The following is a 57,671-nucleotide window of genomic DNA, read 5'->3' as shown; positions in this document are numbered from 1 at the left end:
TATTTTGCCAAGAGTTTTTTCGCAATTTTATTCACCGCAATGATCGACATCGGAATAAGCGGCACACAAATCAACAAAATTACCGCTGTTTTAAAGCTGAAAAAAATCAAGAAAACAAAAAGGGTAAGCGGTGCAAGCAAGCTATAAAAAAGCTGCGGCAAATAACGCCCAAAGTAGATTTCAAGCTGTTCCACACCTTCTGATGCCACTTGGATAATGCTTGAAGTGGATTGTTGATTCACTTGGTTCAGAGGCATAGAAGCCAATTTACGGTAAATAAGGCTACGCAATTCATGCTTCACTTTTGTACTGGCAAAATAAGACGCTTGCACTGATTTTTTACCCGCAAAAGCACGCAGTGCCAATGCCGCAATTAAAATCACACCTAAACCCACCGCACTTGACATCGTCAACTCTTTAAAATAAGCGGCCTGTAAAATATAAGAAAACACGACGGCACTAATAATCCCGCCAACTAACGCCACCCAATTCCACAACACAGTGACGCCAATCCATTTTTTACTATCGGCCACCGTGTTAATTAGGCGTTTATCTATCATCATAATGATTGCTCCTAAAAAAGAAGTACACAATCAATGCGCACTTTTCATTTAATGGTGAAATTTAAAACGATTGCGCATGCTTTCTAACATGAACAATCGATGGCTTGCATTATAGAGAACAAGTGGACTTAAATATAGAGCATAATGAGAATAATTTTTATTGTTTGATTTTAATCAAAAACAGAATTTTCTGATTGTGAGAAAATACTTTTTCTTATAATATGCTTGATAATCATTATTATTTACCTTTTCATGGAGTTAAACATGACCAATTTTAGATTAAATCTGCTTGCGTATTCCGTTATGCTTGGGCTGACAACAGGAGCTGTTTACGCCAACGAACCTGAACAACTGCAGGAAATTAATGTTTCAGGGAATACAGAAACAATAAATGTGAAAGAAAAAAAAGTTGGTGAAACCCAAATTACAGCTAAGAAGCTTTCTAAGCAACAGGCTTCAGACTCTCGAGATTTAGTACGTTATGAAACGGGTATTAGTGTTGTTGAAACAGGAAGAACAGGATCAAGCGGTTATGCTGTTCGAGGAGTTGATGAAAACCGTGTAGGTATTATGGTTGATGGACTTCGTCAAGCTGAAACCTTAAGTTCACAAGCATTTAAAGAGCTATTTGAAGGCTATGGAAATTTTAATAATACTCGTAATGATGTAGAAATAGAGAATGTAAAAACAGCGACTATTACCAAAGGTGCTGACTCTTTAAAATCAGGTAGTGGGGCATTGGGTGGTTCGGTTATCTTTGATACAAAAGATGCTAGAGATTATCTAATAGGAAAAGATCATTACTTCAGTATTAAACGTTCAACTCAAAGTATGAATAGTCAAGATACGGTGTCTCTTACTGCTGCTGGCCGATATAAAGGGTTTGATGCATTAATTGTTCATACTGAACGTAATAGCAATGAAATGAAGAATTATGGTTATGAAAGTTATGATGATAAGGTTGTCGGAATTAAAAGAGAAAAAACAGATCCTTATTCCATTTCCCGTAATAGTACTTTAGTGAAATTAGGGTTTGAACCAACAGAAAATCATCGATTTAGTGTAGCTGTTGATAAATCAACATTAAAAACAGATGGACAGGATTTATCTTATTCATTACGTCCTAGTTCTTATGTTAATACTGAAATCCGTCAAGGAGAACGATTTATTCACGATAGATCTAAACGAGAAAATATCCAATTTTCTTATGAAAACTTTACACAAACTCCATTTTGGGATCACTTTAAACTAACTTATTCATCTCAAAAAATTAAAAATAAAGCTCGTAGTGATGAATATTGTGCATCAGCTAATTGTGCTGGCGTTATTAATCCACAAGGATTACATCTAGATGATTCAAATGGTGTATATAAAATTTTAGATAAAGATAACAAAGAACTCACAGGGAAATATGATGGGGGCACAATCTATAAAAATTCTAGAAATGAAGATGTTACTAATGATATTTTTGAGCGCCCTGTAGAGTCTTTATCAATAGATTGTGATAAGTTAGATTGCAATAAGAAATTTAGAGTTTTCTCTGCAAATAAATTAGATGGAGATTATAGTTATACCGAAAATTATAAATTTGAAGATAGAAAAATTAATATTAAAACTCTACCTAATGGTAAAAAATATGGTCAAATTGAATTAGCTTCAAGACCTCACCCTTTTATCTCAGGCATAACAGAAAATGAAGAAGCCTTTTATTTACTTCCTAAATCCAGTGGATATAGTAGAAATGAATACAATGATCGTGATTTAAACACAAATACAAAACAATTTAACTTTGACTTTGATAAATCTTTTTCTGTAATAAAAACGGAGCATGCTTTACGATATGGTGGATTATACTCAGAAACAGAAAAAAGCATGGTTAATGCTGAGGGCTATAAAGGTGGAAATGTTCAATGGTGGGCTGATGACTTTATTTGTAATAAATTAGAGAATGGAATGAGAATACCCTCTCCTCAATATTATCCTACCAGTGAATGTACGGGAGCTTTAAAGGAAAGTAATTTAGGTAAAACGAGTTACTTAATCCCAGTTAAAACTAAAAACCATGCATTTTATTTAGGTGATAATTTTACAGTAACAAATTGGCTTGGCTTTGATTTAAATTATAGATATGACAATGTCAGACATTTACCGCATTATCGCTTAGGACAAGATCCTGAAATTCCACGTGGATTATTAGCTGGTACAATGATCCCTATTCCAGATAGTGCATTAACTGGAGGCAGTGGCTGGTATAATTATAATCATCCCGATTATATAAAAAATGTACAAGACAATTTAAATGCAATTCAAAAATCAACAGCATTTAAGCACCATTCCTATAATTTAGGATTAAACTTGGATCCAACAGATTGGTTAAGAATACAGTTTAAATATTCTAATGGTTTTAGAGCGCCAACGCCTGATGAAATGTATATAACATTTAAACATCCTCAATTTTCACTTTTACCAAATACTAATTTAAAAGAAGAAAAAGCTAAAACAAAAGAAATCGCCTTTACTTTTTATAGAGAACGTAGTTATTTCACTACTAATTTATTCCAAACCGATTATAAGAATTTTATTGATTTGGCATATTTAGGTGAACGTCCAATTGATCAAAGTAAATCGTCTTATTATCCATTCTATCAGAGTTTGAATCGTGATAAGGCAAAAGTAAACGGAATTGAAATTTCTACTCACCTAGAAATAGGAGATCTTATTGAAAAATTAGAAGGATTCCATTTGGGTTATAAGTTGACTTATCAAAAAGGTCGAATAAAAGATAGTAAGCCATTAGAGGGATATAAAAAATTATTAGAACATAACCCTAAATATATGAATATGGCCTTGCAAGACCAGCCAATGAACGCTTTGCAACCAACCACATCCGTATACAATTTAGGTTATGATTCACCTAATAAAATATGGGGATTAGATTTTTATATTACCGATGTCTCAGCCAAAAAGGCAAAAGACAGCTTTAACCCTCAATGGCATAGCATGATTGAACGTCAAGCAGAAAATATTAATACTGGTGCAATTGAAACAGTGCCAGCAAAAACAGTAAATGGTAACGAAAAAGTTATTGATAGAAGAGCATTATGGCGCAATAAGCATTACACTGTGATAGATGCCATTGCTTACTGGAAACCAATTAAAAACCTTACATTTACAGCTGGTGTTTATAATTTAACAAATCAAAAATATCTTACTTGGGAATCAGCCCGATCTATTCGAACTATCGGTACAATCAACCGAATAGATACTGAAACAGGTATAGGCTTAAATCGTTTTTACGCACCAGGTAGAAATTATAGAGCATCTATTCAATTAGAATTTTAGGTGTACTCTTATCTAAACCGCACATAATAATAGTAGTGATAGTAAATGTGCGGTTAATTTAAATACATAATTTAATTTGCATATTATCTTTAACGAGGGAAAAAAATGACCAATTTTAGATTAAATCTGCTTGCGTATTCCGTTATGCTTGGGCTAACGGCAAGTGTTGCTTATGCTAATGAACCAACTCAACAACAGCTTGAGGAAATTAATGTATCTGGTTCTACCGAACATAGTGATCCGAAAACACCTCCAAAAATTGCCGAAACTGTAAAAACAGCGAAAAGCTTAGAAAAACAGCAGGCTCAAAATATCAAAGATATCGTTAAATATGAAACAGGTGTCACTGTTGTTGAAGCTGGACGTTTTGGTAACAGTGGTTTTACCATTCGTGGCGTTGATGAAAATCGAGTTTCTATTAATATTGATGGATTAGCGCAAGCTGAAACATTATCTTCTCAAGGCTTTAAAGAGCTTTTTGAGGGTTATGGTAACTTCAATAACACTCGTAATGGTGCAGAAATTGAAACTTTAAAAGAAGTAAATATTACCAAGGGGGCTGATTCTATTAAGAATGGTAGTGGTTCCTTAGGTGGATCTGTAATTTATAAAACAAAAGATGCGAGGGATTATCTCCTTAACAAGGACTACTATGTAAGCTACAAAACTGGATACGCTACGGAAAATAATCAATCATTCAATACCCTTACTTTTGCTGGACGTTATAAAAAGTTCGATGCGTTAGTGGTTGCAACAAGAAGAAATGGGCATGAACTTGAAAACTATGATTATAAAAATGCGGATAGTCTCGTCCAAGGTAAACGTAGAGAAAAAGCAGACCCATACAAAATTGAGCAAGACAGTACATTATTAAAATTCTCTTTTAATCCTACTGAAAACCATCGTTTTACGGCATCAGCTGATTTATATGAACATCGTTCTCGTGGGCAAGATTTATCCTATACACTAAAATATCAACGTAGTGGTAATGAAACCCCTGAAGTTGAATCTAGACATACAAATGATAAAACTCAACGAAGTAATTTCTCATTTTCTTACGAAAATTTTTCAACCAACTTATTTTGGGATACGTTAAAAATTACTTTTTCAAAACAAAAAATAAAAACTAGAGCAAGAACTGACGAATACTGTGATGGTAGTAATTGTCTTGAAACAGCCAATCCACATGGAATAAAGCTTCAAGATGGAAAAATTACTCGACGAGATGGAACTGATATCGAATTAAAAAATAAAGACACTTATATTGATATAGATAATTCTGAAAAAACTAACGGTTTTACTCTAAAAAGAGGAGATGAATATTGGTTTGATTGCTCTCTTTATGATTGCACGAAACCAATGACTTATTGGAAAGCTGTAGGTTGGTCTGGAGCTGTTCAAAAAATGCCTTTGATGTTAGATAAAAAATTTGAACAGAATGGAAAAACTTTCGCTAAATCATCTCAAGCGGATTATAGTTATAGTGTTGTAGTACCAAGTAAAGGCTATTTAGAACGTTTGTGGCAGGAAAGAGATCTTGATACCAATACCCAGCAAACTAACTTGGATCTAACAAAATCGCTTACAAAATTTAATACTGAGCATAATCTCCAATATGGTGTTTCGTATAATAAAACAACAAAGCAAATGGTAAATAGAGCGGGTAATGATGCTCATGATGTAAAATGGTGGGCTGAACGTACTCTAGGCCTTAAAACAGACTGGTACACATCAAAAGAAACTCCAGAAACCTGTGAAGGATCATCTACCTGGAATGCCTTTCTTTGTCCTCGAGTTGATCCAGAGTATTCATTCTTATTACCTGTAACAACGACAGGTAAATCAGCTTATTTCTTTGATAATATCATTATCAATGATTATTTATCATTTGATTTAGGCTATCGTTATGACAACATTGGTTATAAACCACATTACGTAGCTGGTTCAACGCCAAAATTACCAGACGATATAGTAAAAGGATTATATATCCCATTGCCTAAAGGCCCTGAGATTTGGTGGAATCCAGGTCATTATTCTGATCCAACAGAAGAGCAAATTAAACAAAATGCAATTGATAACATCAATTATATTGCGAATCAAAAGAAAAAATATAAAGCGCATTCTTATAGCTTAACATCAACCATAGATCCAACAAATTATCTTCGTTTACAACTTAGATACTCTAAAGGTTTTAGAGCACCAACTTCAGATGAAATGTATTTCACCTTTAAACATCCTGATTTTACTATTTTGCCAAATACTGATTTAAAACCAGAAATAGCAAAAACAAAAGAAATCGCATTAACTTTACATCATGATGATTGGGGATTTATCTCTACAAGTATATTTAAAACTAACTATAAAAACTTTATCGACCTAATATTTAAAGGAGAAAAAGATTTTACAGTAGGCACTGGTGGAGGTAGCTCATTACCATTTTCTCTTTATCAAAATATAAATAGAGATAATGCGTCTGTAAAAGGTATTGAAATTAATTCAAAACTATTCCTTGGTAAGATGGCAAAATTTATGAATGGGTTTAACTTAAGCTATAAATACACCTATCAAAAAGGAAGAATGAATGGCAATATTCCTATGAATGCAATTCAGCCTAAAACGATGGTGTATGGACTAGGATATGATCATCCAGATCATAAATTTGGTTTCGATTTTTATACGACACATGTAGCAAGTAAAAATCCACAAGATACTTATAATATCTATGCTAAAGAACGTGGTGAAAATGATACGACCATAAAATGGCGTAGTAAATCTTATACAATCCTTGATTTTATTGGATATGTTCAACCAATTAAAAACTTAACCATAAGAGCTGGTGTATACAATCTTACAAATCGTAAATACATCACCTGGGAGTCTGCTCGTTCAATTCGTTCATTTGGAACAAGTAATGTTATAGAACAATCAACAGGCTTAGGTATAAACCGTTTCTATGCTCCAGGTAGAAACTATAGAATGTCAGTTCAGTTTGAATTCTAATTGTATCTAAAAGCATAAAAGTGTGGAGAAAATAATCTGCACCTCAAAAGTTGGACTAAATTACCAATAATTGAGGTGCAGATTTTATTATAGTCAGATAGTGTAGCTATAAAAATATTCGCTAATGAAGCAATGGAAAGTTTCTTTGAACGATTAAAACAGGGTGTTTTATGGCTGGCTATTTAACCGTAGAGAGAAGATAGTTGATATAGTAAGGGATTATTTGGTGGGGGAATTGTCGATGAATTCAACTGAAATTAAAAGGACTGAGTCTAATACAATATGCTCGTCAGTCCTTAAGTAAATAATCTAGGTTTTTAGGCGCGGCTGATTTTTACCGCACTTTTAATTAACTGAAAATTAATTTTTTGCTGCTGCCGCTGCTTTTACAATTACAGCAAATGCTGGGGCTTTTAATGATGCGCCACCTACTAATGCGCCGTCGATGTCTGGCTGAGTAAATAATTCAGCTGCATTTGCATCATTTACAGAACCGCCGTATTGGATAATCACTTGGTCTGCCACGGCTTGTGATTTTGCAGCGATGTGACCGCGGATAAATGAGTGAACAGCTTGGGCTTGTGCTGGAGTCGCAGATTTACCAGTACCGATCGCCCAGATTGGTTCGTATGCGATCACTGCACCGTTTAATGCTTCAACACCTAATGCGTTGATCACCGCATCAATTTGACGCGCACACACTTCCTCTGTTTTGCCTGCTTCGTTTTCAGCTTCAGTTTCACCGATACATAATACTGGCACTAAGCCTGCTTCTTTAAGTGCGGCGAATTTTTTCGCGATAAATTCGTCGCTTTCTTTATGGTAAGTGCGGCGTTCAGAGTGGCCAATAATGATGTATTTTGCACCAAAATCTTTTAACATTTCGCTAGAAATATCACCAGTAAATGCACCTTTCACATTGATATCTACGTTTTGTGCACCTAATTGAACCACACTTTTACCGCCACAGCTGCAACCACAACCAGAAAGTGCTGCTTCAGCCGTACCTAAATACATAACGGGGGGAGCAATTGCTACATCACAACCTGTTACATCATGTAATTCTGCTTTTAATCCCTCGATTAATTCTTTGGTGAACGCTTTGCTACCGTTTAATTTCCAGTTACCCATAACTAAAGGACGACGTGCCATTTTTGTTTCTCCATAGTTGATAAAATTAACTCGCTTACTATACCAAAATTTCGCTACGATTCTTTGCAGAAGATCATAAAATTAAAAAAATTCTCATAGAAAGATGATTATCTTGAGTTAAAAAGCTACAATTACCTGTATGGAACCAATAAAAAATAACCAATTATGAAACTTTTCAAAGCTGAACAATGGAATATTGACGTGCTTCTTCCTCTTTTTGAAGCCTATCGCCAAGCCTATGGACAAGCAGAGAATCCAGAACGCACCTTGGCTTTTTTAACTAATCGCATGCGTTTTAATGAAAGCCTGTTTTTTATTGCGGTGGACGAAAATGAAAAGGCTATTGGCTTTGTGCAGCTTTTCCCTCGCCTTTCTTCCTTACAATTACAACGCTATTGGCAAATCACCGATATTTTTGTGTTGGAACATGCGCAACAAACGGAGATTTATGCGGCGTTGATTTCTAAATCAAAAGACTTTGTGCATTTCACGCAATCCAATCGTTTAGTAGCGGAATTAGCGCAAAATCAATACTCAATGTTGGAATCGGAAGGGTTTAAATTGAACCCGAAAGAACGTTTATTTGAATTGAGTTTGTAATGCTAACAGCGTTAAATCGTTATTGGGATTATTTGCGGATTGAACGCCAAATGAGCCCTCACACTCTCACCAATTATCAACATCAACTTGATGCCACCATCAAAATTTTAGCGCAACAAGATATTCATGCTTGGACACAAGTAACACCCAGCATGGTGCGCTTTATTTTGGCAGAAAGTAAAAAACAAGGCTTAAAAGAAAAAAGCTTGGCTTTGCGTTTATCCGCATTGCGTCGTTTTCTCAGTTTTTTGGTGCAACAAGGCGAATTGAAAGTGAATCCTGCCACTGGCATTTCCGCACCGAAACAAGGAAAGCATTTACCGAAAAATATGGATGGCGAGCAAGTTCAACAGTTACTTGCAAACGATAGCAAAGAGCCGATTGATATTCGTGATCGTGCGATTTTGGAATTAATGTATAGTTCGGGTTTACGTTTATCGGAATTACAAGGCTTAGATTTAAATAGCATTAATACCCGTGTTCGGGAAGTGCGTGTTATCGGGAAAGGCAACAAAGAGCGTGTAGTGCCGTTTGGGCGTTATGCTTCGCATGCCATTCAGGAATGGTTAAAAGTGCGGGCATTATTTAACCCAAAAGATGAGGCGTTATTTGTTAGCCAGCTTGGAAATCGTATTTCTCATCGAGCTATTCAAAAACGTTTGGAAACTTGGGGCATTCGTCAAGGATTAAATAGCCATCTTAATCCGCATAAATTGCGCCATTCTTTTGCGACGCATATGTTGGAAGCCAGTTCTGATTTACGTGCCGTGCAAGAATTGCTTGGACATAGCAACCTTTCCACCACACAAATTTATACTCACTTAAATTTTCAACATCTGGCGGAAGTGTACGATCAGGCTCATCCAAGAGCGAAACGTAAGAAATAACAATCCACAGGTAAAACCTGCGGATTGTTATTATTCAGTAATCGAATAAGGTAATTGCACTCGCTCTAACAGTATTTCACTATTCGGCAATCTAAATACTTGTGCCGAATCAATGTCATTATTCATCACAACTTGCAACCATAAAACACCGTCTAAATTGACCGCACTTGTAATCGTGCCTGTTTTTCGCCAATTAGATTCAATCTGCATTTCGATTTCACTGCCAATTTCTACTTCCAGCCGGGTTTGTGCTTTAAAGACAAACATTGCGCGTTTATTCGCACCACGATATTTCGCACGAGCTACCGTTTCTTGCCCAATATAGCAACCTTTGGTAAAAGAAATGGCTTGCTCAATAACCTGTAAATTTAGCGCTTGTGGGATAAATTCATTTTGCGTTTTCGGGCTTAAATTTGGCAATCCAGCTTGAATATCGGCTACATCCCAAATTCTTGCATCGCCATTAAAATTCACAGGTAATTCAGTTTCATTCAATAAAATTGAACGCAGTCCATCGATTTCCCATGAAAAGTGCGGTGTAATTTTTCCACATTTTTCACCTATTAAGCCGATGATTTGCCAATCACGTAAATCAAAACTAACTTTGGAAAATACCGCATATTTTTTCAAGGCATCTAGCCCACTTGGCAATATATCTTTCTTAATCAGCAAAAAGAATTGTTCGCTACTTACTTTAAACAAACGGTAAATTGCATTCATTTTACCTTTTGGATCGCAGTGAGCTGTAAGTGTTGTTGCGCCACTTGCTAATCGAACAACATCCGTGGTTAACTGCCCTTGCAAATATTTTTCTGCATCCGCACCATGTGCCTCAATCAGTTGATATTGAGTAAGAGAAATAAATTGAGACATTCTGCTTTCCTATTCTAAATTCTGAATTTGCTCACGCATTTGTTCAATAAGCACTTTTAGCTCAACCGCAGAAGCCGTGATATCCGCATTAATGGATTTAGACGCAAGCGTATTCGATTCACGATTCAATTCTTGCATCATAAAATCTAATTTACGACCAACTGCACCGCCTTTTTTCAAAATATTCGTGGTTTCTTTCACGTGCATTTGTAAACGATCGAGCTCTTCTGCCACATCAACGCGTTGAGCCAATAAAATCATTTCTTGTTCCACACGTTGCGGATCAAGATTAATTTGAGCATCTTCAAAACGTTGCAATAAACGCTCACGTTGCCATTGTAAAACTGCTGGCATTTGTGACCGCACTTTATCAGCTTCCACGGCAATCGCATCTAAGCGTTGTTGAATAATATCGTTCAGTTTTTCCCCTTCACGACCACGCATTGCAATAAAATCTGTCAGTAAATCATCAAAGGCTGTCAACAAATCTTGACTAATCGCATCTAAGTCTTGCTCTTGTGCTTCCACCACACCTGGATAACGCAACACGTCTGTCAAATTAATTTCACCTTCTCCAGCCTGAGCTTTAATCCATTGCAAAGACTGAATCACTTGATTCGCAAGCTCTTTATTTAAATTCAATTCGGCATTTGTTTGTTTTTTCGTTTCAATGCGCAAAGAACATTCAATTTTACCGCGAGTAAGACTTTGACGAAGTTTCTCACGCAACGTGTTTTCTAATCCGCGAAATTGCTCTGGCAAACGGAAAAAGTTTTCTAAATAACGTTGATTGACGGAACGAATTTCCCATACTGCATCGCCCCAATCTTTTTTCACTTCAAGGCGTGCAAAGGCGGTCATACTGTAAATCATAAGCTCTCCTGTTTTTAGTTTTGTCTTAGTTGATTCGCCAAGTATTGTAACGAGATGAACGTAGAAAGGGAAAAGAAAAGTGCGGTAAATAATAAAGATATTTTGTATTCTGTTGTTTACATACTGTAAATTTTAAAATACAATTTCCGTAAATTTATTATTACACAATAAGGAGCAAACATGAACAAAACTGTAGGCAGCACACTTCTCGTTGCCGGTACGATGATTGGAGCGGGAATGTTGGCTATGCCACTCACTTCCGCCGGCATCGGATTCGGCTTTACTTTAGTCTTATTATTAGGGCTTTGGGCATTATTAACTTTTAGCGCACTTTTATTCGTTGAGCTCTATCAAACTGCGGAAAGTGATGCTGGTATCGGTACACTCGCGGAACAATATTTTGGTAAAACAGGACGCATTGTTGCCACGGCTGTGCTAATTATTTTCTTATACGCATTAATTGCCGCTTATATCAGCGGTGGCGGTTCACTACTAAAAGATTTATTACCAGAAAGTTTTGGCGATAAAGTTAGCATCTTATTATTTACCGTGATTTTCGGTTCATTTATTGTCATCGGCACACATAGCGTAGATAAAATTAATCGCGTGTTATTTTTCGTTATGCTTGCGGCCTTTGCCGTGGTGTTAAGCTTAATGTTGCCAGAAATCAAATTTGATAATTTAATGGCGACGCCAATTGATAACGCTTTAATTATCTCTGCAAGCCCTGTATTTTTCACGGCGTTTGGTTTCCACGGCTCGATTCCAAGTTTAAATAAATACTTAGACGGTAACGTAAAAGCATTACGTATTTCTATTTTGGTCGGTTCAGCAATTACCCTTTGCGCTTATATTTTGTGGCAAATGTCGACGCACGGCTTGCTCACACAAAATGAGTTCTTACAAATTTTAAAAGAAGATGCCACCTTAAATGGCTTAGTAAAAGCAACGCTTGCTATCACTGGCAGTAACATGATCGCAGGTGCGGTAAAATTATTCTCAACTTTGGCGCTGGTTACTTCTTTCTTGGGCGTAGGGCTTGGATTGTTGGAATGTATCGAAGATTTATTAAAACGATCTTTTAATATTTCTGCAGGGCGTATCTCACTTGGCTTAATGACGTTCATTCCACCACTCGTCTTTGCGCTTTTCTATCCTGAAGGTTTTATTTTAGCGTTAGGCTACGCGGGTCAAATGTTTGCATTCTATGCCGTAGTATTGCCAGTTAGCCTCATTTGGAAAGCTCGTCATACCCACGCTAATTTGCCATACAAAGTATGGGGAGGAAATCTGACTTTAATTATCGTATTGGTATTAGGCGTAATCATTACATCTATTCCATTTGCGATTCGTGCGGGTTACTTGCCATTTGTTGTGGGTTAAAAAACGAGGAAAAAACCTACCGCACTTCTTGATCTACATAAAGCAAAACGCCGTTCAATAATGAACGGCGTTTTATATTTAATTATGGCGTTAAAGTGCGGTAAATTTTTAATGCGTTTTATGGCTTGTGCTATACAAAATTTTGTCCGTATAAGCCAAAGCAATTGCAGACACTAAAAAGCCTAAATGCAATAATAACTGCCACATCATTGGTTTTTTCTGGTGTATTGCTTGCGTTCACAAAGGTTTGCAACATATGGATAGATGAAATGCCGATAATAGACATAGAAAGTTTAACCTTCAATACAGTTGCATTGACATGGCTCATCCATTCAGGCTGATCGGGGTGATTACGCGTACGCAATTTGGATACGAAAATTTCATAGCCACCGATAGTCACCATCACAAGTAAGTTTGCGATCATCACGACATCAATCAAATTCAACACACCCAACATAATCGTGTTGGAATCCATCTCATTGACATTAATCACCAATGCCCATAAGCCTTTAATAAACTTATAAGAGTAGATCGCAAGGGTGACAATCAAACCCAAATAAATCGGCACTTGCAACCAGCGACTAGCAAAAATTATTTTCGCGATAATATTCGATTGTTCGTTATATTTCGCATAAGGATCAACAGGTTTGTTTTCTTCCATTAGATTTTATTCCTAAATTAAATAGTGGGTTAAATAAACAAAAAAACCGCAAGAAAATAGCAGTTTTTTTGAAAATAGCAATAAAGAAATCGAGTTATTCTTATTTTATTTATACATTTAGGAATAAAAGACTATTATATCAAATCGCGAGCTAATCCTATTTTTTATTCATTTCTCGGCTCTAATGTCGTCAACCTAGCCAAATCCAGTTGATTATTCAATAACTCCACTTCTGGCATCGTTTTATTCGCTTTTGCGGAAAGGGTTTTAAATCGTTCGACTTTGCCAACTAAACCTTGTTGGCCAACAAGTGCGGTTACTGTGCTGTTGTATTGATTGCTGACGGTGGAAAGCGTATTACCGAGCTTACTTAAACGTTCTGCGACTAAGCAAATTTGGTTATAAATTTCACCCGCTTTTTCAGCGATTTCTTTTGCCTCTGCATTACCGCGTTCGATGCGCCAGAGGTTTGCTACGGTGCGTAAAATCGGCATTAAGGTGGTGTGAGAGACCATAATTACATTACGTTCATAACCGTAATTAAATAAAGCAGGATCAGATTTTAAAGCCTCAATATACGCGGGTTCCACCGCAATAAACATGAGAACAAAATTCGGGCTACGCATGCCAATAAGATTGCTGTAATCTTTTTTATGCAGATCATTAATATGGGTTTTCAATGCAGAAATATGTTCTTTTAGTAAACGGTCACGTTCAAAATCATCCTCAGAATTTACCGCACTTTCGTAAGCCACCAGCGACATTTTGCTGTCGATAATTAAGTGCTTTTCATCAGGTAGATTTAACACAAAATCTGGATAATTGCGTCCACCTTGCTCATCTTTAAAATGCGCTTGAGCGCGGTAATGCACATTTTCTTCAAGTCCTGCCAGTTGCAAAGCTCGTTCTAATTGCACTTCGCCCCAGTTACCTAACGTTTTCTTTTCGCCTTTCAGCGCAGAAGTTAAATTACTCGCCTCTTGCGACATATTCAGACCAATTTCCAGCACTTTTTTGATTTCCGCTTCCAAGCCTGCATTACCTTTCACGGATTCGGAGTGAATTTCATTGACACGTTTTTGGAAACCTTCAATTTGCTCACGGAAAGGCTTGAGCAACGTTTCCAAGGCAATTTGGTTTGATTGACTAAATGATCGACTTTTTTCATCTAAAATCCGATTAGCTAGATTTTGAAATTCCACGCCCAACTGCTGTTTCGATTGTTCAAAGTTTTGTTGTTGCTCTGAAAAATGTTTTTCTTTCTCTGCTAAAGTTGTTTTTAACCCTGTTAATTCTTGAGAAAGTGTGGTCAATTTTTCGGTTAAATGTTGTTGTTCCTGTTCTTTACGAGATAACTGGCTTTGGCTATGTTGCAACTGGGCATTCAAACTTTCAGCTTGCGCAGAAGCGATCCCGGAGCGTTCTTTTAATGCAGTAATTTGCTCCGCGATGGCGGAATGGCGAGATTGTTCTTCATCCAATTCTTGAGTGAGATAATGAATTTTTTCATCACGTTCATTGAGTCGAACTAACAAGCCTTGGCTTTCTGTTTGAGCTTTGATGGTTTGCTGCTCTAGCTGATTTTTGATGCTGCTAAGTTCATCAAATTTACTGGCAAGCTGATTGTAATCTTGAGTCGTTTTCGATAATTCTTGATGAAGATGTGTATATTTTTGCTGGCGTAGAATAAGTAATAAAATCAATAGAACAACGATTACTAACAAGCTAAAAAGCCATAAATTCTCTGACATATATCCCTCTGAAAATGATGTTCTAAATTGTAACATAGAAATGTGAATTAAATTTTAGCTTTAAGTGCGGTGAAATTATCTTACTTACCGCCCTTATCATAGGCTGCATCAGTCAACGTTTTCAAAAACGCTTCCAATGCATCAATTTCTGCATCAGTAAGCGGCTTACCTTTAAGATCGCTATGGCTTATCGTTGGCGCATATTCTGCTGCCGACCAAGGTTTACCCGTTTCAGGATTTATCTTACGCTCAGGGTTGTTATGGCTATCCAAAAATAACAATACAGTACGCAATTCTTTAAATACACCGTTATGCATATAAGGTGCGGTAACGGCGACATTACGCAATGTCGGCACTTTAAATTTGCCTTTTTGAGCGATATCACCTTTCACCATTGGATTATCTAACAATCCATTATCCACCCAATCTTCGCTTAATTTATTGTGAGCAATCAATGCCTCATTTTTCGGTACGCCGAGATTGAAATAACGATAATTTGTAAAAGTTTCTTCACGATGATCTTTATCATTCAGCTGATGACAATTACTGCAAGTTGTTTTTTCTTTATCAAAAAATAACGTCTTGCCTAATGCTTCTTGCTCAGTAAATTTATCTTGCCCTGCCAAGGTGCGGTCATATTTAGAACTGAATTGAGCAAACAAATCTAATTGCTGAAATGCAGCAAGTGCTTGTTCCATAATGGCGTAAATTTTCTCATCATCTTGCCAAATTTCTGCGCCCCAATGCTTGGTAATGTAATCTTTCACTGCCTGATTTTCGGCAATACGTTTTACCACGCTGGCTTTATCTTTCATGCCCATTTCAACAGGATTGATTGGAGGTCCCCCCGCCTGTTCAGCTAAATGTTTTGCTCGACCATCCCAAAATTGACCGCCAACATAATCCTTAATTTTTTCATCAAAATGAAAATCAGGGGAATATTTTGCATAAATGGCCGTTGGCGTGTTGCGATTACCAAACTTTGTCGGATCATCGCCTTGCGAAACCATTTTATCTATATCATTTTCACGTAAATCCGCAAAAGCGGCTGCAGGCATATGGCAAGTAGAACAACTCTGTGTTTTATTGTGAGAAAGTGATTTATCAAAAAAGAAAGCCTGACCCAATCCAAGCAATGCGGGATTTATGGGTTCTTCTTGAGCAAAACAAAAAATAGGTAAGACAAATAACGACAAGAAATATTTTTTCATTCTAACTCCATGGGTATAAAAAATAACTGCACTTAGTCAAAGTAAATCCACTATTATAAATTTAGACTGTACATAAATTAACTTAAACATTGATATCTTACACCAAACTCAAATTTTTAAACCTTTTCTTACATACTTAAATTAACTACTACTTCTAGTAGAAAGGCAATACTTTTGGGAATTGAAGAACTGTTAAAACATTTTTTAACTGTGCTTTTTTGATGATCTCAATCAAAATAACCTACTATTTTAGTCAATTACTTTATTTGAGGTATTATTCTGATGCCAAAATACCCGATATAATTAGTCAGGTATTTTACTTTATGTAAAATATTTACCTATGATTTTAAATAGGAAGTTAATTTTTCAATAACCTAGGAGTGATAAAATGGGACAGTATAAAAAGTTCTGGTACCTATTAGTCGCCGTATTGATTGGAGCATTCTCCATTCTCGGTTACTATGGGTTTGAAGTTTATCGTGAAGCACCACCAATTCCGCAACAATATGTTTCTGAATCGGGCGAAAAAGTGATTACTCACGATGAAATTTTACATGGTCAAACTGCTTGGCAAACCACTGGTGGTATGCAAGTGGGTTCTGTTTGGGGGCATGGTGCATACCAAGCGCCTGACTGGACTGCAGATTGGTTACATCGTGAATTAACCAACTGGTTAGATATCACCGCAAATAAAGAATTTGGTAAAAACTTTGCGGATCTTAATGAAGAACAACAAGCTTTATTAAAAGCACGTTTAACTAAAGAATACCGTAGCAGCAAAGTTGAAAACGGCACCGTTGTGCTTTCTAATACCCGTTTAGCGGCAATGGAAAAAACTGCACAATACTACATTTCTTTATACGGCGATGATCCTGCCACTAAAGTCACTCGTGAACACTTCGCCATGAAGGATAATACCCTTCCTGACTTACAAGCGCGTAAAGACTTAACAAAATTCTTCTTCTGGACAGCATGGACTGCTTCAGCTGAACGTCCAAATACAAATGCAAGCTATACCAATAACTGGCCACATGAACCATTAATCAATAATGTGCCAACACCAGAAAACGTGATTTGGTCAATTGCGAGCGTGGTATTCCTAATTGCAGGTATTGGTTTTGTCGTATGGATTTGGTCATTCAAAAAACGTGAAGATGAAAAAGAACCACCAACACCTGAGTTCGATCCACTTACAAAGTTACAACTTACCCCCTCTCAACGCGCATTAGGCAAATATCTCTTTACCGTGCTTGCATTATTCTTACTGCAAGTAAACTTAGGTGCGATTGTTGCTCACTATACCGTTGAAGGTCAAGAATTCTATGGTATTAATATTTCGCAATATTTTCCTTATTCATTAATACGTACTTGGCATATTCAATCAGCCTTATTCTGGATTGCGATGGCCTTCCTTGCTGGTGGTTTATTCCTTGCACCAATCATTAATGGCGGTAAAGATCCAAAATTCCAGAAATTAGGCGTAGATATTCTATACTGGGCATTAGTAGTATTAGTAATAGGTTCATTCACTGGTAGCTACTTAGCGATTGCTCATATTCTTCCTGAAGAATGGAGCTTCATGTTCGGTCACCAAGGTTACGAATTCATTGACTTAGGTCGTTTCTGGCAAGCGGTAAAATTCGCAGGCATCTTATTCTGGTTAGTATTAATGCTTCGAGGTACAGTAAACGCATTTAAACAACCAGGAGACAAAAACTTATTAGCCTTGTTCTTCGCTTCTGTGATTGCGATCGGTCTATTCTATGGTCCAGCATTATTCTACGGCGAGCACACTCACATTTCTGTAATGGAATACTGGCGCTGGTGGGTAGTTCACCTATGGGTAGAAGGCTTCTTCGAAGTATTCTCTGTAGCGGCACTCTCATTCATCTTCGTAAGTTTAGGTTTAGTTTCTCGTCGTACTGCGACTGTGGCAACTATTACTGAAGCGGCATTATTCTTAATCGGCGGTATTCCTGGTACGTTCCACCACCTATACTTCGCAGGTGCAACCACACCAATTATCGCAGTAGGTGCATCATTCTCAGCACTTGAAGTGGTTCCATTAGTGTTATTAGGTCACGAAGCCTGGGAACACTGGGCAATGAAACAAAAGGCACCTTGGATGGATCGTTTAAAATGGCCTATTTACTGCTTCGTAGCCGTTGCATTCTGGAATATGTTAGGTGCGGGTGTATTTGGTTTCTTAATCAACCCACCGATTTCACTCTACTATGTTCAAGGCTTGAACACGACTGCCGTTCACGCTCACGCTGCATTATTCGGCGTATATGGCTTCTTAGCATTAGGCTTCGTATTCTTAATCGCTCGTTACTTACGTCCAAATACACCATTTAACGATAAGTTAATGAAATGGGGCTTCTGGTTATTAAACGGCGGTTTAGTACTGATGATAGTATCAAGCTTACTACCTATCGGTGTTATCCAAGGATATGCAAGTATCTCTGAAGGCTTATGGTATGCACGTAGTGAAGAATTTATGCAACAATCATTATTCGATACCTTACGTTGGGTTCGTTTAGGTGGTGACGTAGTATTCATCTTCGGTGCACTAGCCTTCTTCTGGCAAATCTTTACGATGATTTTCTTCAGACCTAAACATACTTAGTTAGGTTATCCCCCAAAGCGACTTATGTGAAAGTAGGTCGCTTTTTTATTCTTATCTACCATATCTTATATATAAGCTTACAAAGCTTTTTATATAAAATTAGCATTAATATTACATAAACATTAAAAATATTATAGGCTGAAGTAGATTAGCAATTATGTTAATCTGCTTCAGCCCCTTAAATAATATCGAATACTGTTTGTTAATAACCTACACCTTAATCAATTGGTTATTTAGCCCAAATTTTTGGAGACAGATTAAAGTGCGGTCAGATTAATGATTATTCTTCTTTTGGTAATCGAATCAGAGCGTAAACCAATCCACCCCATACCAAAGCGAGAGACACGATCATCATAATAATTGCACCAGTACTCATTTTATTCTCCTTTAGTTTCATCAACGGTTAACTTAATTTCGCTTTTCCATTTTAAGCGAGAAAGGAAGAATGCCACGACAAGCAAGCTAATGGACATCCCCCAACCAAAGGTGTTTACGAACCAGTTTGGATAACCCTCGTAACCTTCAGAGAAGACTTTTGCCCCTTCGCTGAAAAGCATGAATGCTAAAACACCACTCGTTAATACAATGCATAAACGCCAGAAGAAACCAACTTTGAAAGATGACGTTTCATTTAAGTGATTACCCAATAAACCGAGTTTTTCATTTGCCACAATCGCAATTAAAGAAGCAAACGCTACTGCAACAATACCGAAATAGTTTACGAATTTATCGAACACATCTAACATTGGTAAGCCAGTTGTCGTGCCGAATAAAATGACAGAAACGAACATCATTGGTACGCCCACGATAAACGTTACTTTCCCACGACTAATACGAATTTTATCTTGAATTGCAGAGATAATTACTTCAATTACAGAGATGAATGAAGTTAATGCCGCAAAGGTTAATGATCCAAAGAACAATACGCCTAGCACTTCACCAAATGGTGCTTTATTGATGATGATTGGGAACGCAAAAAATGCTAAACCAATTCCGCCTTTTGCCACTTCGCTGACTTCTTGACCTTGCGCTGTTGCAATAAAGCCTAATGCTGCAAATACGCCAATACCCGCTAACACTTCAAAGCTACTGTTAGCAAAACCTACAACCAAGCCGCTGCCAGTCAAATCGGATTCTTTTTTAAGATAAGAGGCATAAGTCACCATAATCCCAAAGCCGATTGAAAGAGAGAAGAAGATTTGCCCATAGGCTGCAATCCACACACTTGGATTAGAAAGTTTCGACCAATCTGGCGTAAATAATGCATCTAAACCTTTTGCCGCACCGGGTAAGAATAAGGAATAAATCACAAGGGCCATAAACATTACAACGAGCACTGGCATTAATACAGAAGATGCTTTAGCAATCCCTTTTTGAACACCCATAGAAAGTACGCCTAATGCAACAATCCACATCGCAATTAATGGGCCAGTCACCATACCGACAAATTCAAAACTCACACCGTTTTTAATGTCGCCCATTTTTAAGAATTCACCGATGAAGAAATCAATTGGTTTATCTCCCCATGCACCAGTGAAAGAAAAATAGGTGTAGATTGCCGCCCAGCCTAATACCACAGCGTAATATAATCCGATGATGACATTCACCATCATTTGCCACCAACCAAATACCTCAAAGTGCGGGCTAACACGGCGATAAGAAAGTGGTGCACCACCACGATTGCGGTGACCAATTGCATAATCTAAAAATAAAAGAGGAATCCCTGCAGTTAATAACGCGATAAGGTAAGGGATGATAAATGCTCCGCCACCATTTTCATAAGTGGTATAAGGGAAACGCCAAATATTACCAAGACCGACGGCCGAACCAATCGCTGCCATAATAAATGCACGACGACCAGAAAAAGTCTCACGCTTTTGCGCTTTTTGGGCTGAGTGCGCCATAAATTATCCTATGTAAAAAAATTAAAAGAGTTTCAATATAATGAAATCTAATCATCAGTCAATAAATAAGCACAAAGAGCGGTAAAAATTCACTAATTTTTTAATAAAAAGAACATAAACATTCAGAACAAGCCTATTTTCACCGCACTTTTTTCGTTTTTTTCGTCCCAAACCCTACCAATGACTTGAAATTTCGCTACAATGCTGAACTTATCCCAAAATAAAAACAACAGGAAACAAACACAATGACAGGTGCACAACTCATCATGGAGTGCCTGAAATCACACCATGTTACGACTCTTTTCGGCTATCCAGGCGGCGCAATCATGCCAACCTACGATGCCCTTTATGACGCAGGCTTAGATCACTTACTTTGTCGTAATGAACAAGGGGCTGCCATCGCAGCGATCGGTTATGCTCGTTCCACAGGAAAAGTAGGCGTCTGTATTGCAACATCAGGCCCTGGCGCCACCAATTTAGTTACTGGATTAGGCGATGCCATGATGGACTCCATTCCCGTTGTAGCCATTACCGGTCAAGTTTCCTCCCCATTAATCGGCACGGATGCGTTCCAAGAAGCCGATGTTCTTGGACTTTCCCTTGCTTGCACTAAACACAGCTTTATCGTTCAAAGTGCGGATGAATTAGCCGATGTTTTTGCGGAAGCCTTTGAAATTGCCCAAAGCGGACGCCCCGGCCCAGTTCTTATTGATGTGCCTCGTGATATTCAAGTTGGTAAAGTACCTGTAAATATAAAAGCCTACGTTAAAACACTAGAAAAACCGACCGCACTTTCAGTAGATAAACTCGCTGAAGCAAAAGAATTATTAAAAAATGCTAAAAAACCGGTGCTTTATGTGGGGGGGGGTGTTGGTATGGCGAAGGCTGTTCCTGCCTTACGCGAATTTTTAACCCAGACTCAAATGCCATCAGTCTCAACTTTAAAAGGTTTAGGTTCAATTGATCCAAATGATGATGTGTATATGGGAATGATTGGTATGCATGGTACAAAAGCTGCTAATTTTGCCGTGCAAGAATGTGATTTGTTGCTCGTCTGCGGTGCGCGTTTTGACGATCGTGTAACAGGTAAACTCGATACTTTTGCGCCTCATGCAAAAGTGATTCATTGTGATATTGATGCAGCAGAAATCCATAAATTACGCCGTGCAGATGCTGCATTACAAGGGGATTTAATCCAAGCACTTAATGCACTCAAACAAGATCTTGATATTGAACCTTGGCGTGAACAAATCAGAAATTTCAAAGCAAAATTAGATTTCACTTATGTTGAAAATCAAGGCAACCGCCCGATTGATCCTTGGGCATTGCTCAACACCCTCTCTAATCGCAAACCAAATAATGCGGTAATTTGTACCGATGTAGGTCAGCATCAAATGTGGTCAGCGCAACATATGAAGCATTTTGCGCCAGAGAACTACATTACTTCGGCAGGTTTCGGTACAATGGGTTTTGGCTTACCCGCCGCAGTGGGGGCAAAAAAAGCACGCCCGCAAGATGAAGTCATTTTGGTTACGGGTGATGGTTCACTCATGATGAATATCCAAGAATTGGGTTCTATCAAACGCGGCAATTTACCGGTAAAAATTTTGCTATTAGATAACCAACGCTTAGGTATGGTTCGTCAATGGCAAGATTTATTCTGGAATAAACGTCGCAGTGAAACTATTTTAGATGACAACCCAGATTTTGTGATGCTTGCTAACTCGTTCGGTATTCCTGCAGAACGTATTGAGTCAGCAGATGATGTGGATGAAGCACTCAACCGATTATTAAACAGCAAAACAGCCTATTTATTACAAGTTTGTATTCCACCTGATGAATGTGTATGGCCACTTGTGCCACCGGGTGCATGTAACGCAGATATGGTAGAGGAGATGAACTAATGAATGAATATAAACTTGAACTCGTCGCTCGCCATTGTCCTGAAGTACTAGAACGCATTTTGCGTGTAGCACGTCACCGCGGATTTACCGTTACAACAATGAAAATGACACTGATTGAAACCCAAGTGCGGTTAAAAATCACCGTAAAATCTGACCGCACTTTAGATCTATTAGTGAATCAGTTGGCGAAATTGCCAGATGTAAACGAAATAAAATAAGAATTAAGTGCAAGGCATTGCACACTACTCTAACAAAATTTTACTCGGAGAGATTATTTATGCCAAAACTACGTTCAGCGACTAGTACACAAGGTCGTAATATGGCAGGCGCACGTGCCTTATGGCGTGCAACAGGGATGAAAGAAAATGACTTTGGTAAACCGATTATTGCGGTGGTGAACTCTTTCACCCAATTCGTACCAGGGCATGTGCATTTAAAAGATATGGGGCAGCTTGTTGCCGCAGAAATTGAAAAAGCAGGCGGCGTAGCAAAAGAATTTAACACTATTGCGGTGGATGATGGTATCGCAATGGGACACGGTGGAATGCTTTATTCTTTGCCAAGCCGTGATTTAATCGCAGACAGCGTGGAATATATGGTCAATGCACACTGTGCTGATGCGATGGTGTGTATTTCCAACTGCGACAAAATCACTCCAGGAATGTTAATGGCGGCAATGCGCTTAAATATTCCAACTATCTTCGTTTCAGGCGGTCCAATGGAAGCAGGCAAAACAAAACTTTCTGATCAATTAATCCGCTTAGATTTAGTGGATGCGATGATTGAAGCAGCCGATCCGAATGTGTCAGATGAACGTATTGATGCCATTGAACGTAGCGCTTGCCCAACTTGTGGTTCTTGCTCAGGAATGTTTACCGCAAACTCTATGAACTGCTTAACCGAAGCCTTAGGTTTATCTTTACCAGGCAACGGTTCTATGTTAGCTACTCACGCAGACCGCAAAGAATTATTCTTAAAAGCTGGTCGTCAAATTGTTGAGCTTTGCAAACGTTATTACGAACAAGATGATGCAAGCGTATTGCCTCGTTCAATCGGTACCTTTGATGCCTTTGAAAATGCAATGAGCCTCGATATCGCAATGGGTGGTTCAAGCAATACTGTTTTACACTTATTAGCGGCAGCACAAGAAGCCGGCGTAGATTTTAAAATGGAAGATATTGACCGTTTATCGCGCAAAGTACCTTGTTTAAGCAAAATTGCGCCAAACACCAATAAATACCACATGGAAGACGTACACCGTGCAGGTGGTATTATGGGATTGTTGGGTGAATTAGATCGCGCTGGATTAATTCATAAAAATACGCACACCGTGCTTGGAATGAGCATGGGAGAACAACTAGACCAATACGATATTATTCGCAATCAAGATGAAGAATTACATAAATTCTTCCGTGCAGGCCCTGCAGGCATCCGCACAACTCAAGCATTCTCACAAGATTGCCGCTGGGATACCGTCGATAATGATCGTGTAAATGGTTGTATTCGCAATAAAGAAAATGCGATTTCACAAGAAGGTGGCTTAGCCGTATTATTCGGTAATCTCGCTGAAGACGGATGTATCGTTAAAACCGCGGGTGTAGATGAATCTATTTGGAAATTCACCGGCCGTGCAATCGTATTTGAAAGCCAAGAAGATGCGGTTGCAGGTATTTTAGGTGGCAAAGTGAAAGAAGGTCATGTCGTTGTTATCCGTTACGAAGGCCCTAAAGGCGGACCTGGTATGCAAGAAATGTTATACCCAACCAGTTACTTAAAATCGATGGGCTTGGGCAAAAAATGTGCTTTATTAACGGATGGTCGTTTCTCTGGTGGTACATCAGGCTTGTCTATTGGACATGCTTCACCAGAAGCCGCTTCTGGCGGTGCAATCGGCTTAGTACGTGATGGCGATATTATCAACATTGATATTCCAAATCGTGCAATTAACTTAGAAATCAGTAATGAAGAACTCGCAGCACGCAGAACTGAACAAGATCAAAAAGGTTGGCAGCCAGCTAACCGTGAGCGTGAAGTATCTTTCGCATTGAAAGTATTCGGTCACTTCGCCACCTCTGCGGACAAAGGTGCGGTACGCGATAAAACATTATTAAAATAATTTAACGGTTCCCCCTCCTTCATAAGAGGGGGATAAAACAAAGGAAAAACTAACCGCACTTCATCATCAAAACAAACACTATGAAAAATCTACTCACCAATCCTCAACCTTCTCAATCAGATTATATCAATGCTATTGTTAAACTTGGTTCGCGCGTATATGAAGCTGCGCAAGTGACCCCTTTACAAAAAATGGGAAAACTTTCTGAACGACTGCACAATAATATCTGGATTAAACGTGAAGACCGTCAGCCAGTAAATAGTTTTAAACTACGCGGCGCTTACGCAATGATTTCTAGCCTTTCAGCAGAACAAAAAGCAGCGGGCGTGATAGCAGCATCTGCGGGTAACCATGCACAAGGCGTGGCATTATCAGCGAAACAACTAGGCTTAAAAGCATTGATCGTCATGCCACAAAACACGCCAAGCATTAAAGTGGATGCCGTGCGTGGTTTTGGTGGTGAGGTGTTGTTGCATGGTGCTAATTTCGATGAAGCCAAAGCAAAAGCTATCGAGCTTTCAAAAGAAAAAAACATGACATTTATTCCACCATTCGATCATCCATTAGTGATCGCAGGACAAGGCACATTAGCGATGGAAATGCTACAACAAGTGGCAGATTTGGATTATGTGTTTGTACAAGTCGGTGGAGGAGGCTTAGCTGCGGGTGTGGCAATTTTGCTTAAGCAATTTATGCCAGAAATTAAAATCATCGGTGTAGAATCAAAGGATTCTGCATGCTTAAAAGCGGCTCTCGATAAAGGCGAGCCAACAGATTTAACCCATGTTGGATTATTTGCGGATGGCGTTGCCGTAAAACGTATTGGTGACGAAACATTCCGTCTATGTCAGCAATATCTTGATGATATGGTACTGGTCGATAGTGACGAAGTGTGCGCAGCAATGAAAGATTTATTTGAGAACGTTCGTGCTGTTGCAGAACCATCAGGTGCATTAGGTTTAGCTGGTTTGAAAAAATATGCAAAACAAAACCATATTGAAGGTAAAAATATGGCGGCAATTTTGTCTGGTGCGAACTTGAATTTCCACACATTACGTTATGTATCTGAACGTTGTGAAATTGGTGAAAACAGAGAAGCTTTATTAGCTGTGACCATGCCTGAACAACCTGGTAGTTTCTTAAAATTTGCTTATGTATTAGGTAACCGAGCTGTAACTGAATTCAGTTATCGTTATGCAGATGATAAACGTGCTTGTGTGTTTGTTGGGGTAAGAACGACAAATGAGCAAGAAAAAGCAGATATTATTGCAGACCTCACAAAAAATAGTTTTGATGTTGAGGATATGTCTGATGATGATATTGCGAAAACTCATGTTCGCTATTTAATGGGAGGGCGAGCAGCCAATGATAACGAACGCTTATATACGTTCGAATTCCCAGAGCAAAAAGGCGCGTTATTGAAATTCTTGGAAACGTTACAAAATCGTTGGAATATTTCATTATTCCACTATCGTGCCCACGGCGCGGACTATGGAAATATCCTTGCAGGTTTCCAAATTGAAGAATGCGAACAGCCAGAATTTGAACAGGCACTTGCTCAACTCAATTATGTTTTTGAAGATGTAACAGAAAGCAAATCTTATCGTTATTTTTTACGCTAATCTTATAAAAAAGGCGTGATATTTTTCACGCCTTTGTATTATTCAAACTCTAATTCCACAGCACTTTCGCCAAGTAAATTCACCAATTCCGTCAGAATTTCATCTGTTGGAATGATCGACCATTGCACGCCCAAACGTAACAACGCACGACCTTTCGGACTTTGATAATACACGTTAATCGGCAACGTTCCACCACTAACAGGCTCAAGTAATGCTTTAAGTTGTTTAATGAAACTTGGTGTAATTTGATGCTCAGAAAGGCTGATAGCTAAGGATTTGACATAACGAGAACGAGCCTCATCTAAGGTCATTAACTCTCGCACCGTCATTTTTAAGCCACCTGAGAAATCATCAAAGCTCACTTGCCCTGAAGCAACAATCACCGTATCTTTTTGTAATTTCTCACCAAATTGTTCTAGACTTTCACCAAATAATGTTAAATCTAAGCGACCAGAACGATCGTCTAATGTAGCAATGCCTAAGCGGTTGCCTTTTTTTGTGATTGCAATTCGTGATGCGATCAATAACCCCGCCACAGTACTAATTTGTCCACGGCGATTTGGTGCAAGATCTTTCAACCGCGTCGATGTGTAATGGGAAAGTTCTTTTAAATAACGGCTAACAGGATGGCTGCTTAAATAAAGCCCCAAGGTTTCTCGTTCGCCATCAAGAATTTGTTTTTCAGTGTAAGGTGGTGTATTGGCATAGGCATTTTCCACGTCCTCATGGGTTTCAGTCAGCACGCCGAACATATCCGTTTGCCCCATTGCTTCATCTTTCGCATGCTGATCGGACGCTCTAAGCGCATCTTCTAAATTCTTAGAAAGTGCGGCTCGATGTGGGCCTAATTTATCAAACGCACCTGACATGATTAGACTTTCAAAGGTACGGCGGTTAATTTTTTTCAAATCTACACGAGCGCATAAATCAAATAAATCTTTGAAAATCCCCCCTTCATTTCTTGCCGTAACAAGTGCTTCAATCGGGCCTTCCCCCACACCTTTAATCGCGCCAATACCATATACAATATCACCTTGTTCATTGACGCTAAAATGGTGTTTGCCGATATTAATATCTGGTGGCGTTACTTTTAAGCCCATACGTAAACATTCGTCGTACAAACCTACGATTTTATCCGTGTTATCCATTTCAGATGTCATTACCGCTGCCATAAATTCTGCAGGGAAATGGGTTTTGAGCCAAAGGGTTTGGTAAGACACCAAGGCATAAGCAGCGGAGTGAGATTTATTAAAACCATAGCCAGCAAATTTTTCCACCAAGTCGAAAATCTTCATGGATAGCTCGCCATCTACGCCGTTTTTCTCCGCACCTTCTTTAAATACAGAACGCTGTTTTGCCATTTCCTCTGGCTTTTTCTTACCCATTGCACGACGCAATAAATCAGCCCCACCCAGCGTATAGCCAGCCAACACCTGCGCAATTTGCATCACTTGTTCTTGATACAAAATAATACCGTAAGTCGGCTCAAGAATAGGTTTCAAGCTTTCATGTTGATATTCTGCGTCAGGGTAAGAGACTTCTTCTCGCCCATGTTTACGGTCAATAAAGTTATCCACCATGCCTGATTGCAACGGGCCAGGACGGAACAATGCCACCAACGCGATGATATCTTCAAAACAGTCAGGTTGCAGGCGCTTAATCAAATCCTTCATACCACGCGATTCCAACTGGAACACAGCGGTGGTTTCAGAACGTTTAAGTAATTCAAAAGATTCAGGATCATCAAGTGGAATGGCAGCAATATCTACTCTAGGCTTGCCTTCACGCACCATACGAGCATTAATCATATCTAATGCCCATTTGATGATGGTGAGAGTACGCAATCCTAGGAAGTCGAATTTCACAAGCCCCGCATATTCCACATCATTTTTATCAAAGTGAGTAACTGGATGTAAGCCTTCATTATCACAATAGAGCGGTGCAAAATCAGTAATTAAAGTTGGCGAAATGACCACGCCACCAGCATGTTTACCTGCATTACGCGTCACGCCTTCCAGCTTGCGCGCCATATCAATCAATGCTTGCACTTCTTCATCACTGTCGTAGGCGGTCTGTAATTGTGGCTCGGCTTCAAATGCTTTCGCAAGCGTCATACCCGGATCTGGCGGAATCAATTTAGAAATACGATCAACGAAACCATACGGATGCCCCAATACGCGCCCCACATCACGAATAACCGCTTTCGCCGCCATGGTTCCAAAGGTGATAATTTGTGATACCGCGCCACGACCGTAGGTTTCAGCAACGTGCTCAATCACTCGGTCTCGACCATCCATACAGAAATCCACGTCGAAATCGGGCATAGACACACGTTCTGGATTTAAGAAACGTTCAAAAAGCAAATCAAACTCTAGCGGATCTAAATCCGTGATTTTTAATGCGTAAGCTACTAATGAACCAGCACCAGAACCACGACCCGGCCCAACAGGAATGTCGTTATCTTTCGACCACTGAATAAATTCCATTACGATCAAAAAATAACCTGGGAATCCCATTTGGTTAATCACATCCAACTCAACTTGCAAGCGTTCATCATATTTTGGTCTTTTTTCTAACCGCACTTTTTCATCGGGGAATAAAAAAGCTAAGCGTTCTTCCAAACCTTCTTTTGCTTTTTGCACCAAGAAATCTTCTGTACTTAAATCTCCCGTCGGGAATTGAGGTAAGAAATATTGACCAAGGCGCAAAGTGACACTACAACGCTGCGCAATTAATAAGGTATTTTCGAGAGCGGAAGGAATGTCAGCGAATAACTTGCACATTTCGTCTTCGCTGCGGAAATATTGTTGTGGGGTATAATGTTTTGGACGTTTAGGATCGTCTAAAGTATAGCCATCGTGAATCGCTACGCGAATTTCGTGGGCTTCAAAATCCTCTGCATTCAAAAACATCACATCATTAGTTGCGACTAGTGGTAAATTACAACGTTTTGATAATTTCAAAGCTGCTTGAATATAACGTTCTTCATTGGGGCGACCAGTACGACTTAATGCCAAATAAAAATGATCGGCAAAAAATTCTTGGTAAAAAGCGACCGCACTTTCAATTTCGGCTACGTTTTCTTTCAACAATTTTTTACCTACATCGCCTTGCGTCCCCCCTGACAAAATAATCACGCCCTCGCGATGTTCAATTAACCAATCTTGATCAATATAAGGTAAATAGTTATAACCTCGTTGATAAGCCTTTGATAACAATAAAGTAATATTTTTATAGCCTTCATTATTTTTAGCCAGCAAAGTAAGATCAAAGTATTCATCGCCACACAATGTACTTTTTACTTTTACATCTGCACCGATAATTGGCTTCATACCCGAAGAAAGCATTTCGCCATAAAAACGCACCACACCGCAAAAATTAGTAAAATCCGTTAATCCCATCGCGACCATTTCATTGGCAGCACAAGCTTTCACGAGAGGTTTCACTTTGACGATACTGTCGATCATCGAGAAATCAGTGTGCGTGCGAAGATGGACGAAACGAGGCTGGGATGACATTGAAAATCCTTAAAGTGCGGTTAAATTTTGCCGTAAATATTGAGTCGGTATTATAGCGAATTTTTCAAATAAATGCCTATGCAACAAATGGCTTTCCTAATTAGCTCGGATAACCGATTGCGTGAATAAAAAATGTTAAGTAGATCAAAATTTTAATAATTATCCGTTCCCATTTTGGGTGATTTCGGCTAGTCTAGCAGCGATTTATTTATTTCAAGAAAATAAGGATGATCCTATGACAACTCTTTTTCATGTAGCGCAAAATTGGTTAAACCAAGATCCTGACGCAGAAACTCGTGCAGAATTAACCGCACTTTTAGATGCGGTAAAAGGCGGAGATAAAGCGGCAGAAGCAGAATTGCACGCACGTTTTGATGGTCGCTTACAATTTGGTACGGCTGGTTTACGTGGCCGTTTACAAGCTGGTTCAATGGGGATGAACCGAGTTTTAGTTTCTCAAGCTGCTGGCGGTTTAGCGGAATATTTAAAAGGTTACGACAAAGAACCTTCTATCGTAATTGGTTACGATGGCCGTAAAAACTCCGATGTTTTTGCCCGTGACACCGCTGAAATTATGGCGGGCGCAGGCGTAAAAGCCTACTTACTTCCACGCAAATTACCTACGCCAGTTTTAGCTTATGCTATCCAATATTTTGATACCACTGCAGGTGTAATGGTAACCGCAAGCCACAACCCACCAGAAGATAACGGCTATAAAGTGTATTTAGGTAAAGCAAATGGCGGCGGTCAAATCGTTTCACCGGCGGATAAAGATATCGCAGCATTAATTGATAAAGTTGCGGCTGGCAATATCCAAGATTTACCACGTAGCGATAATTATGTGGTGTTAAATGATGAAGTGGTAGATGCGTACATTGCAAAAACCGCATCATTAGCTAAAGAGCCAGCTTGCGACATTAACTATGTTTATACCGCTATGCACGGTGTTGGCTATGAAGTTTTAAGTAAAACGCTAGCAAAAGCAGGCTTACCACAACCTCACGTAGTAGCAGATCAAGTTTGGCCAGATGGCACATTCCCAACTGTGAATTTCCCAAATCCAGAAGAAAAAGGCGCATTAGATTTAGCAATTAAAGTGGCAAAAGAAAAGAATGCTGAATTTATCATTGCTAATGACCCAGATGCAGACCGTTTAGCTGTTGCTGTGCCTGATGCGCAAGGCAACTGGAAATCACTACACGGCAACGTGGTCGGCTGTTTCTTAGGGTGGTACTTAGCAAAACAATATCAAGGCAAACAAGGCACATTGGCTTGCTCGCTTGTTTCTTCTCCTGCACTCGCTGAAATTGCGAAAAAATACGGTTTCCAATCAGAAGAAACCTTAACTGGTTTCAAATATATCGGTAAAGTATCTGGCTTATTGTTTGGTTTTGAAGAAGCATTGGGCTATTTAGTAGATCCAGACAAAGTACGTGATAAGGACGGTATTTCTGCAGCAATCGTGTTCTTAGATCTTGTGCGTAACTTGAAAAAACAAGGCAAAACTTTAGCGGATTATGCTGATGAATTTACCAAAGAATTTGGTGCTTATGTGAGTGGACAAATCTCTATTCGAGTCAGCGATCTTTCAGAAATCGGAAAATTAATGACATCACTTCGTAACAATCCACCAGCAGAAATCGCTGGCGTGAAGGTGGCACAATTTATCGATCATACTAAAACAGATCGTCAAAGCGATATCCTTGTATTTAACTTGGAAAATGGCGGACGCTTAATTGCTCGTCCTTCTGGTACTGAACCAAAAATTAAATTCTACTTAGATGCACGCGGCACCGACCCACAGGATGCAGATCGCGTATTAGCAGAATTTGATGAAGGTGTTCGTCACATTCTTCGCCAAGATGCTTATGGCAAACAAGATTGCTAATTGCTTCTAAAAATAACAATCCGCACTTTTTACGTGCGGATTATTATTTGGTTTAATTCAGTACTAACCTGCAACTGCGATACGTTTCATATCCGTCATATAACCACGTAATTCTTGACCGATTAATTCAACAGGATGGTTACGAATTGCATCGTTTACATCGCGTAAGGTAATGTTATCGATTTCCACTGCTGGAGTAGGCTCGCCCAAGTCACCTTTTTGAAGGTTAGGGATAATTTCTTTTGCAAGAATTGGAGTCGCTACGTTAGAGAATAAGTAGTTACCATATTCTGCAGTATCAGAAATTACCACGTTCATTTCGTATAAGCGTTTACGTGCTATGGTGTTCGCAATTAATGGCAATTCGTGAAGTGATTCGTAGTAAGCTGATTCTTCATAAATACCGCTTGCAACCATTGCTTCAAAAGCTAATTCTACTCCGGCTTTCACCATTGCGATCATTAATACGCCGTTATCAAAGTATTCTTGTTCGCTAATTTTGCCATCATATTTTGGTGCATTTTCAAAGGCTGTTTTACCTGTTGCTTCACGCCATGCGAATAAGTCTTTGTCGCCATTTGCCCAGTCACCCATCATTGTTGCAGAGAAGTGACCGCTAATGATGTCATCCATGTGTTTGTAGTATAAGAAACCAAGGCTTTCTTTGATTTGTTCAGCAAGTTCAAATGCACGTAATTTTGCGCTGTTTGATAGGCGATCCATCATTAATGTGATACCACCTTGTTTTAATGCCTCGGTAATGGTTTCCCAACCGTATTGGATTAATTTACCTGCGTATGCTGGATCTTTACCGTCTGCCACTAATTTGTCATAACATACGATAGAACCTGCCTGTAACATACCGCAAAGGATAGTTTGCTCACCCATTAAGTCAGATTTTACTTCTGCAACGAATGAAGATTCTAAAACACCCGCTTTATGACCGCCAGTTGCAGCAGCCCATGCTTTTGCGATCGCCATGCCTTCACCTTTCGGGTCATTTTCAGGGTGGACTGCGATTAATGTTGGCACACCGAAACCACGTTTGTATTCTTCACGTACTTCAGTACCCGGACATTTTGGCGCAACCATCACAACCGTAATGTCTTTACGGATTTCTTCGCCTACTTCAACAATGTTGAAACCGTGTGAATAACCAAATGCAGAGTCTTTTTTCATTAAAGGCATCACATCAGCAACTACTTTAGAGTGTTGTTTGTCTGGTGTTAAGTTTACGACTAAATCTGCAGTTGGAATTAATTCTTCATAAGTACCAACTTTAAAACCATTTTCAGTTGCGCGTTGGAATGATGCACGTTTTTCAGCAATCGCTTCAGGGCGTAAGGCATAACTAATATCTAAGCCAGAATCACGCATATTCAAACCTTGGTTCAAGCCTTGCGCACCACAGCCCACGATAACGATTTTTTTGCCTTTTAAGAAGTTTGCTTCATCTGCAAATTCTTCGCGATCCATAAAACGACAACGACCTAATTGGTCTAATTTTTGACGTAAATTTAATGTGTTGAAATAGTTAGCCATTTTGTTGTCCTTAATTGTGTAAGGTGAATAATTGTATGATGTTGTGTTTGCATATTTTTTTGTTGTGGGTGGGATTATAAAGTTTTTTGTGATTGCGTAAAGTGATATTATAGGAATGTAACGTTGCGATTTGTGCAATTATGTTGTTTTTTTGTGGATTGGCATCGTATTTCGCTCGATGAGAGACCTACTTTCTTTTACTCGTGTAAAAGAAAGTAGGCAAAGAAAACACGCCCCAATTAAATCGCAGTTCTTTGCTTTGTTTCAATTTTCTTAACGGCAATTTGCTGAACTCGCTACGCTCAAACAGACGCAAATTGCCTGAAAATTGAAAGTCGCAAAGGCGATTTATATGGGGATTAGAATATATCAGAGCGTTATTAAAAAGTGCGGTTAGTTTTCTGGTATTTTTTTAAAATACGCTAAATTTTACCCGCATTTTAAATTGAAGAAAGAACAAATTAGCTCCCTTCTTTGCCGCCTGAAAAATTGGAAATTTGTAGGAAATTTTCGTCTGTTTGAGCGTAGCGAGTTCAGAAAATTTCCGTTAAGCAAATTTCCAATTTTTCAGGAAGTAAGGCAAAGTAGGGCGTGTTTTCTTTTTGCCTACTTTTGCTTTGCACGAGCAAAGAAAAAGTAGGTCGCCGTCAGGCGAAACCCTGACTCAAATAAAATAGATATCATTATGGACTTCAACGATCTCAACTTATTCATCAAATTATCAGAAACCCAAAACTTCGCTAAAACCGCCACCCAAAACCACATGTCCCCCTCCACCCTTTCCCGTCAAATTCAACGGTTGGAAGACGAGCTAGGGAAAACACTTTTTATCCGTGATAATCGCCAAGTCAAACTTACTGAATATGGCGAGAAATTTTTGCAATTTGCTAAAACAGAATGGCAAAACTGGCAACAATTTAAACAACAGCTCAAGGATGAATCTGATGAACTTTGTGGTGAAATTAAACTTTTTTGCTCTGTAACCGCATCTTATAGCCATCTTCCGCAGGTACTCAAACAATTTCGCCAGCGTTATCCTAAAGTGGAAATTCAGCTGACGACGGGTGATCCAGCGCTTGCATTAGAGTTGATTCAAACCCAACAAGTTGACCTCGCTATTGCAGGTAAGCCGAATAATCTGCCATCGAGTGTGGTATTCCATAAAATTGATGATATTAGCTTATCTTTAATTGCACCGCGTGTGGCTTGTTTGGCGACACAATTACTGCAAGAAAAACCAATTAATTGGCAGCAAATGCCTTTTATTTTCCCTGTTGAAGGGCATGCACGGCAACGGATTGAGCAATGGCTGCGGGAGAAACACATTAAACATCCGAAAATTTATGCCACCGTTGCAGGGCACGAAGGGATTGTTCCGATGGTTGGATTGGGATTCGGATTAGCGATGTTGCCTGATGCGGTAATTGACAATAGCCCAATGAATAACCAAATATCCAGACTTAATCTCGATAAGCCTATTGAGCCTTTTGAATTGGTTATTTGCACCCAAAAAAGAAATCTCGAACAACCCTTAATCCGTGCATTTTGGGCAATGTTAGAATAGAATGATTGGCTGTTTAGAATAAGGATTTCTTATGTTTAAAGGTGTTCTCGTTTCATTACTTGCCTCATTTTTATTTGGCTATATGTATTATTTTTCTACGCTACTCAAACCTTTAAGTGGCACGGATATCTTCGGTTATCGGATGCTTTTTACGTTTCCCTTTGTTGTCCTTTCCGTATTTATGTTTAAGCAGAAAAATGTGTTAATTCATCGCTTAAAACTCATCAAAAAACAACCGCACTTGGCATTGCCCTATCTTTTTTGCGGCTTATTGATGGGGTTTCAAATGTGGCTTTTTCTTTGGGCGCCGAATAATGGCAGTTCTTTGAGCGTGTCTTTTGGTTATTTGCTTTTGCCTATTGTCATGGTGGCGGCAGGTCGCTTAATTTTTAAAGAACGTATTTCAACGTTCAAATTTATTGCAGTCGTAATTGCCGCATTGGGTGTAATTTCTAATATTGTGCTAAAAGGCGGGCTTTCCTGGGAAGCCATTGTGATTTGTGTTGGCTATACCACCTATTTTTCCGTTCGAAAAGCATTAAAAAATAGCGATCTCGCTTCTTTTTGTTTAGAGATGTTGAGCCTAATCCCAATTAGCATTTATTTTGCCTTGCAAACAGATTTCGCTGTAGTCGAACAAAGTAACCCTAATATTTGGGGGCTGCTTGTATTGCTTGGATTAATTAGTGGCACCGCATTGATTGCTTATGTGATTGCCAGCAACATGTTACCGATGAATTTGCTTGGGCTACTTGGCTATGTGGAAACCATTATGATGATTTTCGTATCGTTTTTTATCGGTGAACAAATTGACGCCGAAAGTTACCCGCTTTTTATTTGTTTAGTGCTCGCTATGATTCTTGTTGTGATTGATGGTGTGTACAAACAGCACGTAAAAGGAAGTTTATAAATGTCATTTAAAGAAATTACGCCACAACAAGCGTGGGAAATGGTCCAGCAGGGGGCGATGTTAGCCGATATTCGCGATGATGCCCGCTTTACCCACTCGCATCCTAAAGGTGCTTTTCATTTAACAAATCAAAGTTTTTTGCAATTTGAAGAGTTAGTAGATTTTGACTCCCCCATTATTGTGAGTTGCTATCATGGCGTGAGCAGTAAAAATGTAGCGACCTTTCTAGTGGAACAAGGCTATGAAAATGTGTTTAGTATTATTGGTGGGTTTGATGGCTGGGAGAAAGCAAATTTACCAATAGAAAGAGAATATTAATTTAAATTGTAAAAATATATTGAATTAAGAATTTTATTCATGATTGTATTTAGTAACTTATCCTTAAAACGAGGGCAAACGGAGCTTCTCGAAAATGCTTCTGCTACGATTAATCCCAAGCAAAAAGTCGGTTTAGTGGGGAAGAATGGTTGTGGAAAATCTTCGCTTTTTGCCTTATTAAAAAAAGAATTAACGCCAGAGGGCGGTGAGGTAAATTATCCAGCAAATTGGCGGGTATCTTGGGTGAATCAAGAAACGCCTGCATTGGATATTTCAGCGATTGATTATGTAATTCAAGGGGATCGTGAATATTGTCGTTTACAACAAGAGCTTAATTTGGCAAATGAACGCAATGACGGTAACGCTATTGCGCGCATTCATGGGCAATTAGAAACCTTGGATGCGTGGACAATTCAATCTCGTGCAGCTTCTTTATTGCATGGTTTAGGATTCAGTCAGGAAGAAACAAGCCAGCCAGTGAAGGCTTTTTCGGGCGGTTGGCGGATGCGTTTGAATTTGGCACAAGCTCTGCTTTGTCCGTCAGATTTATTATTACTTGATGAACCGACGAACCATTTGGATTTGGATGCGGTTATTTGGTTGGAGCGTTGGCTAGTGCAATATCAAGGTACCTTGGTATTAATTTCTCACGACCGTGATTTTCTCGACCCGATTGTGACAAAAATCCTCCATATCGAAAATCAGAAGTTCAACGAATACACGGGCGATTATTCTTCCTTTGAAGTGCAACGGGCAACCAAGCTGGCACAACAAACAACCATGTATCGTCAGCAACAACAAAAGATTTCCCATTTACAAAAATATATTGATCGCTTTAAAGCCAAAGCCACTAAAGCCAAACAGGCTCAAAGCCGTATGAAAGCCTTAGAGCGCATGGAACTGATCGCACCTGCTTATGTGGATAATCCTTTTACCTTTGAATTTCGTCCACCACAATCCTTGCCGAATCCGTTAGTGATGATTGAGCAGGCGAGTGCGGGCTATGGTAGTGGAGAAAGTGCGGTAGAAATTTTAGGTAAAATTAAACTGAATTTGGTGCCCGGCTCGCGGATTGGTTTACTCGGGAAAAATGGTGCGGGAAAATCAACCTTAATTAAATTATTAGCGGGAGAACTGACCGCACTTTCAGGTACAGTGCAGTTGGCAAAAGGTGTGCAACTTGGCTATTTTGCCCAGCATCAATTAGATACTTTGCGCGCAGACGAATCCGTTCTCTGGCATATGCAAAAACTCGCTCCTGAGCAAACGGAGCAACAAGTTCGAGATTATTTGGGCAGTTTTGCGTTCCATGGCGATAAAGTAAATCAAGCAGTGAAATCCTTTTCTGGTGGTGAAAAAGCTCGATTAGTGTTGGCTTTGATTGTTTGGCAACGCCCGAATTTGTTATTACTTGATGAACCGACTAACCATTTGGATTTGGATATGCGCCAGGCATTAACCGAAGCGCTGGTGGATTACGAAGGTTCTTTGGTGGTGGTGTCTCACGATCGTCATTTACTGCGCAATACCGTAGAAGAGTTTTACTTGGTTCACGATAAAAAAGTGGAAGAATTCAAAGGCGATTTAGAAGACTATCAAAAATGGCTGAGTGAACAAAACAGCACGCCTGAAAATAAAGGCTCAGAAAAAGTTGGTGATAATGAAAATTCGGTTCAAAATCGTAAGGAACAAAAACGCCGTGAAGCAGAGTTACGCCAACAAACTGCGCCATTGCGTAAAAAAATCACGCAATTAGAAGAAAAAATGAATAAATTTTCTTCTGAGCTTGCGAACATAGAAAATCAGCTGGCAGATGCTGAATTATATAGTGCCGAAAATAAAGAAAAATTGACCGCACTTTTGGCACAACAAGTGGATGTGAAGAAAGCATTGGATGATGTAGAAATGGAATGGATGACCGCTCAGGAAGAATTGGAAGAAATACTTCAAGCATAAGGAAAGATTATGAATCAAAGCCTTTTTCATCATAGCAAACAACAGGAATATTGCCCTCAATGTGGTGCGCCTTTGCAAATTAAACAAGGCAAAAAAGGGCTGTTTTTAGGTTGTTCTGCTTATCCTGAATGTGATTATTTGCGTCCTTTGCAATGGGCGGAACATAAAGTATTAAAAACACTTGATGAAATTTGTCCGAAGTGCGGTAATTTATTGCAGTTGAAACAAGGTAGTTTTGGGATGTTTATTGGTTGTAGCCATTATCCTGAATGTGATTTTGTGGTGCGGGAAGAATCTGAGTCTGAGGAAAAAATTGCTTGTCCTGAATGTAAAACGGGGCATTTGATTTCTCGTCGGGGTCGCCAAGGAAAAATTTTTTACGGCTGTGATAATTTCCCTAAATGTAAATTTTCTTTGCCTGCCAAGCCTTATACCGTGCCTTGCCCGACGTGCCATTTCCCACTTTCTTTGTTAAAAAGTGAAGATGGGGAAAAACAAATTTTCCAGTGTGCAAATAAAACTTGCCGTCATATTTTTGAGCAATAAAAGTAAAAGAGTGAAATGAATAGAGAACAAATTGCCGAGGCGCTTCGACAAAATCAAGTGGTTGCATATCCCACTGAAGCTGTATTTGGCTTGGGCTGTAATCCACAAAGTGAAAGTGCGGTAAAAAAATTACTTGATTTGAAGCAACGCCCAGTGGAAAAAGGGCTGATTTTGGTCGCGCCTAGCTTAGATTTTTTCCGTCCTTTTGTCGATTTTGAGCTGATTAACGATGAACAGCTTTCTCGCCTGCAAGGCAAATATGAACGCCCAACTACTTGGATTGTGCCAGCAAAATCAACAATCCCGCATTTTCTCACAGGCAAATTTGATAGCATTGCGGTACGTTTGTGCGATCACCCATCTGTGAAAGCTTTGTGTGAAATCACAGGGTTTGCATTAACTTCGACTAGCGCAAATCTGACTGGTGAGCCACCTTGCCGCACCGCCGATGAAGTGCGGTCACAATTCGGTGCAAATTTTCCAGTATTAGATGAAACTATAGGCGGGGCGTGCAATCCATCCGAAATTCGAGACTTGCGCACAAATCAACTTTTTAGACAGGGATAATTTATGGATTTTTATGCTGTGTGGGGCAATCCGATTGCGCAAAGTAAATCCCCATTGATTCAAAATAAGTTAGCAGCTCAAACGCATCAAACAATGGAATACATTGCAAAATTAGGTGATCTTGATGCTTTTGAACAACAGCTTTTAGGATTTTTTGAGGATGGTGCGAAAGGTTGCAATATTACTTCGCCTTTTAAAGAACGTGCCTACCAGCTGGCAGACGAATATAGCCAACGAGCAAAATTGGCGGAAGCCTGCAATACGCTAAAAAAACTCGATGATGGAAAACTTTATGCGGATAATACCGATGGGATTGGTTTGGTAATGGATTTACAACGTTTGAATTGGCTTTATCCAAATCAACGCATATTAATTCTAGGAGCAGGCGGAGCAACAAAAGGCGTATTATTGCCACTTTTACAAGCTCAACAAAATATTCTCCTTGCCAACCGCACTTTTTCGAAAGCCAAAGAATTAGCCGAAAGATTTCAGCCTTACGGCAATATTCAAGCGGCCTCAATGGATTCTATTCCGCTACAAACTTATGATTTGGTGATTAATGCAACTTCCGCTGGATTAAGTGGTGGAACTGCCCCAGTTAATGGTGAAATTTTAAAATTAGGCTCAGCTTTTTACGATATGCAATATGCGAAAGGCGCAGACACGCCATTTATTGCATTATGCAAAAGTTTGGGTTTAACCAATGTTAGCGATGGCTTTGGAATGCTGGTCGCGCAAGCAGCACATTCTTTCCATTTATGGCGAGGCGTAATGCCAGATTTTGTGGCAGTTTATGAACAGCTTAAAAAGGAGATGTTATGATTACTCGATGCCCTTGGGTTGGTGAACAACCTATTTATATTGATTATCATGACAATGAATGGGGTAAGCCTGAATTCGACAGCCAAAAGCTATTTGAAAAAATTTGTTTGGAAGGGCAGCAAGCGGGGCTTTCGTGGATTACGGTTTTGAAAAAACGTGAATCTTACCGCGTAGCCTTTCATCAATTTGATCCGAAAAGAATTGCGAAAATGACCGCACTTGATATTGATGCTTGTATGAAAAATGCAGGATTAATTCGCCATCGAGCCAAGTTAGAGGCTATTGTCAAAAATGCGAAAGCTTATTTGGAGATGGAAAAGTGCGGTGAAAATTTCAGTGATTTTGTTTGGTCATTTGTCAATCATAAACCGATTGTCAATGATGTGCCTGATTTGCGTACTGTACCAGCTAAAACAGAAGCATCTAAAGCACTTTCTAAAGCCTTAAAAAAACGTGGTTTCGTCTTTGTTGGCGAAACCACATGCTATGCGTTTATGCAATCTATGGGGTTAGTGGACGATCATTTAAATAATTGTCCTTGCAAAACTCGCTAGTGTTTATGCTGATCGCGCTCCCATAAATCGGCGTATTTTACAAAGGTTGAATGTGCCGATAACACCGCTAATAAAAATCCTTGTTTGCCATCTAAAAAACCCGCTTTTAACAAATACATCTTCACAAAACAACCGAGCGCATGCGTGATTCCTTGCCAAAGTGTGGCTTTTTTTCCTTTAGCTTGGCGTTGGTCTGCCCAGGCCTTTGCATAACCCGCGGATTTCACTAGATAATGATGAATGCTTTTATAAGTGAAATGCTCTAAATCACCTGTCAATTTTTCTACTTTTGTCCTAGCTGGAAATTCCACTTTTTCATGTACAAGTGAATCGTTATATTGCGCATAATTTGTACGATAGAGACGAACCACATAATCGGGATACCAGCCTGAATGGCGAATTTCACGTCCAAATACTTCACTCACTCGTGGAATTTCATAAACGGTATTTTCTCGATCATTTTTAACCGCACTTAAGATAGCCTGTTGTAGTTTAGGCGTAACGCGTTCGTCTGCATCTAACCAGAGTACATAATCACTGGTTACATATTGTTGGGCTAATTGGCGTTGTTTACCAAAGCCAGGCCAGTTGCTATTTTCATAGAATTTCGCCCCATAACTGAGCGCAATTTCTTTAGTATTATCTGTGCTGCCAGAATCTAGAATAATAATTTCATCCACCCAATCTTTTACAGTGTCTAAGCAATTGGCGAGGTCTTGTGCTTCATTTTTTACGATAATCGCAACGCTAATTGTAGGCATATTTTCAATCCTTTTTTTGCTATACTAGCCGAAATTTTTTCAAGTATAACTGAATTTCATTTATGTGGCGTTTTTTTTATACGAGCTTGATGTATCTGATTCAACCATTGGTGCTGCTCTTTATGTGGCTACGCGGATTTAAGGCACCGAATTACCGAAAAAGGCTTGGTGAGCGTTATGGTTTTTATGCCTCACTGACACCGCCTAAGGCTGGTGGTATCGTTATTCATGCGGCATCAGTGGGTGAGGTTATTGCTGCTACGCCACTCGTGCAAAAACTCCAACAAAATTACCCGCACTTACCTATTACTTTCACTACGGTCACCCCTACGGGTTCTGATCGTGTCAAACCGGCTTTTGGTGATAGCGTTTTCCATTGTTATTTACCTTACGATATACCTTGCGCCATTAATCGTTTTATTGACTTTGTTCAACCAAAACTTTGTATTGTGATTGAAACCGAACTTTGGCCAAATTTAATTCAACAATTTTCTCGCTGTGATATTCCTTTTGTGGTGGCAAATGCACGCTTGTCTGCTCGTTCCGCGCGCCGTTATGGAAAAATTAAACCGCGTTTGCAAAATATGTTTTCACAAATTGATTTAATTGCACCTCAAGACAAAATTAGCAGTAATCGTTATTTGGATTTAGGTTATCGCAAAGATAAATTGAAGGTGACGGGTAATATTAAATATGATCTTGCCATCACTGATGAGTTACGTGAAAAGATTGATGCTTTACGAGCACTTTGGGTAAAAAATCGTCCGATCTGGATTGCTGCGAGTACCCATGAAGGCGAAGAGCAAATTATCTTACAAGCACATCGCCAATTATTGGAAAAATACCCAAATTTATTGTTATTGCTCGTTCCTCGCCATCCAGAGCGTTTTAATGTGGTGGCTGATTTACTTAAAAAGGAAAAATTCCAATTTATTTGCCGTTCTACAAATGAGTTACCAAATGAGAATACTCAAGTGATTTTTGGCGACAGCATGGGTGAACTTATGTTGATGTATGGCGTTTCTGATATTGCTTTTGTGGGTGGAAGCCTTGTGAAACATGGTGGACATAATCCACTGGAACCTCTTGCATTCAAGATGCCAGTGATTACCGGCAAGCATACTTTCAATTTCCCTGAGATATTCCGAATGCTGGTGGAAGTACAAGGTGTGTTGGAAGTTAATTCAACAGCAGATGCCTTAGAACGTGCGGTAGAGGCCTTATTAAATTCAAAAGAAGCCCGCGAACGTTTAGGTAATGCTGGCTATGAGGTACTGATGGAAAACCGAGGGGCATTACAGCGTTTGTTAGATTTATTAAAACCTTATTTGGAGTGCAATGTATGACGAGCGTGATTTATCCCGGTACTTTTGACCCGATTACGAACGGTCATTTAGACATTATTGAAAGAAGTGCGATAATTTTTCCTCGTGTTTTAGTGGCGGTGGCAAATAGTCCAAGCAAAAAGCCACTATTTTCTTTGGATGAACGCGTAGAACTTGTGCGTCAATCTGTTGCGCATTTATCCAATGTGGAGGTGTTTGGCTTTTCTGATTTGTTGGCCAATGTGATTAAGCAGCATAATATTTCCGCAATTATTCGCGGCGTACGCACAACAACAGATTTTGAATATGAACTTCAATTGGCGGCACTGAATCGTTTACTCACAAAAGGCGTAGACAGTCTGTTTTTCCCACCAGCAGAAAAATGGGCGTTTGTTTCTTCCACCATTGTGCGTGAAATTTATTTGCATGGCGGTGATGTCGCTGAGCTAGTTCCTGTGCCTGTGTTTAATGCGTTAAAAGCACGATGATAAAAATCTTTATTTTTTTGACCGCACTTATCGCTTTATCTGGTTGTGGTTCCGTGATTAAACTTATCGATCCAACAGAAAAATATACCGCCTATGCAGGGGCTGCTTATGATCTTGAAATGGCTCAACAATGGGGATTGCCAATCTTAGATTTGCCCCTCTCATTTTTATTAGACACCGTATTACTGCCCTATTCGTGGGCCCAATAATTCTTATGAAACTCAATCCTCAACAACAACAAGCCGTTGAATATGTTACAGGCCCTTGCCTTGTACTTGCTGGCGCTGGCTCAGGCAAAACTCGCGTAATCATTAATAAAATTGCCCATTTAATTGGAAAGTGCGGTTATTCTCCTAAACAAATTGCCGCAGTGACTTTTACTAACAAAGCCGCACGCGAGATGAAAGAGCGTGTGGCACATTCCATTGGCAAAGCACAATCTAAAGGCTTGCTTGTATCCACTTTTCATACGCTCGGTTTTGACATTATTAAGCGTGAATATAAAGCGCTTAGCTTTAAATCTAATATGACCTTGTTTGATGAACATGATCAATTTGCGTTGTTAAAAGAGCTAACCGCTGATGTGTTAAAAGAAGATAAGGATTTATTGCGTGAGTTAATTTCAGTGATTTCTAATTGGAAGAACGATTTGATTTCGCCAAAACAGGCGTTTGCATTGGCGCGTGATGCTAAATATCAAACTTTTGCAAAATGTTATGAGCGTTATGCCACACAAATTCGAGCCTACAACGCCCTTGATTTTGATGATTTGATTATGCTGCCGACGTTGTTGTTCAAGCAAAATGAAGAAGTGCGGGCAAAATGGCAGGCAAAAATTCGTTATTTGTTGGTGGATGAATATCAAGACACCAACACCAGCCAATATGAACTGATTAAACTTTTAGTGGGTGATCGTGCTTGTTTCACTGTGGTGGGCGATGATGACCAATCTATTTATTCATGGCGTGGTGCACGACCAGAAAATATGGTGCGTTTACGCGATGATTTTCCTCGTTTGCAAGTGATTAAGCTAGAGCAAAACTACCGTTCAACCCAACGTATTTTGCATTGCGCCAATATTTTGATTGATAACAATGAGCACGTGTTTGATAAGAAACTTTTTTCAACTATTGGTGAAGGGGAAAAATTGCTTGTTATCGAAGCAAAAAATGAAGAACACGAAGCAGAGCGGATTGTCGCCGAGTTGATCGCCCATCGTTTTAGCCGTAAAACTAAATATAAAGATTATGCGATTTTGTATCGAGGCAATCATCAATCTCGATTACTCGAGAAAGTACTGATGCAAAACCGTATTCCTTACAAAATTTCGGGCGGTACTTCTTTTTTCTCCCGTGCAGAAATCAAAGATATGATGGCGTACTTGCGCTTGGTGGTGAATCAAGATGATGACGCAGCATTTCTGCGTATTGTGAATACACCGAAACGTGAAATTGGCACCGCAACGTTACAAAAACTTGGTGAGTTGGCTCAAGAAAAACACATTAGTTTGTTTGACGCTATTTTTGAGTTTGAACTTATTCAACGCATCACGCCAAAAGCCTATGATTCATTGCAAAAATTTGGACGTTGGATTGTAGAACTTAATGATGAAATTCAACGTTCTGAACCAGAACGTGCGGTACGTTCTATGTTATCCGCAATTCATTATGAAGAATATTTGTACGAATACGCGACAAGCCCTAAAGCGGCAGAAATGCAAAGTAAGAATGTCGCCACGCTATTTGATTGGGTTGCGGATATGTTAAAAGGCGATGAAACCAATGAACCGATGAACCTTAATCAAGTAGTAACCCGCCTGACATTACGGGATATGTTGGAGCGAGGTGAAGACGATGATGAGAGCGATCAAGTTCAATTGATGACATTACACGCATCCAAGGGATTGGAATTTCCTTATGTTTATTTGATCGGTATGGAAGAAGGCATTTTGCCCCACCAAACCAGCATTGATGAAGACAACGTGGAAGAAGAACGCCGCTTGGCTTATGTTGGCATCACAAGAGCGCAAAAAGAACTTACTTTTTCCTTATGCCGTGAGCGCCGCCAATATGGTGAATTAGTTCGCCCAGAACCGAGCCGATTTTTAGCTGAATTACCCAATGATGATGTGTTATGGGAACGCGATAAACCAAAACTCACCACCGAGCAAAAACAAGAAAAAACACAAAATCAACTTGATCGATTAAGGGCGATTTTGAAAGGATGATATAGGTAAGGGAAAATTTTTATTTTCCCTTTATTTACATTATTTTAATTTCGCTTTGAAGAATTGCTCGAATTTCTCAAATGGAATTTTGCGTGGTAGTTTGAAGTTTGCTTTTGTACTACACAAAATGGCGTGCTTTCTGCAGTTATAGGTAATTACCTTTTACACCTTGGAATACAAATTCATAAATGTTATTTCATAATTTCTAAAATGGAATTGTGTAAGTATTCTATATAAGTCTTATATATTAAGAAAATCTATAACATGTTAAAATAAAAGCATTTAATCATACTAATAGGGTAATAGCTATGGCGATAATGGAAGTACAAGATTGGGGCGGAGGTTTAACTCAACATGAGGTTGAGGCTATTGAAAAAATCAAGCAGGCTTTTCAAGCTTCTGAAAATAATAAGAAAGTAAAAGGACAGGGATTTGACACATTAGAATCCCTCAAATCCATTTTCCCTTGGAAAGGATACTCGGGCTTTCGCTTTGCTGATGTAAAAGAGCGTAAAGAAGGCGAATTTGATTTGGTTATTGTTACTCATTGCAATGTGTTGATTATTGAGTTGAAACATTGGAATGGAACAATTATTTGCCGTCAAGATAAATGGTATTTGAACGATAAAGATATGGGGCGTTCGCCTGTTTCTATTACACGAAACAAACAATTTATGCTGGAAAAGAAATTGGATAAATTCAAACAGCAATTTACCAATAAAGGCTTTCGTCCACAGATCCATTTTTTAGTTGTGATGACAGGCAACGCAGATTTCAGCCAACTGCCAGACAATGAAAAATTGCACGTTGTAACATTAACTGAATTTTTGCAATTAAAAGATGAAAAGCAATTCAACGCACGTTTCCGCCCGCATCCTGATAGCAAAACTTTAAATCAGGATTTTGAATTATTTGATAAAAAAATCTTTAGTAGCAACACGGTCAAACCGAAAAATATCAGCATTGACGGATATTATGCAGAAGACACGCCTATTTTTTCTCACCCAAAACATATTTATCAAGAATATCTTGCCCAAACCGAAAATAAAAAGCACCAAGACCAAGCCTTATTACGCCGTTGGGATTTCACTAAAATCAACCGCTCTGAAGCTCAAACACCTGACGGGCGTTATCGCCTAGTCAGCCGTGAATACGATGTATTGCACCATATTAAATTAAAAAATAAAGACTTGTATTACGCTTGCTTGAATTACAAATCTACCCCGCCGCAAAAAGGTGAAATCACTGCGGAACATATTGATTTATTTGAGCTGTTTCCACAACAGAAACGTTTTGACCAATTTGTCAGCGGATGCAATGGTGAAAATTTAAGCACGGAACGCCGTTTGGGATTAGTGCAATTATTGTTGGATAAATTTGCCCAGTTACACAAAATCGGTATTGCTCATCGTGATTTGGGCAATCACAGCATTTGGCTGTCAGCAGATGACAAAATTACGCTATCGGGGTTTGCAACCGCCTATTTTTCATCTGAAGAAACGGTTGGCGACATTCGTGAGATTTTGGAAGTCTCCGGCGATTTGGCAAAATCTCATTTTCCACTTTCTGACGGCATCAAACTCACGCCATACCAATATGATGTACGTTCTTTGGCTGTTTTGGCATGGCATATCATTCAGGCTAAGCGCATTTCACAAATCAGTCTTGATGAAATGAAAAATAAATTAGCAGACGAAACCGCATGGTATGCCGAAATTTTGCGTACGGCGTTGTCTGATATACCTTTTAAAAGTGCGGTGAATTTTTTAGATAAATTTAATCAAGCCAAACCTGAACAGGCGGTGGATTTTTCATTTGATTTTACGAAATTAGAGCCATTCACGCTCGACATCAATCATTCACGTACTTATCGTGAAGATGATGATTTTATTGTAGAAACCAGTGAGAAAGAAGTTTACCGTTCCAATGGTTTGTTGGTTAAAGCATGGCTGAATGCAGATCCGCAAACCGATAATTCAAAAGCCAGAGTGGTTTTGAATTGGCTGGAAAATATGGCAAAACTGGCAAATCTGTCGCCTGATTATTTACCGAAAATCCGAGAATTCGGTATTGCCAAAAAATCAGGCTGCCTTTTTGCAGCAAGTGATTTTATTGACGGGTATACTTGGCAAGATATTTGTAAACTTGATTTATCGGATAAACAAAAACAGACTCTTATCCATCAATTTATTCAAAGCATTGAACATTTACACAGTCTAGGTTTCACACATGGCGATTTGAAACCTGACAATGTGCTGGTAACGATTGAAGATGATTCTGTTCAACTGTATATTTTGGATATATTGGATTTCTCTTCAAACGGGCAAAGTCAGTTCAATACCGAATATTCGCCGGAATTTGATTATTCAACAGAGAAACAACGCGATAATTTTGCCGTGATGAAAATGGCGTGCGAATTATTGGGCGTTGAATGGAATAGGCGATCTGAAAGTTTTGTTGAAGTTGCTGAAGTGATACGGCAAGAGTATTCAGATAGCAAAACTGCGTTTATTTCGTTGGCTCGTTTTAAAGAGGCTCTCAATCCCAAACCGGCTACACTGATGATTGACATTACAGTAGGCGGGCGTGAGTCGTTTTTACCTATTGAAATTTACCCTGAGAATGGTGAATTATTTGTTCAATTTAAAGAAAGTCAAAAATACCCAAATGAAGAAATAGATATTACATTTATTGGATTAGGCGGAAAATTTACCGCTTTTTATACCATTGCTGAGCAACAATTCCGACACGGATTATCTCCATTTGAACGCTATCATATTAGTCGAAATGATCGTGATGATAGCAAATGTAGTTTGCAAATCGGATTGAATATCACACATAGCAATTATAGCAATTTAGATAAACTTAATGATTTTATTGCGGGCAGTACAGAATTTAAGAACGCTATTATTCAATTTGTCCAAGAGCACTTTTTCAAACAGCCTGAAAAAGAACAAGCTGAAAATAACGAGAATTTTGAAGCCGAACCTGTTGATAGTATTGCAGAAGAAACAGTTATCGAACAACGCCCTAGTATTCAAAAACTTTGGCAGGCAATTTTAGATACTGAAACTGAAGCCTTACCGTCCATTACGGCCAGTGAAGCCTTGCAAAAAACAGAAAATGGGGGCTGTTATATTCCCTATGACGGTGAAATCAGTCCACTAGATCAATTCAAACGGGATGAAGTTGTTGAGGCTATTGGAAAAAGTGAAGATGGAGAAAAAACCTTTAAATATGGCGAAGTAGATATTGTGCAAAGCCAGTTGAATGAATTACATCTTAAGCCTAAAAGTTTACGTAATTCAGCAAGTAATATTCAAGCAGATATGCCAATTTATTTGCAAAGTAAACAGAACAAAGCGTCTTACACTCGCCGTAAAAATGCCTTACAACGCATTCTAGATGGTGAAAGTGCGGTAAAAAATCTAGTGCATTATTTTGATGAACATTGCAACTTGCCGTCTGAAAAATATGAGATTCATGTCAGCGATGAAGAATTTAAACGCTATGACCAGCCTGAAAAAAATGTAAGTCTGAATGAAGCACAACGTATTGCCTTTCAACGTTTGATTGCCAATGGACCATTATCTTTATTGCAAGGTCCACCAGGAACAGGGAAAACAGAATTTATTGCCGCATTTGTACATTATTTATTTGATGTGCAAAAGGTTCGGAATATTCTACTGGTCAGCCAATCACATGAAGCAGTCAATACTGCTGCCGAACGTATCCGCAAACACTGTCAGCGTTTGGGTACAGATTTGCAACTGGTGCGGTTCAGTAACCGCGAAATTGCTGATTCCGAAATATTGGAAGATGTATTTTCCCCCAATTTGGTCGGACAAAAACGGGCACAGTTAAATGTGAACAAGATTAGCAATATTTGCCAACTTGGGCGCAGCATGGGGCTACCTGAAGACTATTTGCGCGAACGTGCCGAATTAGCGTTTGATATTGGCGTGCAAATTCGTCGTTATCAAAAAATTGTCAAATCATCAAAAGATGAAACCGTTGATGAAGATGAAAAACGTTTACGCAAAAAATTAGAAAAAAGCATTAAAGAACAAGCCCAAGCAATGGGGCTACATGAATTGGTTGAAATTGACGAAATCCTGCCAAAATTTATCAGTGAATTGGATCACAAGCATAATATTCAGCCGATTGAAAATATCCAAGCAGGTAAACTGATTGATTTAACCCAAGATATGCTGGAAACCCTATCTAACGAACGCACCAATTATGATGAATTTTTGGCTCGTTCCCGTCAGCTTGTGATTGGCACTTGCGTAGGTATCGGGCAACGCCATATCGGCATTGCCGATAATCTTTATGACTGGGTGATTGTGGACGAAGCCGCACGTTCTATTTCCAGTGAATTGGCGATTGCTATGCAGTCAGGTACGCGCATTCTGCTGGTTGGTGACCATAAACAACTACCACCTTTGTATTCGGAAGAGCATAAAAACGCACTTGCCCGCCGATTAGGGATTTCCAAGCGCGGTGAGGAATTAGATCAAGCATTAGGCAGTGATTTTGAACGCGTTTTCCTATCCGAATATGGAAAGCAAACTTGTGCCACACTCAAAACACAATACCGTATGGCTCCTGCGATTGGCAGTTTAGTATCAGCATGTTTTTATGAAAATGTTTTGGAAAACGGTAAAACTGACAATGATGTGCCTAATATTTATTTCAGGCTACCTGAAAAGATAAAATCCTGCGTAACATGGTTAGATACAACTTCATTACCACATACGTATCATGAACAAGGCAAAAGTGGTAGTTTATCCAACCGCGCTGAAGCCGATGTAATTATTGGGATATTACAAGACTTGGCAAACGATGAAACGTTTATGAATAGTGAACCTGTACAAAAATGCTTGGAGAAAAACGAACAAGCTATTGGTGTAATTTGCATGTACGGCGAACAGAAGAAACTGATTCGTAAAAAATTGAAGGAACGCAGTTGGAATGACGACTTCCGCCGCTTAGTTAAAATTGATAGTGTAGATAGTTATCAAGGAAAAGAAAACCGCGTGATTATTTTGTCATTGACCCGTCATGATAAAGCATGTAGCACAGGCTTTTTGCATCTACCAAATCGTATTAACGTAGCACTATCTCGGGCTATGGATAAACTTATTATCGTTGGTGCAAAAAACATGTGGGAACATCCAAAAAACAGCAAAACTCCATTGGCAAAAGTTTTACGTTTTATACAAAAGCAAAATAATCCGCAAGATTACGCAATTAAGATATTAAAAAACGGAGCAAAAAAATGAGTAAACAAAACATAACTTACAATCAAATTGATTTTGTGGTTAAGGCTCCGCGTTTTCGTATTGTGTTTTCCTATATGAGCGATAAAGGCGTGGCATTTGTACGGGAATATTTGCTTCGCTTATTAAAAATAACGCCATGCAAACCTGCACAAATTGCCCAATATTTCGGATTTAACCAATACGAAACTGAAGTTGCCCTCGCTGATTTGGAACAACATAAATGGATTATTTGGCAAGGTGACGGCTTGATTGAATTATCGGCAGAAGGGCTAAGACTGTTTCAAGACAACCAAGACTCTCCCCACATTCCCATTTTAAAAGAATGTAGTGGTGAATATCGTATGGAATTATTAGATAGTAATTTTCTGAAAAAAAATGACTGTGATAAAAATCGCCAGCAAGCTATTGAGCTAGCTATCGAACCAAAGGTGTTATCAGAAAGTAGTGAAATTGCACAAAAAACATTTCAAAATCGCTTTCGCCAGCTAATAGAAGATGAAATTGTTGAAGTTAAAAATGAAGTAGGAGAAATTGAAAAGGATATTTCACTATATAAGATTGATGTTATTGAACCCAAAGGTGTGCCTGATTATTTCCGTTTCACGCAACAATTCGAGTTATTACCTGAAACAGGACAAGCTAAAGAACGTAATGATCTGCCGATAATTACTCATCAAGAAAACATTCAGCAAGCTATTACTGCACAACTGGAGCAATTTGATCGTCATGATAATTTGCGTGAACTGCGTAATAGTATGGCTGAAATTAGTGATGACGATACTTTAGTGCTATTCGGCAGAACATTGGACTTTAACGAATTTTTAAAAGTTTATCAGGAGCATGAACAACAAAATGGCTTGTATTTTCTAGGGCAAATTTATCATCAAGAAACCTTGTTCCAACAAATTAATAAAATTTTAGATAAATCAAACAAAAAATTATCTAAAAAACTCTATTGGTTGGCACCAAGCGATATTTACTGGGGAAAACAACGGAAAATTCACGACAAAATTCAAAATTTAATAGATAAACAAAAAAATGGCTATGATTTCCGTCTGTATCTACCTTTGCCTTCTGAACGAAGTCGCCATGAAAAACAAGAATGGCTAAATCATTTTAAAGATACATCAGATAAAGTACTTTATGGATTCTGTGAAGGTTTCTTAGATGGAAATACTGAAATTCTATTTCTAGAAGATAAATTTGCTGTGGTTTGTTATCACGCAAAACTATCTTCTTATCCTGTGACATTGCCTATTGGGTTTATGACTACGCAAAAAAATACAATAAAAAGTATTGCTAGTTTGGTAAAGAATTATCTTAATTCACCATTATTTGAATCTAATGAAGATGGGACTAAGGATTTTGGGTTACTTCATACTTGACTATTAATCAATAACGTCTTTTTATAATAATTATGAATAATCGCTTTATTTAGATAAAGCGCGTCCAAACGGCGGATTTCTAAGGAGATTTGCAAAAGCGCTTTAAAATTTTACTGCTCTTAGTCATAAAAAAATCCATCTTCAATACGAAGATGGATTTTTTGTTTATTTCGTTGAGATTGTTATTATTTAACAACTTCCCCACAAATCATATTCATCAGAATTTGTGATAGTTACTTTAATTATGTCACCGACTTTTACATTGATTCCGCTTAAATTATCTACATAAACTAACCCATCAACTTCAGGGGCATCTGCTTTGGAGCGGCCAATAATGCCTTCTTCGTCAATTTCATCCACTAATACATCAAGAGTTTTACCGATTTTTTGTTTTAAACGGTTTGCAGAAATTTCCTGTTGTAATTGCATGAAACGATGGAAACGTTCCTCTTTCACATCTTCTGGTACTTGGTCAGCCATCTCTGTTGCAGGTGCGCCTTCAACTGGGCTGAATTTGAAACAGCCTACGCGATCAAGTTGGGCTTCTTTTAAGAAATCGAGCAATAATTGGAAATCTTCTTCTGTTTCACCTGGGAAACCGACAATGAAGGTGGAGCGTAATGTTAAATCTGGGCAAATTTCGCGCCATTGTTTAATGCGTTCTAAAGTGCGGTCAATGCTGCCCGGTCTTTTCATTGCTTTTAAGATTTTCGGGCTGGCGTGTTGTAATGGAATGTCTAAATACGGCAAGAGCGTGCCGTCAGCCATTAATGGAATTAAATCATCCACATGTGGATAGGGATACACATAATGTAAGCGAACCCAAATGCCAAGTTTGCCAAGCTGTTTACAAAGCGTCATTAAATCATTTTTAATTGGCATGCCATTCCAGAAAGCCGTTTTTACACCACCCTCTTGGCGTTTTAAGTCCATGGAATAAGCGGAAGTGTCTTGTGATACCACAAGCAATTCTTTTACGCCTGCTTCGGCTAAACGTTTTGCTTCGTCCAAGACTTGCGTAATAGAACGGCTTTCTAAATCACCACGCATAGATGGAATAATACAGAACGTACAACGGTGATCACAGCCTTCAGAAATCTTCAAATAGGCATAATGTTTTGGTGTCAGTTTCACGCCTTGTTTTGGTACTAAACTGGTGTAAGGGCTATGTGTCGGTTTTGGCACGTATTTGTGAACTTGCGCCATGACTGCTTCATAACTATGTGGGCCGCTGACTTCCAAAACTTTAGGATGCACTTCACGAATTTGGTCTTCTTTTGCCCCCAAACAGCCAGTCACGATAACTCGCCCATTTTCTTCTAATGCTTCACCAATCGCTTCGAGAGATTCCTGTACGGCACTATCAATAAAGCCACAAGTGTTCACAATCACTAAATCGACATTTTCATAGCTTGGCACAATGTTGTAACCATCGGTGCGTAGTTCCGTTAAGATTCGTTCAGAATCTACTAAGTTTTTTGGGCAACCAAGGCTTACAAAGCCAATGCTTGGGGTTGAATTTTGCATAAAAATAACCGTTTTTTCGCTCTATAAAATTTCAAACGCAAGATTTTACTCAATTTTCGCAAGAAAGGCGATAAATTAAAGGCTTCGAAGGGTAAAGATTTTAAGCTAAGTGATGTAGAATAGACGATTATGTCGGACTCATTTTTATCATTATGGAAAATTCATCTTTACTTTTAACCGCACTTTTCGATCCTTATCACTTAATTATTTTTAGCAAAATGCTATTGGCGATGGTGCTTGGTAGTGTTATCGGCTTAGAGCGTGAGCTTAAGCGCAAACCTGTGGGCGTGAAAACTTGCGCCATTATTGCCGTCACCACTTGTGTGCTAACGATTGTTTCGATTCAAGCCGCAGAGCATTATGCACAAGTTTCAGAAAATATTCGTACGGATCCGATGCGTCTTGCGGCGCAAGTGATTAGCGGCATCGGTTTTTTAGGTGCAGGAGTGATTTTGCATAAGAAAAATGATGCGATTTCAGGTTTAACCACTGCGGCGATTATTTGGGCTTCTGCGGGGATCGGTATTGCTGCTGGTGCGGGCTTCGTGTTTGATGCGGTCATTGCGACGGTGATGATTTTGGTGTCTATTCGATTAAGTCCGTTGGTACAACGTTGGGTTCATCGTAAATCACAACGTCGTCGGACAAAATTCAATATTCTTGTCAATAGTGCAGAAAGTATTGGGAAAGTCACTCAATTGTTAGTAAATAATCAGTATCGTATTGAACATATACAGGTGAAAGATCAAAGTAGTGGTGAAGTGCGGTTACAAATTCGCTGTTTTTCCATTGATTCCACAATGTTGAAAGATGCGTATGCATTGTTGAAAGCGGAAGAAGGCGTGGTAAGTGTCGAAGTAGATAACTAGAAAAAGAGCGGTCAAGTTAAATTTTATTTTAAATTGACCGCTCTTTTTTATTTCTTATTTAATTTCTTTCGCAAAATGTAAATTTCCATGAAAAATACTTGATTTTGCTAACGCTATCTTGTAATTAATAATTCTATTCAAACACAACAAACTAAGGAAACAACAATGAAAAATGTAGGCTTTATCGGCTGGCGCGGAATGGTGGGTTCCGTATTAATGGATCGTATGTCGCAGGAAAATGATTTTGCGAATCTTAATCCCGTATTTTTTACAACTTCACAAGCAGGTCAAAAAGCTCCTGTATTTGGTGGTAAGGATGCTGGCGAACTTAAAAATGCCTTCGATATTGAAGAACTCAAAAAATTAGACATTATCGTGACTTGCCAAGGAGGCGATTACACCAATGAAGTCTATCCAAAATTAAAAGCAACAGGCTGGGATGGCTATTGGGTTGATGCTGCTTCTGCACTGCGCATGAAAGATGATGCAATTATTGTGCTTGATCCAGTAAACCAACACGTGATTTCTGAAGGCTTGAAAAAAGGCATTAAAACCTTCGTGGGCGGTAACTGTACCGTAAGTTTAATGCTTATGGCTATCGGCGGTCTATTTGAAAAAGATTTGGTGGAATGGATTTCTGTGGCAACTTATCAAGCGGCTTCAGGTGCTGGTGCAAAAAATATGCGTGAATTACTTTCACAAATGGGTTTATTAGAACAAGCGGTTTCTAGTGAGTTAAAAGACCCAGCTTCTTCTATTTTAGATATTGAACGTAAAGTGACAGCAGAAATGCGTTCTAATCGCTTCCCAACGGATAACTTTGGTGCAGCATTAGGGGGGAGCTTAATCCCTTGGATTGATAAACTTCTTCCTGAAACAGGACAAACTAAAGAAGAATGGAAGGGTTATGCAGAAACTAACAAAATTTTAGGTTTAAGCGACAATCCAATTCCTGTTGATGGTTTATGTGTGCGTATCGGTGCATTACGTTGCCACAGCCAAGCGTTCACTATCAAACTGAAAAAAGACTTACCATTAGAAGAAATCGAACAAATTATTGCATCACATAATGAATGGGTGAAAGTGATTCCAAACGACAAAGAAACCACATTGCGTGAATTAACGCCAGCTAAAGTAACGGGTACATTAAGCGTACCGGTTGGTCGTTTACGTAAATTGGCAATGGGCCCTGAATATTTGGCTGCCTTTACTGTGGGTGACCAATTATTATGGGGCGCTGCAGAGCCTGTTCGCCGTATCTTAAAACAATTGGTAGCATAATTGGCAGAGTGCGTGAAGTAAAATCTCACGCACTTTTTCTTTCTTTTGCATGCGTTGATATATCCCATCTAAAAACTTATGAATCGAGAATCCAACTTTACTCAATTTGCCTTTACCGAACTGTTACCTTTTTTCAATCAATTTCCAACGCAATATTTCACTGGCAAAAATAATGTTCAAATCGCTTATCGTCATTTAGCCCACGATAAGAGTGCGGATAGAAAATTGATGATTTTAGTGAATGGTCGTGCTGAAAATATGTTGAAATGGTCAGAGCCAGCTTATGATTTTTATCATCAAGGTTATGATGTGTTGCTATTTGATCACCGTGGTCAAGGCTATTCAACCCATTTGTTGACGGATTCTGAAAAAGGGCATTTAGACGAATTTCGTTTCTATGTCGATGATATGGCGAAAATCATCGAAAAAGTGACCGCACTTTTTAATTATTCCACACAGCATTTGCTTGCTCATTCGATGGGCGCATTGATTGCAACCTATTATTTGGCAAATTGTGATCATCGCATTAATAAAGCAGTGCTTTCTTCGTCTTTTTACGGCATTCCTTTAAAGCACACTATTAGAGATGAACTGATTATTGCTCTGATGAATATTTTAGGGCAAGGCGAGCGTTATGTTTTTGGTAAAGGACCTTATCAACAAGTCCACTTGGAATACAATGAACTAAGTTTCTGTAAAACCAGAATGAAATGGATGAATCGTGTAAATCGTAAGAATCCAGCAATTCATCTTGGCGGACCAACGTTCCGTTGGGTACATCTGTGTTTAAATGCAATTAAACGCTTACCGAAAGTTATTCCTAAGATTGAAATTCCAATCCTAATTTTACAAGCCGAAAAAGAAAAAATAGTAGATAACAAAAATCTTGAAAAATTAACCGCACTTTTTCCGAATGCTCAGTGTAAAGTTGTATTGAACGCGAAACATGAGGTGTTATTTGAGCAAGATGAATTAAGACGGGAAACAATATCTAAGATTTTAGTATTTTTGAATGATGAGTAGATTTTTATTCAAGAATATATTTAATGTGTAGATAAAATATTCAAACAGGTACGTTTTTCAAAAAATGGTTTGACATATTTTCTAAAAAACGTATTATACCGCTCACACCGATTGTGGTGAGATGGCCGAGCAGGCTGAAGGCGCTCCCCTGCTAAGGGAGTATGGGGTTAAAAAGCTCCATCGAGGGTTCGAATCCCTCTCTCACCGCCATTGTTTGTTTTATTTATTCTGCACCCGTAGCTCAGCTGGATAGAGTACTCGGCTACGAACCGAGCGGTCAGAGGTTCGAATCCTCTCGGGTGCGCCATTTTAAAACGGCTCTATCTTATTAAAGTGGTTATGAATAATTAAAGCATCATCTACGCACCCGTAGCTCAGCTGGATAGAGTACTCGGCTACGAACCGAGCGGTCAAAGGTTCGAATCCTTTCGGGTGCGCCATTTCATTTTATTCAAGTCTATTGATTTCCGCTTACTTTCTAATAATCACAGTATTTGTTATATTGTAATTATCTATTATTTGTAAAATTTTAAATTATGACAAGACAATCTTTGCCTCGTGGTTTTAGTTTGTTTTCCTGGGGATTAGCTATTTTTTGTGCCCCTGTATTGTTATGTCCGATGGCTCTGTTGCTTTCAACTACATTTGATAAAAATCCTAGCTTGGAAACTTGGCAAGTTAATTTATTCTCAATATTTTTTTGGATTTATCCTATTATTCTTGCGGTGGTAGCTCGAATTTTATATCGTCTACATCAGAGAAAGCCAAAATTGGCTTTTAAATTATTGGTATTAAGTGCGGTCGTTTTTTATATAGCTTTAATTACGATTTGTAAAATCGGTTT

General features: G+C 38.9%; 41 protein-coding genes, 3 tRNA genes and 1 pseudogene (1 of these 45 running past the window's edge). 32 read left to right on the top strand and 13 right to left on the bottom strand.

Features of this window, described 5'->3' with window-relative positions; all coding sequences use genetic code 11:
* On the bottom strand, positions 1-563 hold the 5' end (the start) of the coding sequence (locus AAX15_RS06400) for an ABC transporter ATP-binding protein/permease (protein WP_046939612.1). It extends 1,183 nt beyond the left edge of the window; only the first 563 of its 1,746 coding nucleotides appear in the window; the start codon lies at positions 561-563; its stop codon lies off the left edge, out of view.
* A 264-nt stretch (positions 564-827) separates the two neighbouring features.
* Between AAX15_RS06400 and AAX15_RS06395 the strand changes: the two genes are divergently transcribed.
* The gene (locus AAX15_RS06395) at positions 828-3,905 is read left to right on the top strand and encodes a TonB-dependent hemoglobin/transferrin/lactoferrin family receptor (protein WP_046939611.1); all 3,078 of its coding nucleotides are present in this window, start codon (positions 828-830) and stop codon (positions 3,903-3,905) included.
* A gap of 105 nt (positions 3,906-4,010) precedes the next feature.
* Positions 4,011-6,905, top strand: a complete 2,895-nt coding sequence (locus tag AAX15_RS06390; protein ID WP_046939610.1) for a TonB-dependent hemoglobin/transferrin/lactoferrin family receptor — start codon at positions 4,011-4,013, stop codon at positions 6,903-6,905.
* Between the two features lie 360 nt (positions 6,906-7,265).
* Here AAX15_RS06390 and tpiA read toward each other — a convergent pair whose 3' ends face one another.
* On the bottom strand, positions 7,266-8,057 hold the full coding sequence (gene tpiA / locus AAX15_RS06385) for a triose-phosphate isomerase (RefSeq protein ID WP_046939609.1): 792 nt from the start codon (positions 8,055-8,057) through the stop codon (positions 7,266-7,268).
* A 165-nt stretch (positions 8,058-8,222) separates the two neighbouring features.
* On the opposite strand from tpiA, the gene AAX15_RS06380 reads away from it, so the two are divergent.
* Entirely contained in the window at positions 8,223-8,657 is a 435-nt protein-coding gene (locus tag AAX15_RS06380) for a GNAT family N-acetyltransferase (protein ID WP_046939608.1), read from the top strand.
* A complete protein-coding gene (gene xerC / locus AAX15_RS06375) occupies positions 8,657-9,544 on the top strand; it encodes a tyrosine recombinase XerC (RefSeq protein WP_046939607.1) in 888 nt (295 codons plus the stop codon). The genes AAX15_RS06380 and xerC overlap by 1 nt, the downstream gene beginning before the upstream one ends.
* Positions 9,545-9,574: 30 nt before the next feature.
* Here the strand turns inward: xerC and ygfZ are convergent, their stop codons facing one another.
* Both ygfZ and AAX15_RS06365 read right to left on the bottom strand, forming a co-directional pair.
* Entirely contained in the window at positions 9,575-10,417 is an 843-nt protein-coding gene (gene ygfZ, locus AAX15_RS06370) for a CAF17-like 4Fe-4S cluster assembly/insertion protein YgfZ (protein WP_046939606.1), read from the bottom strand.
* A gap of 9 nt (positions 10,418-10,426) precedes the next feature.
* Positions 10,427-11,290: a YicC/YloC family endoribonuclease gene (locus tag AAX15_RS06365; RefSeq protein ID WP_046939605.1), complete on the bottom strand. Its 864-nt coding sequence runs from the start codon at positions 11,288-11,290 to the stop codon at positions 10,427-10,429.
* A 180-nt stretch (positions 11,291-11,470) separates the two neighbouring features.
* Here AAX15_RS06365 and AAX15_RS06360 point away from each other — a divergent pair, with 180 nt between their 5' ends.
* Entirely contained in the window at positions 11,471-12,673 is a 1,203-nt protein-coding gene (locus AAX15_RS06360; protein WP_046939604.1) for an aromatic amino acid transporter, read from the top strand.
* A 108-nt stretch (positions 12,674-12,781) separates the two neighbouring features.
* Here the strand turns inward: AAX15_RS06360 and AAX15_RS06355 are convergent.
* The 3 genes and pseudogenes from AAX15_RS06355 to AAX15_RS06345 form a co-directional block, all read right to left on the bottom strand.
* A pseudogene (locus AAX15_RS06355) lies at positions 12,782-13,334 on the bottom strand (TIGR00645 family protein).
* A gap of 164 nt (positions 13,335-13,498) precedes the next feature.
* Positions 13,499-15,085 carry a DNA recombination protein RmuC gene (locus tag AAX15_RS06350; protein WP_046939603.1) on the bottom strand — a complete coding sequence of 529 codons (1,587 nt, stop codon included), beginning with the start codon at positions 15,083-15,085 and terminating at the stop codon, positions 13,499-13,501.
* Between the two features lie 80 nt (positions 15,086-15,165).
* Complete coding sequence (locus AAX15_RS06345) at positions 15,166-16,296, bottom strand: cytochrome-c peroxidase (RefSeq protein ID WP_046939602.1); 1,131 nt, start codon at positions 16,294-16,296, stop codon at positions 15,166-15,168.
* A 388-nt stretch (positions 16,297-16,684) separates the two neighbouring features.
* Between AAX15_RS06345 and AAX15_RS06340 the strand changes: the two genes are divergently transcribed.
* Positions 16,685-18,925, top strand: coding sequence for a nitric-oxide reductase large subunit (locus tag AAX15_RS06340; protein ID WP_046939601.1), 2,241 nt, complete (start codon positions 16,685-16,687; stop codon positions 18,923-18,925).
* A 280-nt stretch (positions 18,926-19,205) separates the two neighbouring features.
* Here the strand turns inward: AAX15_RS06340 and AAX15_RS09335 are convergent, their stop codons facing one another.
* Together AAX15_RS09335 and AAX15_RS06330 are read right to left on the bottom strand one after the other, a co-directional pair.
* Positions 19,206-19,301, bottom strand: a complete 96-nt coding sequence (locus tag AAX15_RS09335) for a methionine/alanine import family NSS transporter small subunit (RefSeq protein WP_005629210.1) — start codon at positions 19,299-19,301, stop codon at positions 19,206-19,208.
* Position 19,302: 1 nt separating this feature from the next.
* Positions 19,303-20,829 (bottom strand): sodium-dependent transporter, encoded by a 1,527-nt coding sequence (locus AAX15_RS06330; protein ID WP_046939600.1) that lies wholly within the window; start codon positions 20,827-20,829, stop codon positions 19,303-19,305.
* Positions 20,830-21,074: 245 nt separating this feature from the next.
* Between AAX15_RS06330 and ilvG the strand changes: the two genes are divergently transcribed.
* The 4 genes from ilvG to ilvA all read left to right on the top strand — a co-directional run bounded on the left by ilvG (position 21,075) and on the right by ilvA (position 26,471).
* Positions 21,075-22,733: an acetolactate synthase 2 catalytic subunit gene (ilvG, locus tag AAX15_RS06325; RefSeq protein ID WP_046939599.1), complete on the top strand. Its 1,659-nt coding sequence runs from the start codon at positions 21,075-21,077 to the stop codon at positions 22,731-22,733.
* A complete protein-coding gene (gene ilvM, locus AAX15_RS06320) occupies positions 22,733-22,951 on the top strand; it encodes an acetolactate synthase 2 small subunit (protein WP_046939598.1) in 219 nt (72 codons plus the stop codon). Before ilvG ends, ilvM begins: the two co-directional genes overlap by 1 nt.
* Before the next feature lie 59 nt (positions 22,952-23,010).
* The gene (gene ilvD / locus AAX15_RS06315) at positions 23,011-24,849 is read left to right on the top strand and encodes a dihydroxy-acid dehydratase (RefSeq protein ID WP_046939597.1); all 1,839 of its coding nucleotides are present in this window, start codon (positions 23,011-23,013) and stop codon (positions 24,847-24,849) included.
* 80 nt (positions 24,850-24,929) lie between these two features.
* Positions 24,930-26,471, top strand: a complete 1,542-nt coding sequence (gene ilvA / locus AAX15_RS06310; RefSeq protein WP_046939596.1) for a threonine ammonia-lyase, biosynthetic — start codon at positions 24,930-24,932, stop codon at positions 26,469-26,471.
* 38 nt (positions 26,472-26,509) lie between these two features.
* Here ilvA and dnaE read toward each other — a convergent pair whose 3' ends face one another.
* Positions 26,510-29,989 carry a DNA polymerase III subunit alpha gene (gene dnaE / locus AAX15_RS06305; RefSeq protein WP_046939595.1) on the bottom strand — a complete coding sequence of 1,160 codons (3,480 nt, stop codon included), beginning with the start codon at positions 29,987-29,989 and terminating at the stop codon, positions 26,510-26,512.
* Positions 29,990-30,224: 235 nt separating this feature from the next.
* On the opposite strand from dnaE, the gene AAX15_RS06300 reads away from it, so the two are divergent.
* A complete protein-coding gene (locus AAX15_RS06300; protein WP_046939594.1) occupies positions 30,225-31,877 on the top strand; it encodes a phospho-sugar mutase in 1,653 nt (550 codons plus the stop codon).
* A 63-nt stretch (positions 31,878-31,940) separates the two neighbouring features.
* On the opposite strand, the gene ilvC is transcribed toward AAX15_RS06300, so the two are convergent.
* Positions 31,941-33,419, bottom strand: coding sequence for a ketol-acid reductoisomerase (ilvC, locus tag AAX15_RS06295; protein WP_046939593.1), 1,479 nt, complete (start codon positions 33,417-33,419; stop codon positions 31,941-31,943).
* Positions 33,420-34,104: 685 nt separating this feature from the next.
* Here ilvC and ilvY point away from each other — a divergent pair.
* The 8 genes from ilvY to AAX15_RS06255 are packed head-to-tail and all read left to right on the top strand — an operon-like array spanning position 34,105 to position 40,656.
* On the top strand, positions 34,105-34,983 hold the full coding sequence (gene ilvY / locus AAX15_RS06290; protein WP_046939592.1) for an HTH-type transcriptional activator IlvY: 879 nt from the start codon (positions 34,105-34,107) through the stop codon (positions 34,981-34,983).
* A gap of 31 nt (positions 34,984-35,014) precedes the next feature.
* Positions 35,015-35,893: an EamA family transporter RarD gene (gene rarD, locus AAX15_RS06285; RefSeq protein ID WP_046939591.1), complete on the top strand. Its 879-nt coding sequence runs from the start codon at positions 35,015-35,017 to the stop codon at positions 35,891-35,893.
* Positions 35,894-36,211, top strand: a complete 318-nt coding sequence (glpE, locus tag AAX15_RS06280) for a thiosulfate sulfurtransferase GlpE (RefSeq protein WP_046939590.1) — start codon at positions 35,894-35,896, stop codon at positions 36,209-36,211.
* Between the two features lie 39 nt (positions 36,212-36,250).
* The gene (locus AAX15_RS06275; RefSeq protein ID WP_046939589.1) at positions 36,251-38,167 is read left to right on the top strand and encodes an ABC transporter ATP-binding protein; all 1,917 of its coding nucleotides are present in this window, start codon (positions 36,251-36,253) and stop codon (positions 38,165-38,167) included.
* A gap of 9 nt (positions 38,168-38,176) precedes the next feature.
* Positions 38,177-38,713: a DNA topoisomerase family protein gene (locus tag AAX15_RS06270; RefSeq protein WP_046939588.1), complete on the top strand. Its 537-nt coding sequence runs from the start codon at positions 38,177-38,179 to the stop codon at positions 38,711-38,713.
* A gap of 15 nt (positions 38,714-38,728) precedes the next feature.
* Positions 38,729-39,280 carry an L-threonylcarbamoyladenylate synthase type 1 TsaC gene (locus AAX15_RS06265; RefSeq protein ID WP_046939587.1) on the top strand — a complete coding sequence of 184 codons (552 nt, stop codon included), beginning with the start codon at positions 38,729-38,731 and terminating at the stop codon, positions 39,278-39,280.
* Between the two features lie 3 nt (positions 39,281-39,283).
* Positions 39,284-40,102 (top strand): shikimate dehydrogenase, encoded by an 819-nt coding sequence (gene aroE / locus AAX15_RS06260; RefSeq protein ID WP_046939586.1) that lies wholly within the window; start codon positions 39,284-39,286, stop codon positions 40,100-40,102.
* A complete protein-coding gene (locus tag AAX15_RS06255; protein WP_046939585.1) occupies positions 40,099-40,656 on the top strand; it encodes a DNA-3-methyladenine glycosylase I in 558 nt (185 codons plus the stop codon). Before aroE ends, AAX15_RS06255 begins: the two co-directional genes overlap by 4 nt.
* Here AAX15_RS06255 and AAX15_RS06250 read toward each other — a convergent pair.
* The gene (locus AAX15_RS06250) at positions 40,653-41,417 is read right to left on the bottom strand and encodes a glycosyltransferase family 2 protein (RefSeq protein WP_046939584.1); all 765 of its coding nucleotides are present in this window, start codon (positions 41,415-41,417) and stop codon (positions 40,653-40,655) included. The two genes, AAX15_RS06255 and AAX15_RS06250, sit on opposite strands and share 4 nt — an antisense overlap.
* A 62-nt stretch (positions 41,418-41,479) precedes the next feature.
* Between AAX15_RS06250 and waaA the strand changes: the two genes are divergently transcribed.
* From waaA to AAX15_RS06220, 6 genes are all read left to right on the top strand, one after another.
* The gene (gene waaA / locus AAX15_RS06245; RefSeq protein WP_046939583.1) at positions 41,480-42,763 is read left to right on the top strand and encodes a lipid IV(A) 3-deoxy-D-manno-octulosonic acid transferase; all 1,284 of its coding nucleotides are present in this window, start codon (positions 41,480-41,482) and stop codon (positions 42,761-42,763) included.
* On the top strand, positions 42,760-43,230 hold the full coding sequence (gene coaD, locus AAX15_RS06240; protein WP_046939582.1) for a pantetheine-phosphate adenylyltransferase: 471 nt from the start codon (positions 42,760-42,762) through the stop codon (positions 43,228-43,230). Before waaA ends, coaD begins: the two co-directional genes overlap by 4 nt.
* Entirely contained in the window at positions 43,227-43,439 is a 213-nt protein-coding gene (locus AAX15_RS06235; RefSeq protein WP_046939581.1) for a YceK/YidQ family lipoprotein, read from the top strand. The genes coaD and AAX15_RS06235 overlap by 4 nt, the downstream gene beginning before the upstream one ends.
* A gap of 5 nt (positions 43,440-43,444) precedes the next feature.
* Positions 43,445-45,457 carry a DNA helicase Rep gene (rep, locus tag AAX15_RS06230; protein WP_046939580.1) on the top strand — a complete coding sequence of 671 codons (2,013 nt, stop codon included), beginning with the start codon at positions 43,445-43,447 and terminating at the stop codon, positions 45,455-45,457.
* Between the two features lie 308 nt (positions 45,458-45,765).
* On the top strand, positions 45,766-50,742 hold the full coding sequence (locus AAX15_RS06225) for an AAA domain-containing protein (RefSeq protein ID WP_230599596.1): 4,977 nt from the start codon (positions 45,766-45,768) through the stop codon (positions 50,740-50,742).
* The gene (locus AAX15_RS06220; RefSeq protein WP_046939579.1) at positions 50,739-52,127 is read left to right on the top strand and encodes a hypothetical protein; all 1,389 of its coding nucleotides are present in this window, start codon (positions 50,739-50,741) and stop codon (positions 52,125-52,127) included. The genes AAX15_RS06225 and AAX15_RS06220 overlap by 4 nt, the downstream gene beginning before the upstream one ends.
* Before the next feature lie 189 nt (positions 52,128-52,316).
* On the opposite strand, the gene rimO is transcribed toward AAX15_RS06220, so the two are convergent.
* Positions 52,317-53,654 carry a 30S ribosomal protein S12 methylthiotransferase RimO gene (gene rimO, locus AAX15_RS06215; protein ID WP_046939578.1) on the bottom strand — a complete coding sequence of 446 codons (1,338 nt, stop codon included), beginning with the start codon at positions 53,652-53,654 and terminating at the stop codon, positions 52,317-52,319.
* A 152-nt stretch (positions 53,655-53,806) separates the two neighbouring features.
* On the opposite strand from rimO, the gene AAX15_RS06210 reads away from it, so the two are divergent.
* The 7 genes from AAX15_RS06210 to AAX15_RS09540 form a co-directional block, all read left to right on the top strand.
* A complete protein-coding gene (locus AAX15_RS06210; RefSeq protein WP_046939577.1) occupies positions 53,807-54,523 on the top strand; it encodes an MgtC/SapB family protein in 717 nt (238 codons plus the stop codon).
* Between the two features lie 165 nt (positions 54,524-54,688).
* Positions 54,689-55,804 carry an aspartate-semialdehyde dehydrogenase gene (gene asd, locus AAX15_RS06205; RefSeq protein WP_046939576.1) on the top strand — a complete coding sequence of 372 codons (1,116 nt, stop codon included), beginning with the start codon at positions 54,689-54,691 and terminating at the stop codon, positions 55,802-55,804.
* Between the two features lie 78 nt (positions 55,805-55,882).
* A complete protein-coding gene (locus AAX15_RS06200; RefSeq protein ID WP_046939575.1) occupies positions 55,883-56,827 on the top strand; it encodes an alpha/beta fold hydrolase in 945 nt (314 codons plus the stop codon).
* A gap of 115 nt (positions 56,828-56,942) precedes the next feature.
* Positions 56,943-57,037: transfer RNA gene (locus AAX15_RS06195), tRNA-Ser, on the top strand.
* A gap of 20 nt (positions 57,038-57,057) precedes the next feature.
* Positions 57,058-57,134, top strand: a tRNA-Arg gene (locus AAX15_RS06190).
* Between the two features lie 56 nt (positions 57,135-57,190).
* Positions 57,191-57,267: transfer RNA gene (locus AAX15_RS06185), tRNA-Arg, on the top strand.
* A gap of 96 nt (positions 57,268-57,363) precedes the next feature.
* The coding region (locus AAX15_RS09540; RefSeq protein ID WP_046939615.1) for a DUF5389 family protein at positions 57,364-57,671 on the top strand (308 nt) is incomplete at its 3' end.

Source organism: Haemophilus haemolyticus (assembly GCF_001008275.1).
GTDB lineage: Bacteria > Pseudomonadota > Gammaproteobacteria > Enterobacterales > Pasteurellaceae > Haemophilus > Haemophilus haemolyticus_P.
This window is presented reverse-complemented; position numbering and strand designations above follow the sequence as displayed.

What these genes read in the sequence shown, in the direction of transcription:
- AAX15_RS06395 (WP_046939611.1), top strand. Translation starts at nt 828, where the DNA reads ATGACCAATTTTAGATTAAATCTGCTTGCGTATTCCGTTATGCTTGGG.
- AAX15_RS06390 (WP_046939610.1), top strand. Translation starts at nt 4,011, where the DNA reads ATGACCAATTTTAGATTAAATCTGCTTGCGTATTCCGTTATGCTTGGG.
- tpiA (WP_046939609.1), bottom strand. Translation starts at nt 8,057, where the DNA reads ATGGCACGTCGTCCTTTAGTTATGGGTAACTGGAAATTAAACGGTAGC.
- AAX15_RS06380 (WP_046939608.1), top strand. Translation starts at nt 8,223, where the DNA reads ATGAAACTTTTCAAAGCTGAACAATGGAATATTGACGTGCTTCTTCCT.
- xerC (WP_046939607.1), top strand. Translation starts at nt 8,657, where the DNA reads ATGCTAACAGCGTTAAATCGTTATTGGGATTATTTGCGGATTGAACGC.
- ygfZ (WP_046939606.1), bottom strand. Translation starts at nt 10,417, where the DNA reads ATGTCTCAATTTATTTCTCTTACTCAATATCAACTGATTGAGGCACAT.
- AAX15_RS06365 (WP_046939605.1), bottom strand. Translation starts at nt 11,290, where the DNA reads ATGATTTACAGTATGACCGCCTTTGCACGCCTTGAAGTGAAAAAAGAT.
- AAX15_RS06360 (WP_046939604.1), top strand. Translation starts at nt 11,471, where the DNA reads ATGAACAAAACTGTAGGCAGCACACTTCTCGTTGCCGGTACGATGATT.
- AAX15_RS06350 (WP_046939603.1), bottom strand. Translation starts at nt 15,085, where the DNA reads ATGTCAGAGAATTTATGGCTTTTTAGCTTGTTAGTAATCGTTGTTCTA.
- AAX15_RS06345 (WP_046939602.1), bottom strand. Translation starts at nt 16,296, where the DNA reads ATGAAAAAATATTTCTTGTCGTTATTTGTCTTACCTATTTTTTGTTTT.
- AAX15_RS06340 (WP_046939601.1), top strand. Translation starts at nt 16,685, where the DNA reads ATGGGACAGTATAAAAAGTTCTGGTACCTATTAGTCGCCGTATTGATT.
- AAX15_RS09335 (WP_005629210.1), bottom strand. Translation starts at nt 19,301, where the DNA reads ATGAGTACTGGTGCAATTATTATGATGATCGTGTCTCTCGCTTTGGTA.
- AAX15_RS06330 (WP_046939600.1), bottom strand. Translation starts at nt 20,829, where the DNA reads ATGGCGCACTCAGCCCAAAAAGCGCAAAAGCGTGAGACTTTTTCTGGT.
- ilvG (WP_046939599.1), top strand. Translation starts at nt 21,075, where the DNA reads ATGACAGGTGCACAACTCATCATGGAGTGCCTGAAATCACACCATGTT.
- ilvM (WP_046939598.1), top strand. Translation starts at nt 22,733, where the DNA reads ATGAATGAATATAAACTTGAACTCGTCGCTCGCCATTGTCCTGAAGTA.
- ilvD (WP_046939597.1), top strand. Translation starts at nt 23,011, where the DNA reads ATGCCAAAACTACGTTCAGCGACTAGTACACAAGGTCGTAATATGGCA.
- ilvA (WP_046939596.1), top strand. Translation starts at nt 24,930, where the DNA reads ATGAAAAATCTACTCACCAATCCTCAACCTTCTCAATCAGATTATATC.
- dnaE (WP_046939595.1), bottom strand. Translation starts at nt 29,989, where the DNA reads ATGTCATCCCAGCCTCGTTTCGTCCATCTTCGCACGCACACTGATTTC.
- AAX15_RS06300 (WP_046939594.1), top strand. Translation starts at nt 30,225, where the DNA reads ATGACAACTCTTTTTCATGTAGCGCAAAATTGGTTAAACCAAGATCCT.
- ilvC (WP_046939593.1), bottom strand. Translation starts at nt 33,419, where the DNA reads ATGGCTAACTATTTCAACACATTAAATTTACGTCAAAAATTAGACCAA.
- ilvY (WP_046939592.1), top strand. Translation starts at nt 34,105, where the DNA reads ATGGACTTCAACGATCTCAACTTATTCATCAAATTATCAGAAACCCAA.
- rarD (WP_046939591.1), top strand. Translation starts at nt 35,015, where the DNA reads ATGTTTAAAGGTGTTCTCGTTTCATTACTTGCCTCATTTTTATTTGGC.
- glpE (WP_046939590.1), top strand. Translation starts at nt 35,894, where the DNA reads ATGTCATTTAAAGAAATTACGCCACAACAAGCGTGGGAAATGGTCCAG.
- AAX15_RS06275 (WP_046939589.1), top strand. Translation starts at nt 36,251, where the DNA reads ATGATTGTATTTAGTAACTTATCCTTAAAACGAGGGCAAACGGAGCTT.
- AAX15_RS06270 (WP_046939588.1), top strand. Translation starts at nt 38,177, where the DNA reads ATGAATCAAAGCCTTTTTCATCATAGCAAACAACAGGAATATTGCCCT.
- AAX15_RS06265 (WP_046939587.1), top strand. Translation starts at nt 38,729, where the DNA reads ATGAATAGAGAACAAATTGCCGAGGCGCTTCGACAAAATCAAGTGGTT.
- aroE (WP_046939586.1), top strand. Translation starts at nt 39,284, where the DNA reads ATGGATTTTTATGCTGTGTGGGGCAATCCGATTGCGCAAAGTAAATCC.
- AAX15_RS06255 (WP_046939585.1), top strand. Translation starts at nt 40,099, where the DNA reads ATGATTACTCGATGCCCTTGGGTTGGTGAACAACCTATTTATATTGAT.
- AAX15_RS06250 (WP_046939584.1), bottom strand. Translation starts at nt 41,417, where the DNA reads ATGCCTACAATTAGCGTTGCGATTATCGTAAAAAATGAAGCACAAGAC.
- waaA (WP_046939583.1), top strand. Translation starts at nt 41,480, where the DNA reads ATGTGGCGTTTTTTTTATACGAGCTTGATGTATCTGATTCAACCATTG.
- coaD (WP_046939582.1), top strand. Translation starts at nt 42,760, where the DNA reads ATGACGAGCGTGATTTATCCCGGTACTTTTGACCCGATTACGAACGGT.
- AAX15_RS06235 (WP_046939581.1), top strand. Translation starts at nt 43,227, where the DNA reads ATGATAAAAATCTTTATTTTTTTGACCGCACTTATCGCTTTATCTGGT.
- rep (WP_046939580.1), top strand. Translation starts at nt 43,445, where the DNA reads ATGAAACTCAATCCTCAACAACAACAAGCCGTTGAATATGTTACAGGC.
- AAX15_RS06225 (WP_230599596.1), top strand. Translation starts at nt 45,766, where the DNA reads ATGGCGATAATGGAAGTACAAGATTGGGGCGGAGGTTTAACTCAACAT.
- AAX15_RS06220 (WP_046939579.1), top strand. Translation starts at nt 50,739, where the DNA reads ATGAGTAAACAAAACATAACTTACAATCAAATTGATTTTGTGGTTAAG.
- rimO (WP_046939578.1), bottom strand. Translation starts at nt 53,654, where the DNA reads ATGCAAAATTCAACCCCAAGCATTGGCTTTGTAAGCCTTGGTTGCCCA.
- AAX15_RS06210 (WP_046939577.1), top strand. Translation starts at nt 53,807, where the DNA reads ATGGAAAATTCATCTTTACTTTTAACCGCACTTTTCGATCCTTATCAC.
- asd (WP_046939576.1), top strand. Translation starts at nt 54,689, where the DNA reads ATGAAAAATGTAGGCTTTATCGGCTGGCGCGGAATGGTGGGTTCCGTA.
- AAX15_RS06200 (WP_046939575.1), top strand. Translation starts at nt 55,883, where the DNA reads ATGAATCGAGAATCCAACTTTACTCAATTTGCCTTTACCGAACTGTTA.